Source organism: Halobaculum saliterrae, from assembly GCF_009831625.1.
GTDB classification, from domain to species: domain Archaea; phylum Halobacteriota; class Halobacteria; order Halobacteriales; family Haloferacaceae; genus Halobaculum; species Halobaculum saliterrae.
The window spans coordinates 341,821-391,841 of sequence record NZ_WUUS01000003.1 but is presented as its reverse complement, the minus strand read 5'-3'; the positions used below and the strand labels follow the sequence as shown (position 1 = coordinate 391,841).

The 50,021-nt window shown below is 67.9% G+C and carries 54 protein-coding genes, 1 tRNA gene and 5 pseudogenes (1 of these 60 running past the window's edge); 29 read left to right on the top strand and 31 right to left on the bottom strand.

Features of this window, described 5'->3' with window-relative positions:
• Positions 1-377, top strand: a pseudogene (locus tag GRX01_RS06780) (hypothetical protein); the annotation flags it as partial.
• Between the two features lie 58 nt (positions 378-435).
• The gene (gene kynU, locus GRX01_RS06775; RefSeq protein WP_159664760.1) at positions 436-1,776 is read left to right on the top strand and encodes a kynureninase; all 1,341 of its coding nucleotides are present in this window, start codon (positions 436-438) and stop codon (positions 1,774-1,776) included.
• Positions 1,777-1,806: 30 nt separating this feature from the next.
• Here kynU and GRX01_RS06770 read toward each other — a convergent pair whose 3' ends face one another.
• The 4 genes from GRX01_RS06770 to GRX01_RS06755 form a co-directional block, all read right to left on the bottom strand.
• Positions 1,807-2,685: an SDR family oxidoreductase gene (locus GRX01_RS06770; protein WP_159664815.1), complete on the bottom strand. Its 879-nt coding sequence runs from the start codon at positions 2,683-2,685 to the stop codon at positions 1,807-1,809.
• A 102-nt stretch (positions 2,686-2,787) separates the two neighbouring features.
• The gene (locus GRX01_RS06765; protein WP_159664758.1) at positions 2,788-3,417 is read right to left on the bottom strand and encodes a hypothetical protein; all 630 of its coding nucleotides are present in this window, start codon (positions 3,415-3,417) and stop codon (positions 2,788-2,790) included.
• Between the two features lie 47 nt (positions 3,418-3,464).
• Positions 3,465-5,060, bottom strand: a complete 1,596-nt coding sequence (locus tag GRX01_RS06760) for a lipopolysaccharide biosynthesis protein (protein ID WP_159664756.1) — start codon at positions 5,058-5,060, stop codon at positions 3,465-3,467.
• A 130-nt stretch (positions 5,061-5,190) separates the two neighbouring features.
• Entirely contained in the window at positions 5,191-6,168 is a 978-nt protein-coding gene (locus GRX01_RS06755; RefSeq protein WP_159664754.1) for a diacylglycerol/lipid kinase family protein, read from the bottom strand.
• A gap of 237 nt (positions 6,169-6,405) precedes the next feature.
• Between GRX01_RS06755 and GRX01_RS06750 the strand changes: the two genes are divergently transcribed.
• Positions 6,406-7,959 carry an RAD55 family ATPase gene (locus tag GRX01_RS06750; RefSeq protein ID WP_159664752.1) on the top strand — a complete coding sequence of 518 codons (1,554 nt, stop codon included), beginning with the start codon at positions 6,406-6,408 and terminating at the stop codon, positions 7,957-7,959.
• An 81-nt stretch (positions 7,960-8,040) separates the two neighbouring features.
• On the opposite strand, the gene GRX01_RS06745 is transcribed toward GRX01_RS06750, so the two are convergent.
• Positions 8,041-8,646: a class I SAM-dependent methyltransferase gene (locus tag GRX01_RS06745; RefSeq protein WP_159664750.1), complete on the bottom strand. Its 606-nt coding sequence runs from the start codon at positions 8,644-8,646 to the stop codon at positions 8,041-8,043.
• An 84-nt stretch (positions 8,647-8,730) separates the two neighbouring features.
• On the opposite strand from GRX01_RS06745, the gene GRX01_RS06740 reads away from it, so the two are divergent.
• The 4 genes from GRX01_RS06740 (at position 8,731) to GRX01_RS06725 (ending at position 12,554) form a co-directional block, all read left to right on the top strand.
• On the top strand, positions 8,731-9,189 hold the full coding sequence (locus GRX01_RS06740; protein ID WP_159664748.1) for a hypothetical protein: 459 nt from the start codon (positions 8,731-8,733) through the stop codon (positions 9,187-9,189).
• Positions 9,190-9,261: 72 nt separating this feature from the next.
• Positions 9,262-10,686, top strand: a complete 1,425-nt coding sequence (locus tag GRX01_RS06735; RefSeq protein ID WP_321167938.1) for an MATE family efflux transporter — start codon at positions 9,262-9,264, stop codon at positions 10,684-10,686.
• A gap of 90 nt (positions 10,687-10,776) precedes the next feature.
• On the top strand, positions 10,777-11,700 hold the full coding sequence (locus GRX01_RS06730) for a 3-hydroxyacyl-CoA dehydrogenase family protein (RefSeq protein ID WP_159664746.1): 924 nt from the start codon (positions 10,777-10,779) through the stop codon (positions 11,698-11,700).
• Positions 11,697-12,554: an enoyl-CoA hydratase/isomerase family protein gene (locus GRX01_RS06725; protein ID WP_159664744.1), complete on the top strand. Its 858-nt coding sequence runs from the start codon at positions 11,697-11,699 to the stop codon at positions 12,552-12,554. Before GRX01_RS06730 ends, GRX01_RS06725 begins: the two co-directional genes overlap by 4 nt.
• A 46-nt stretch (positions 12,555-12,600) precedes the next feature.
• Here the strand turns inward: GRX01_RS06725 and GRX01_RS06720 are convergent, their stop codons facing one another.
• From GRX01_RS06720 to GRX01_RS06705, 4 genes are all read right to left on the bottom strand, one after another.
• The gene (locus tag GRX01_RS06720) at positions 12,601-13,128 is read right to left on the bottom strand and encodes a hypothetical protein (protein WP_201289529.1); all 528 of its coding nucleotides are present in this window, start codon (positions 13,126-13,128) and stop codon (positions 12,601-12,603) included.
• Between the two features lie 38 nt (positions 13,129-13,166).
• Positions 13,167-13,637, bottom strand: a complete 471-nt coding sequence (locus GRX01_RS06715) for a hypothetical protein (protein WP_321167937.1) — start codon at positions 13,635-13,637, stop codon at positions 13,167-13,169.
• A 98-nt stretch (positions 13,638-13,735) separates the two neighbouring features.
• Complete coding sequence (locus tag GRX01_RS06710; RefSeq protein WP_159664806.1) at positions 13,736-15,043, bottom strand: MFS transporter; 1,308 nt, start codon at positions 15,041-15,043, stop codon at positions 13,736-13,738.
• 433 nt (positions 15,044-15,476) lie between these two features.
• A complete protein-coding gene (locus tag GRX01_RS06705) occupies positions 15,477-15,965 on the bottom strand; it encodes a dihydrofolate reductase (protein ID WP_159664742.1) in 489 nt (162 codons plus the stop codon).
• A 169-nt stretch (positions 15,966-16,134) separates the two neighbouring features.
• On the opposite strand from GRX01_RS06705, the gene GRX01_RS06700 reads away from it, so the two are divergent.
• The 3 genes from GRX01_RS06700 (at position 16,135) to GRX01_RS06690 (ending at position 18,760) form a co-directional block, all read left to right on the top strand.
• Complete coding sequence (locus tag GRX01_RS06700) at positions 16,135-17,331, top strand: hypothetical protein (protein WP_159664740.1); 1,197 nt, start codon at positions 16,135-16,137, stop codon at positions 17,329-17,331.
• A gap of 147 nt (positions 17,332-17,478) precedes the next feature.
• Positions 17,479-17,733 (top strand): hypothetical protein, encoded by a 255-nt coding sequence (locus tag GRX01_RS06695; protein ID WP_159664738.1) that lies wholly within the window; start codon positions 17,479-17,481, stop codon positions 17,731-17,733.
• A 124-nt stretch (positions 17,734-17,857) separates the two neighbouring features.
• Positions 17,858-18,760, top strand: coding sequence for a substrate-binding domain-containing protein (locus GRX01_RS06690; protein ID WP_159664736.1), 903 nt, complete (start codon positions 17,858-17,860; stop codon positions 18,758-18,760).
• Between the two features lie 104 nt (positions 18,761-18,864).
• Here GRX01_RS06690 and GRX01_RS06685 read toward each other — a convergent pair whose 3' ends face one another.
• The gene (locus GRX01_RS06685) at positions 18,865-19,305 is read right to left on the bottom strand and encodes a DUF302 domain-containing protein (protein WP_159664734.1); all 441 of its coding nucleotides are present in this window, start codon (positions 19,303-19,305) and stop codon (positions 18,865-18,867) included.
• 310 nt (positions 19,306-19,615) lie between these two features.
• On the opposite strand from GRX01_RS06685, the gene GRX01_RS06680 reads away from it, so the two are divergent.
• The 5 genes and pseudogenes from GRX01_RS06680 to trxA form a co-directional block, all read left to right on the top strand.
• A complete protein-coding gene (locus GRX01_RS06680; RefSeq protein WP_159664732.1) occupies positions 19,616-19,834 on the top strand; it encodes a YgaP-like transmembrane domain in 219 nt (72 codons plus the stop codon).
• 2 nt (positions 19,835-19,836) lie between these two features.
• Positions 19,837-20,231: pseudogene (locus GRX01_RS06675) on the top strand (class I SAM-dependent methyltransferase); the annotation flags it as partial.
• Positions 20,232-20,256: 25 nt separating this feature from the next.
• Positions 20,257-20,508 carry a hypothetical protein gene (locus GRX01_RS18770; protein ID WP_201289532.1) on the top strand — a complete coding sequence of 84 codons (252 nt, stop codon included), beginning with the start codon at positions 20,257-20,259 and terminating at the stop codon, positions 20,506-20,508.
• A gap of 112 nt (positions 20,509-20,620) precedes the next feature.
• A complete protein-coding gene (locus GRX01_RS06670) occupies positions 20,621-21,025 on the top strand; it encodes a helix-turn-helix domain-containing protein (RefSeq protein ID WP_159664730.1) in 405 nt (134 codons plus the stop codon).
• 172 nt (positions 21,026-21,197) lie between these two features.
• Positions 21,198-21,548: pseudogene (trxA, locus tag GRX01_RS06665) on the top strand (thioredoxin); the annotation flags it as partial.
• A 162-nt stretch (positions 21,549-21,710) separates the two neighbouring features.
• Here trxA and GRX01_RS06660 read toward each other — a convergent pair.
• Both GRX01_RS06660 and GRX01_RS06655 read right to left on the bottom strand, forming a co-directional pair.
• Positions 21,711-22,109 (bottom strand): annotated as a pseudogene (locus GRX01_RS06660) (NAD(P)H-binding protein); the annotation flags it as partial.
• A 211-nt stretch (positions 22,110-22,320) separates the two neighbouring features.
• On the bottom strand, positions 22,321-23,364 hold the full coding sequence (locus tag GRX01_RS06655; protein ID WP_159664728.1) for a tyrosine-type recombinase/integrase: 1,044 nt from the start codon (positions 23,362-23,364) through the stop codon (positions 22,321-22,323).
• Between the two features lie 327 nt (positions 23,365-23,691).
• Between GRX01_RS06655 and GRX01_RS06650 the strand changes: the two genes are divergently transcribed.
• The 3 genes and pseudogenes from GRX01_RS06650 to GRX01_RS06640 all read left to right on the top strand — a co-directional run bounded on the left by GRX01_RS06650 (position 23,692) and on the right by GRX01_RS06640 (position 25,910).
• On the top strand, positions 23,692-24,000 hold the full coding sequence (locus tag GRX01_RS06650; RefSeq protein ID WP_233740899.1) for a transcriptional regulator: 309 nt from the start codon (positions 23,692-23,694) through the stop codon (positions 23,998-24,000).
• 86 nt (positions 24,001-24,086) lie between these two features.
• A pseudogene (locus GRX01_RS06645) lies at positions 24,087-24,875 on the top strand (hypothetical protein); the annotation flags it as partial.
• A gap of 156 nt (positions 24,876-25,031) precedes the next feature.
• On the top strand, positions 25,032-25,910 hold the full coding sequence (locus GRX01_RS06640; protein ID WP_159664726.1) for a hypothetical protein: 879 nt from the start codon (positions 25,032-25,034) through the stop codon (positions 25,908-25,910).
• On the opposite strand, the gene GRX01_RS06635 is transcribed toward GRX01_RS06640, so the two are convergent.
• The 15 genes from GRX01_RS06635 to GRX01_RS06575 all read right to left on the bottom strand — a co-directional run bounded on the left by GRX01_RS06635 (position 25,905) and on the right by GRX01_RS06575 (position 36,251).
• Positions 25,905-26,837, bottom strand: coding sequence for a hypothetical protein (locus GRX01_RS06635; protein ID WP_159664724.1), 933 nt, complete (start codon positions 26,835-26,837; stop codon positions 25,905-25,907). The two genes, GRX01_RS06640 and GRX01_RS06635, sit on opposite strands and share 6 nt — an antisense overlap.
• Positions 26,834-26,956 carry a hypothetical protein gene (locus GRX01_RS19340; RefSeq protein ID WP_267903190.1) on the bottom strand — a complete coding sequence of 41 codons (123 nt, stop codon included), beginning with the start codon at positions 26,954-26,956 and terminating at the stop codon, positions 26,834-26,836. The genes GRX01_RS06635 and GRX01_RS19340 overlap by 4 nt, the downstream gene beginning before the upstream one ends.
• The gene (locus tag GRX01_RS06630; RefSeq protein ID WP_159664722.1) at positions 26,949-27,809 is read right to left on the bottom strand and encodes a hypothetical protein; all 861 of its coding nucleotides are present in this window, start codon (positions 27,807-27,809) and stop codon (positions 26,949-26,951) included. Before GRX01_RS06630 ends, GRX01_RS19340 begins: the two co-directional genes overlap by 8 nt.
• Positions 27,810-27,884: 75 nt before the next feature.
• Positions 27,885-28,451 (bottom strand): hypothetical protein, encoded by a 567-nt coding sequence (locus tag GRX01_RS06625; RefSeq protein WP_159664720.1) that lies wholly within the window; start codon positions 28,449-28,451, stop codon positions 27,885-27,887.
• Between the two features lie 69 nt (positions 28,452-28,520).
• Positions 28,521-28,712 (bottom strand): hypothetical protein, encoded by a 192-nt coding sequence (locus GRX01_RS06620; RefSeq protein WP_159664718.1) that lies wholly within the window; start codon positions 28,710-28,712, stop codon positions 28,521-28,523.
• Positions 28,713-28,715: 3 nt separating this feature from the next.
• Positions 28,716-30,245 (bottom strand): hypothetical protein, encoded by a 1,530-nt coding sequence (locus tag GRX01_RS06615; protein ID WP_159664716.1) that lies wholly within the window; start codon positions 30,243-30,245, stop codon positions 28,716-28,718.
• Between the two features lie 7 nt (positions 30,246-30,252).
• Positions 30,253-30,651, bottom strand: a complete 399-nt coding sequence (locus GRX01_RS06610) for a hypothetical protein (protein WP_159664714.1) — start codon at positions 30,649-30,651, stop codon at positions 30,253-30,255.
• The gene (locus GRX01_RS06605; RefSeq protein WP_159664712.1) at positions 30,651-30,986 is read right to left on the bottom strand and encodes a hypothetical protein; all 336 of its coding nucleotides are present in this window, start codon (positions 30,984-30,986) and stop codon (positions 30,651-30,653) included. Before GRX01_RS06605 ends, GRX01_RS06610 begins: the two co-directional genes overlap by 1 nt.
• A gap of 197 nt (positions 30,987-31,183) precedes the next feature.
• Positions 31,184-31,990 carry a hypothetical protein gene (locus tag GRX01_RS06600; RefSeq protein ID WP_159664710.1) on the bottom strand — a complete coding sequence of 269 codons (807 nt, stop codon included), beginning with the start codon at positions 31,988-31,990 and terminating at the stop codon, positions 31,184-31,186.
• 34 nt (positions 31,991-32,024) lie between these two features.
• On the bottom strand, positions 32,025-32,471 hold the full coding sequence (locus GRX01_RS06595) for a type IV pilin (protein WP_159664708.1): 447 nt from the start codon (positions 32,469-32,471) through the stop codon (positions 32,025-32,027).
• 6 nt (positions 32,472-32,477) lie between these two features.
• Positions 32,478-32,891: a type IV pilin gene (locus tag GRX01_RS06590; protein ID WP_159664706.1), complete on the bottom strand. Its 414-nt coding sequence runs from the start codon at positions 32,889-32,891 to the stop codon at positions 32,478-32,480.
• Between the two features lie 225 nt (positions 32,892-33,116).
• Positions 33,117-35,060, bottom strand: coding sequence for a hypothetical protein (locus GRX01_RS06585; RefSeq protein WP_321167936.1), 1,944 nt, complete (start codon positions 35,058-35,060; stop codon positions 33,117-33,119).
• A gap of 444 nt (positions 35,061-35,504) precedes the next feature.
• Positions 35,505-35,729: a hypothetical protein gene (locus GRX01_RS06580; protein ID WP_159664704.1), complete on the bottom strand. Its 225-nt coding sequence runs from the start codon at positions 35,727-35,729 to the stop codon at positions 35,505-35,507.
• A 142-nt stretch (positions 35,730-35,871) separates the two neighbouring features.
• A complete protein-coding gene (locus GRX01_RS19335) occupies positions 35,872-36,000 on the bottom strand; it encodes a hypothetical protein (protein WP_267903189.1) in 129 nt (42 codons plus the stop codon).
• Positions 36,001-36,176: 176 nt separating this feature from the next.
• Positions 36,177-36,251, bottom strand: a tRNA-Arg gene (locus tag GRX01_RS06575).
• Positions 36,252-36,588: 337 nt separating this feature from the next.
• On the opposite strand from GRX01_RS06575, the gene GRX01_RS06570 reads away from it, so the two are divergent.
• From GRX01_RS06570 to GRX01_RS06560, 3 genes are all read left to right on the top strand, one after another.
• Positions 36,589-37,434, top strand: coding sequence for a geranylgeranylglycerol-phosphate geranylgeranyltransferase (locus GRX01_RS06570; RefSeq protein ID WP_159664702.1), 846 nt, complete (start codon positions 36,589-36,591; stop codon positions 37,432-37,434).
• A 153-nt stretch (positions 37,435-37,587) separates the two neighbouring features.
• Complete coding sequence (locus tag GRX01_RS06565) at positions 37,588-38,196, top strand: RAD55 family ATPase (RefSeq protein WP_159664700.1); 609 nt, start codon at positions 37,588-37,590, stop codon at positions 38,194-38,196.
• Between the two features lie 51 nt (positions 38,197-38,247).
• On the top strand, positions 38,248-38,670 hold the full coding sequence (locus GRX01_RS06560) for a CoA-binding protein (RefSeq protein WP_159664698.1): 423 nt from the start codon (positions 38,248-38,250) through the stop codon (positions 38,668-38,670).
• A gap of 36 nt (positions 38,671-38,706) precedes the next feature.
• Here the strand turns inward: GRX01_RS06560 and GRX01_RS06555 are convergent, their stop codons facing one another.
• Positions 38,707-38,991 (bottom strand): DUF5789 family protein, encoded by a 285-nt coding sequence (locus GRX01_RS06555; RefSeq protein WP_201289528.1) that lies wholly within the window; start codon positions 38,989-38,991, stop codon positions 38,707-38,709.
• A gap of 168 nt (positions 38,992-39,159) precedes the next feature.
• Here GRX01_RS06555 and menD point away from each other — a divergent pair, with 168 nt between their 5' ends.
• Positions 39,160-40,950: a 2-succinyl-5-enolpyruvyl-6-hydroxy-3-cyclohexene-1-carboxylic-acid synthase gene (menD, locus tag GRX01_RS06550; protein WP_159664696.1), complete on the top strand. Its 1,791-nt coding sequence runs from the start codon at positions 39,160-39,162 to the stop codon at positions 40,948-40,950.
• A gap of 34 nt (positions 40,951-40,984) precedes the next feature.
• Here the strand turns inward: menD and GRX01_RS06545 are convergent, their stop codons facing one another.
• Positions 40,985-42,319 carry an outer membrane protein assembly factor BamB family protein gene (locus GRX01_RS06545; protein WP_159664694.1) on the bottom strand — a complete coding sequence of 445 codons (1,335 nt, stop codon included), beginning with the start codon at positions 42,317-42,319 and terminating at the stop codon, positions 40,985-40,987.
• A gap of 129 nt (positions 42,320-42,448) precedes the next feature.
• Between GRX01_RS06545 and GRX01_RS06540 the strand changes: the two genes are divergently transcribed.
• From GRX01_RS06540 to GRX01_RS06525, 4 genes are all read left to right on the top strand, one after another.
• The gene (locus tag GRX01_RS06540) at positions 42,449-43,414 is read left to right on the top strand and encodes a 1,4-dihydroxy-2-naphthoyl-CoA synthase (protein WP_159664692.1); all 966 of its coding nucleotides are present in this window, start codon (positions 42,449-42,451) and stop codon (positions 43,412-43,414) included.
• Positions 43,415-43,516: 102 nt separating this feature from the next.
• Positions 43,517-43,663, top strand: a complete 147-nt coding sequence (locus GRX01_RS06535) for a hypothetical protein (RefSeq protein WP_159664690.1) — start codon at positions 43,517-43,519, stop codon at positions 43,661-43,663.
• A gap of 64 nt (positions 43,664-43,727) precedes the next feature.
• Complete coding sequence (locus GRX01_RS06530; protein WP_159664688.1) at positions 43,728-44,675, top strand: 1,4-dihydroxy-2-naphthoate polyprenyltransferase; 948 nt, start codon at positions 43,728-43,730, stop codon at positions 44,673-44,675.
• A complete protein-coding gene (locus GRX01_RS06525) occupies positions 44,672-45,715 on the top strand; it encodes a mandelate racemase/muconate lactonizing enzyme family protein (RefSeq protein WP_321167935.1) in 1,044 nt (347 codons plus the stop codon). The genes GRX01_RS06530 and GRX01_RS06525 overlap by 4 nt, the downstream gene beginning before the upstream one ends.
• A 27-nt stretch (positions 45,716-45,742) precedes the next feature.
• Here GRX01_RS06525 and GRX01_RS06520 read toward each other — a convergent pair whose 3' ends face one another.
• Positions 45,743-46,243, bottom strand: coding sequence for a halocyanin domain-containing protein (locus GRX01_RS06520; protein ID WP_159664686.1), 501 nt, complete (start codon positions 46,241-46,243; stop codon positions 45,743-45,745).
• 174 nt (positions 46,244-46,417) lie between these two features.
• Here GRX01_RS06520 and GRX01_RS06515 point away from each other — a divergent pair, with 174 nt between their 5' ends.
• Together GRX01_RS06515 and GRX01_RS06510 are read left to right on the top strand one after the other, a co-directional pair.
• Positions 46,418-47,974, top strand: a complete 1,557-nt coding sequence (locus GRX01_RS06515; RefSeq protein ID WP_159664684.1) for a long-chain-fatty-acid--CoA ligase — start codon at positions 46,418-46,420, stop codon at positions 47,972-47,974.
• 125 nt (positions 47,975-48,099) lie between these two features.
• Complete coding sequence (locus GRX01_RS06510; protein WP_159664682.1) at positions 48,100-48,912, top strand: enoyl-CoA hydratase/isomerase family protein; 813 nt, start codon at positions 48,100-48,102, stop codon at positions 48,910-48,912.
• Between the two features lie 43 nt (positions 48,913-48,955).
• Here the strand turns inward: GRX01_RS06510 and GRX01_RS06505 are convergent, their stop codons facing one another.
• On the bottom strand, positions 48,956-49,750 hold the full coding sequence (locus tag GRX01_RS06505) for a hypothetical protein (protein ID WP_159664680.1): 795 nt from the start codon (positions 49,748-49,750) through the stop codon (positions 48,956-48,958).
• 270 nt (positions 49,751-50,020) lie between these two features.
• On the opposite strand from GRX01_RS06505, the gene GRX01_RS06500 reads away from it, so the two are divergent.
• A protein-coding gene (locus GRX01_RS06500) for a 2Fe-2S iron-sulfur cluster-binding protein (protein WP_159664678.1) crosses the window boundary here: on the top strand, position 50,021 shows a 1-nt sliver of it. It continues 347 nt past the right edge of the window; just 1 of its 348 coding nucleotides falls inside the window; the start codon is cut by the window's right edge — 1 of its three bases falls inside, at position 50,021; its stop codon lies beyond the right edge, outside the window.

Genomic DNA, 50,021 nt, shown 5'->3' with positions numbered 1-50,021 from the left:
CCGCCGGCGGGCTCGCGGGGCTCGCGCTCGCGCCGTCGGTGCCGGTCGCGCTCGCCGCCGGCGTCCCGGTCGGCGCGGGCTTCTCGGTGTCGCTGACGCTGTACCGCTCGGCGATCACGGGGCTCGCGGGCGATGGCACCCGCGGCGGCCTCGTCAGCCTCGGGGAGTCGATCGGTCGGCTGGGCTCGACCGGCGCCCCGGTCGCGATGGGCGCGGCGGTCGGGTTCCTCGCGGACGCCGTCGGGTACGCCGCCGCCGTCAGGACCGTCTCGATCGCGGTCGCCGTCGCCGTCGTCGCCGGCGGCGGCGTCCTGCTCCTCCTCGGCGACATGGGTGCCGATACCGGCGCCGGGTCACCGGCCGCCGCAGACGATTGAGCTCGCGGCCGCGAGCCGCGACGCCAACGCCTAACTCTCTCCCGTCGAACGCCGACCCATGAGCGACACGAACGCCGGGACCGGGCACGCGCTCGCCGACGCTCGCGAGCGCGACGCCGCCGACCCTCTCGGCGAGTACCGCGAGCACTTCTCGGTGCCCGACGGGGAGCGCTACATGGACGGGAACTCGCTCGGCCTCGCCTCCGACACCGCCCTCGCGACGCTGGAGCGCGTCGTCGACGAGTGGCGCGAGCTCGCGATCCGCGGGTGGGAGGCGGCCGACCCCGACTGGTTCCACTACGGCGAGCACCTCGGCGACCTGCTCGCGCCGCTGGTCGGCGCTCGCGAGTCCGAGGTCGTCGTCGCCAACTCCACGACGGTCAACATCCACACCCTGATCGGGACGTTCCTCGACACGCTCCCCGGCACGCCCGCCGGCCCCGACCCGTCGGCCGACCCGCCGGCGGTGTTGGTGAACGACCTCGACTTCCCCACGGACCACTACGCGATCCGCGCGCAGTTCCGCCAGCGGGGGATCGATCCGGACGAGGCGCTCGTGGCCGTCGAGTCGCGCGACGGGCGGACCATCGAGGAGGCCGACATCGAGGCGGCGCTGCGCGAGCGCGACGACGTCGGGATCGTGTTCATGCCCTCCGTCCTCTACCGCTCTGGCCAACTGCTCGATATCGACCGGATCACCGCGGCGGCCCACGAACACGGCGCGCTCGCGGGGTTCGACTGCGCCCACTCCGTCGGCGCGGTCGACCACGCGCTCGGGGACGCCGGCGCCGACGACGAGGGCGCCGACTTCGCGGTGTGGTGCTCGTACAAGTACCTCAACGCCGGACCCGGCGCGACGGCGGGGCTGTACGTCCACGAGCGCCACCACGGCACGACGCCCGCCCTCGCGGGCTGGTGGGGCAACGACAAGTCGACCCAGTTCGAGATGCGCCACACCTACGAGGGGGCCGACACCGCCGGCGCGTGGCAGATCGGCACCGTCCCGATGCTGTCGTCGGCGCCGATCGAGGGCGCCGCGGAGCTGGTCCGGGAGGCCGGGATCGAGCGGGTCCGCGAGAAGTCGCTGGCGCTCACGGACTACCTGATCAACTTGGTCGACGACCGCCTCGGCGACGACTTCTCGGTCGGGACGCCCCGCGAACACGCCCGCCGCGGCGGCCACGTCGCGATCGAACACCCCGAGGGGTACCGCGTGAGCGAGGCGCTGCGCGACCGCGGCGTGGTCGTCGACTTCCGGCCGCCGAACGTCGTCCGCGTCTGCCCGGCGCCGCTGTACACCCGCTACGAGGACGTGTGGCGCGTGATCGAGACGATCGAGGAGATCGTCGAGTCCGACGTACATCTGGAGTACGACCCCCGCGGCGGCGGCGTCACCTGATCGGGCCGGAGACGGTCGCCGGCGACCCTCTCACTCGCGTGTGTACTCGGCGTCGAACATCCGCGCCGACGTGGGCCCCGGGTCGCCCTCCGTGAGGTTGTACGCCGAGAGGTCGGCGTCGTTCGCGCCGGCGGCGCGCAGGAGGTCCTCGTCGTACGCCGAGTGACCGGTGTACTCGCTCGGGTCGCGCGCGAGGATCGAAAGCACGGCGTCCGCGAGCACGTGCGGGGTCCGCCAGTCGTCCTCAGTGCCGAGGCCGAAGTAGCGCGTCGCGCGGGTGTCGACGGCGGTCACCGGCCAGAAGGTGTTGCAGCCGATGTCGTCGCCCGCCAGCTCCTCCGCCAGCGAGAGGGTGACGAACGACATTCCGAGCTTCGACCACGCGTAGGCGGCCTTCCCCGGTGCGCGGTCCATCGTCACCGGCGGCGCGTTCGTGAGGATCCACCCGCCCTCCTGCTCGCGGAGGTGCGGGAGGAACGCCCGCGACACGAGGTACGTCCCGCGGACGTTCACGTCCGTCATGAGGTCGAACCGGTTCGCCGGGAGGTCGGCGACGTTCGCGAGCTGGATCGCGCTGGCGTTGTTGATCACGATGTCGACCGTGCCGAACTCGTCGATCGCCTCCTCGACGGCCGCCTCGACGGCCTCCTCGTCGCGCACGTCCAGTTGGATCGCGTGGGCGTCGACGCCTCGCTCCTCGCACTGCTCGGCCGTCTTGTGGATCGTGCCGGGGAGGTCGCCGCCGGGTTCGGCGGTCTTGCCCGTCGAGACGACGTTGCAGCCGTGTTCGGCGAGCGTGAGCGCGATCCGCTTGCCGATGCCCCGGGTCGTCCCGGTGACGAACGCCGTCGAGCTCGAGAGGTCGGGGGCGTCGAACGGCGGGTCGGCGCGGGCTGGTCCGGCGGGCATCGCGTCCTCGGCGTCGGGAGAGACGTCGGCCATACCGTCGCCTCGGCGGGGGGCGCCGTGTAAGTACCGGAGGGACGAGGGGGAGAGTGACCGTCCTCCGACTCAGGGCCCCTGGGTGAACGCGTCCCGGTCCCACTTCAGATCGTCCCGGGCGTCCGCCCACTCGCCCAGTTCGCGAAGCCGGTACTCGGCGAACGCGGGGTTACGGGCCAGTTCCAGTTCGACGATCAGCCGACGGTGTAGCGGGAACAGTTCCGACCAGGGCAGCGTCATGGTGTCGTCGCTCGGCTCCGTCTCCGGAGCGAACGACGGGAGGCCGTCGCCGGGGGCGGTGTCGTCGGGCACGCTCCCGTACTGGTATCGGACCCACGTCTCGTACTCGTCGAACGGGATCGACGCCGTCGGCTCCGGCTCGCGCCGGTGTTGCACGCGATAGCGCTGGTCGCGGTCGTCGCTGCCCCACAGCACCCCCTTCAGAAGGACCTTCACGGACCCGTCGGACAGCAGCGTGGCGTCGTACTCGAGGGAGGCGTGTCGGTACTCGCGGCTCCGGAACTGCTCGGCCAGCGACGCGCCCGATGACCACTCCGTCCCGCGCCTGCGGTAGGGGGCCGCCGTCGCGACCGCCCGCTCGCGGACCGAGCGCACCTCGTCGCCGCGGCGCTCCGGGCCCGACGAGCCCGCCCACGACTCCTCCCGGGGGTCCCTCGACCCGGGCGGTGGATCGCCCATGTGTGAGAGTGACACGCCCCCGTACTTAGCGGTGTCCGTGTTGCCGATCACGGGTCGAGACCGCCGACAGCGCGGTCGCGGAGCCGGGACAGCCCCAGCCGGTAGCGCTCGACGAGCGTCGCCAGCAGGCGTCGCTCGACCGGCGAGAACCCGAGGACACGCAACACCGCGGCGTACGCCGCGAGCCCGAGGAGCGTGCCGACGACCGCCGCGGGACCGCGCGGAAGCAGTCCCCTCGCCGCCAGCGCGACGGCCGCGAACGGAACCGCCGAGAGCAGCGGCTTGGCGTGGGCGCGGGTGAACGGCTGGAGCCCCTCCACGCGGTACAGTACCGCCACCTCCAGCCCGTTGTTGACGCCGAGCATCAGCAGGTAGCTGGCGACCAGGCCGGCGAGCCCGAGCTCGATGGTGAGCGGGATCGCCGTGACGGCGAGGAACAGCGTGATCGCGGTGTTGACGACCAGCAGCGCGCGCTGGTGGTCGGTCATCCGCAGGAGGATGCCGACGCTGCCGGCCGCACACGCGAGCACCTGCGCGAGCACGAACCCCGGGAGCAGCGGCGCGTACCGCACGAACGTCGGGCCGAACAGCGCCATCACCGCCTCGCGGTGGACGATCGTCGGCACCGACAGCCCGACCACGCCGACGAGCACGAGTCGGCTGGTGACGTGATACAGCCGCGACAGGGCGTCGGAGTGGTCGTCGTCGTTGAGCGCGGCCGCGACCGGCGGGATGAACTGGTTGATCGCCATCAGCGGGAGCCGAACGAGGCTCCCGACGAGGACGCCGACGGCGAACACGCCCCCCGCGGTGCCGGACAGGAACACGGCGATCAGCGGGTAGAAGCCGAGGCGCTGGGTCGTCGTCGCGAAGCCGCTGAGGAACAGCGGCGTGGTGTACCCGACGTACCGGCTCCGGATCGCCGCGGCGTCGGGCACGCGGACCCGCGGCCGGAACCCCCGCGAGCGCGCAAGCCATCCCGCCCCGACGAGCGCGAGCGCGCCCATCGCCACGGGCAGGCCCACGGCGACGCCGGCGAGGTCGCTCACGATCACCGCGCCGGCGACACCGACGGCCAACTGGACGAGCGGGAACGCGACGCGCTGGAACACGTTCAGCGCGGTCACCTCCTCGGTGGCGCGCAGCACCCGCGCGATCAGGAACAGCGACACCGTCAGCGGCAACCCCACGCCGAACGCGCGGAGGTACAGCGGGAACGGCGGCCCCTTCCCGGTGAACGCGGCGACGGCCGGCGCGCCGAGGAACAGTCCCGCGCCGAACAGCGCCGAGACGCCGACCACCAGCGCCGCCGCGAACGTCGCGAGCGCGTCGCGCTCGGCCGGGTCCTCGACGGTCGGCAGGAAGCGACTGAGGCCGCTCCCGAACCCCATCGCGAGCCGTCGGAGGAACCGCGAGAGCCGACGAGCGAGCGCGAAGAGGCCGTACGGGCCGGCGGCGAACGTGTTCGTCAACAGCGCGGTGAACGCCAGCGTCAGTCCGCGCTGGGCGAGGATGCTCGGCGTGGAGACGACCGCGCCGTGGGCCACCCGTTCGAGCGCGTCCGCGAGACGTGCCTCCGTCGGATCGAGTTCGGCGCCGTCGCCGACGCCGCCGACGGTACCTTCGTTCCCATCGTTGCTCACGGCGCCACTACCGCTGTCGCCGCCGGTACCGACCTCTCCGCCGTCACTCGGTCGATCTCGTGGCCCCCCTGCCGATCCCATCGACTCGCCGGAGCGGAGAGCCGGAGAAAAGCCCGACGAAGTGGGCCGGTTACTCCGAGTCGGGACCGTACTCCGGCTCCGGCTCGTACGCGTCGCCGACGCGCACGTCGAGCGCGGCGGGGAGCACGCGGAGGTCGAGCCGTCGGTGGGTCGCGACCTCGCCGTCGCGGCTGAACGTGATCGGCTCGTCGTCGCTCTCGACGTGCAACTCGCTCGCGCGGAACTGGGTGACGCCGTCGGTTCCCTCGCCGAGCAGGCGGTGGATCGCCGCCTCGACCGCCAGTCCCGGCGCGGGCATTCGCTCGACGACGGCTACGTCGAAGCGGCCGTCCTCCATGTCGGCCTGCCCGCCCTCCTCGACGAACTTCCGGGCGTTGCCGACGAGCACGCAGGTGGCCTCTCCCGCCCACGACCGCGTCGGCGACTCGACGCGGACGTCGAGCCCGTCGAACGCCATCGTCTCGCGGGCCCCCGCGAGGAGGAACGCGAGGGTTCCGAACCGCTCCTTCAACTCGTCGGAGGTCGCCGTGCTCGCGTCGGCCGGAAGCCCGGCGATACACGAGACCAGGAACGGCTCGGCGGCCTCGCCATCGTCCCCGTCCTCGTCCCCGCCGACGTGGTCCTCACGCTCCGTGGCGCCGTCGTCGCCCTCGGTAACGCCCACGTCGAGCGCGCGTGCCTCGCCGGTGTCCGACAGCTCGATCCCGTGGTCCAGCGAGTCGATGCCGAGCCTGCCGGCGAGGAGGTTCGCCGTGCCCGCCGGGAGCACCGCGAGCGTCACGTCGCCGAGGGCGTCCGCGCGGTACAGTCCCCGGAGCGCGTCGTTGATCGTCCCGTCGCCGCCGCAGACGGCGAGCGTCGAGACGCCGACCTCGCCGGCCTCCCGGGCCAACTCGATCGTGTGGTCGGCGTCCTCGGTCTCGGTGACTGCGAAGCCGCGCGCCTCCATCGCCTGACGAACGTGGTCGGCGTGGTCGCCGGTGCCGCTGTGCGGGTTGACGAGACAGCGGCGCGACCCGATCTGCATGTCCGACCGGACGCCGGCGTCGTACTTCAACCCCGCGCGGCGCGCCTGTGATCCGCCACGACGGGCGGCTCGTCGCGAGGGTGGTCCGATTCGGGGTGATCTGCGCGGGGCAGTCCGAGTTGAGGTGATCTGCGCCGGGGCCGGTCCGGTCGAGGCGATTCGAGCCGAACCAGTCCGCGTCGGCGGAACCGGCCGGCGGAGGTACGGTTAAGTCTATCCGAGGGAGTTGTTCGTCACATGAGCGATGAGACTGCCGCGAGCGTCGGCGACGACGTGCTCGATCGGATGCTCCGTGGCGGGCTCCCGCGTGGCCAGGCGACGCTGGTCCGCGGCGGCCCGGGGACGGGGAAGTCGACGCTGAGCATGCAGTTCCTCGACGCCGGCGTCCGGGCCGGTGAGGAGTGTCTGTACGTGACGACCGAGCAGACGCTCGACGACGTGGCCGACTCCTTTTCGGCGTTCCCGTTCGCACTCGACGACGACCGCCTCGACGTGCTCTCATTGCACGCGACACCGGGGACGACCCTCGAACACCCCGAGGGGGCTGACGACGGGATGACCCTCCAGCGGCTCGACGACGACGCGGCCATCGGCGGCGACTTCTCGTTCGGGGAGTACACGCGGGAGTTGACGGCGGCGACGTTGCGCGAGGAGTTCCGCCGGTACGCCGACTACGACCGGGTGGTCCTCGACTCCGCCAACGGCCTCGCGGGGTTCACCGACAGCCGCACGTACCGACGGATCCTCCTCGACGTGATCGCGACCCTCACCGACGAGGGCGACGCAACGGTGTTGTTCACGGCCGAACGGGGTGGTGACGGCGGCGAGTCCGTCGGCGACCTGCTCCAGTACGCCGTTCACGGCGTCCTCTCGCTGTCGCGCGAGCGCATCCGGGACGACGGCCACCGCTTCATCGAGATCACCAAGCTCCGCGGCGTCGACCACGACACCCGGAAGCTCGAGCTCCACATCGACGACGAACGCGGCGCCCGCGCGGTGCCCGGCCGGCGGAGCCAGCCGCCGGCGGTGAAGACCCACGGGCACCGACCGGTCGGGGTCGACGGGTTCGACGACCTCGTCGGCGGCGGGGTCGTCGCCGGCGCGGGCGTCCTCTTCGAACACGACGGGACGGCGAACGTCTCGACGTTCCTCGGATCGTTCCTCGACGCGGCGCTCGCTCGCGGCGACCGGCTCGCGGTCGTCCCGACCATCCACCTCCGCCCGCACGGGCTGGAGACGATCCTCTCGGGGTTCGGCCACGACGCCGACGACCTGTTCGCCGCCGGCCGACTCCACGTCGTCGACCTGATCGGCACGTGGGACGCCGACCGGGACGGCGTCCACGCACCCGACACGGCCGACGGCGTCCGCGAGGCCTTCGATTCGATCCGCCCGAGCGACGACGAGGCGGCGCTCACGTCGATCGTGAACGCGGACGCGTACGTGAACGCGCTCTCGCCCGCGGAGGCCCGCGCACTGCGCTACTACGAGGAGTCACACTTGGTTCGTCCGAGCGACACGCTCGTGCACGTCCACAACCCGGGTATCGCGGCCGACGAGGTGTCGGCGTTCTTCGAGAACACCGCCGAGCAGGTGATCGAGACGTGGCTCTCCGACAGCGGGCTCCAGTACGTCCACCTCCGGAAGTCGCCGTGCGGCTTCGTCGGCACGACCTCGCTGGTCGAGTACCTGAACGAGAAGCCATACGTGGCGGTTCAGGGGCCGCCGAGCGACCGCGAGAACCCGATGGCCGAGGAGCCGTATCCGGAGGAGTACCCGTCAGGGAAGTAGTCGAGGAACCGAGGACACCGACGACCGCACGGAAGAGAGGGCGGTGCGCCGGCTCGTGGGCGGTCGACGCCCGGCTCGTGGTCAGTCGGCGCGCTCGAACACTCGCACGGTGTCGTCCCCGAGCGCCTCGACGGTCGTCTGCGTGAAGCCGCGCGACTCGAACACCACGCCCCAGTCGTGGCGGTACAGCGGGAGGCCGTCGTCGACCTCCACGATACCGCCGCCGCCATCGCCCTCCAACTCGACGGTCACGAGGACGTCGCCGGCGACGCGCGCGACCTCGTCGAAGGTCGCGGACATCTCCTCAGGGTGGACGTGTTGGAGCGTCTCGACCGAGTACACGGCGTCGAACGTCCCGTCCTCGAACGCCGGGAGCACGTCGGCGATGGCGCCGGCGTGGAACGACCCGGCGTCCGCGAGGTCCGGGTACTCCTCGCGGAGCACGTCGAAGGAGTCGGGGTTGATGTCAACCCCCGAGAGGTCGGCGAAGCCCTCCCCGTGGAGGTGTGCGAGGTGTCGGCCGGAGCCACAGCCGAGTTCGAGCACGCGCGCGTCGCGGCCGACGGCGCCCGAGAGGGCGTCGGCGACGACCTCGCTCACCTCGTTGGGGCCGTAGTGCGCGTAGTACCGCGGGGAGAACTCCCCGGTGCGGTCCGCCCAGGCGTCGCGGAGGTCGTTCGCGTTCATACGATCGACTGGGGGCGACCACGGAGAACGCTTCCGACTGGCCGCCCGGGCAACGCCTATCGGCGTCGGGCGCCAATCTCCCCCGTGTCCCGGACCGTTCGTACCCTCGTCGGCCTCGCGGTGCTCCCGCACGAGGCGGCCCACGCCGCCGTCGCCCGACTGTTCGGCCTCGACGCCGAGGTCGAGGTGTTGCCGGCGTGGGGGGGAGCCGGTCGCCCGCTCGGGCGGTTCGACGCGACCGTCCCCCGGGAGACCTCCTCCGCGGTCGTCCGGGCCATCGCGTTGGCCCCGCTCGCGTACGTCGGCGTCGCCGCGGCGCTCGACGCCCTCCTCCCCGGCGGATCCGGGCTTCGCTACCTCGCGATCGCGCCGCTGGCGTACTGGGCGGCGCTGTCGAACGGCGACCTCGCGGTCGCGGCCGACCCGGAGACGGTCCGCGACCGCGGACGCTTCCTCGTGGCCGACGAGGGGTGGAGCGGTCCGACCGCGGACGCGCTGACCGTGCTCACGACGGGCGCGGTGGCCGGACTCCTGCTCGCGTGACCCGATCTGACGTTCCGGCGATCCACGTCCCCGAACGGAACCGATTAGCCGCGGGCACCCGTCGCCACGGACGTGTCACCGCTTCGTCGCGTCGGGGCGGCCCTCGCCGCGGCGCTGGCCGGCGCGGGCGTCATCGACGAGTCGCGCCTGCGCGCGACGACGGACCTGGCGTGGCCGCGCATCGTCACCGGCTTCGCCATCATGTCGAAGCGGACCGTCGACCTCGCGCTGGTCGGCCTCGTCGTCGGCCCGACCGCGGTCGCCGGGCTGACGCTCGCGAACGCGTTCTGGATGGCCGCGAAGTTCGTCGCGATCGGCCTCGCGGGCGGGACGGTCTCGCTCGTCTCGCAGAACTACGGCGGCGGCGACGACGAGCGTGCGGCGGCGGTCGTTCGCCTCAGCGTCGTCATCGCGCTCGTGCTCGGGGTCATCGCCGTCGCGACCTTCGGTCTCGCGGCCGAGCCGCTCGTCGGCCTGCTCGGCGGCGATCGGACGGCGATCGGCTACGGTGCGACGTACCTCGCGGTGGTCGCGCCGGGCCTCCTGTTCGAGTTCCTGAACCTGATCGCCAGCCGGACGTACGCGGGCGTCAGCGACACCGTCACGCCGATGGTCGTCCGCGCGGGCGGCGCCGTCGCCAACATCGCGCTGTCGGCCACGTTCGTCGTCGGGCTCGACATGGGCGTCGCCGGCGCGGCGCTGGGAACCGCGCTGGCGACGGCACTCGTGACGGTCGTGTTCGTGTGGGGGATGACCGGCCGGAACTACGTCCGGGGCCGCGGCGCCAGCCCGGTTCCGCTGCGCGTCCGCGGGTCCCCCCACGACCGCGAGCTGCTGGGGCAGATCGCCAGCGTGTCCGCGCCGCTGGTCGCCCGCCGCGCCGCTCAGGGGCTCGTCGTGTTCCCGCTGCTCGCGATCGCGGCGACGTTCGGCCCGGTCGCCGTCGCCGCCGTCGGCGTCGGCCGACAGGTCCGTGCGCTCGTCGGGAGCTTCTCGTGGGGCTTCTCGATCGCGGCGTCGACGCTCGTCGGGCAGGAGCTCGGCCGCGGCGACGAGAGCGAGGCCGAGGCGTACGGGCGCGAGATCACTCGGCTGTCGCTGCTCGTGTACCTCGTCGCCGCCGCGGTCGTCGTCGCGCTCGCGGAGCCGATCGCCGCCGTGTTCGTCGACGATCCCGCGAACCTGTCGCTGTCGGCAGACTTCGTCCGCGTCGCGGCGATCTCGGTGGTCGCACTCGGCGTCGACGGGTCGATCACGGGCACGCTGCGCGGCGCCGGCGACACCCGCGTCCCCTTCGTCGCGACGCTCGCGGGCGCGTACCTCGCGGCGCTGCCGCTGGCGTGGGCCGGGACCGTGATCCCCGCGCTCGGGATCGCCGGCCTGATCCTGTCGCTGCTGGCGGAGACGGCGGTCCCGCTCGTCGTGAACGCCAGGCGTTTCCGCTCGAACCGCTGGAAGGCGGTTAGCCGCGAGTATCGACCGAGCGCGGGCGACTGAGCGGGCTCGACCGCCGTCGAGTTCCCGGTCGTGCGGACGGCCGCCCGCCGCACCACCCACCCTTATGCCCGCCCGCGGCGCCTCCCCGCTATGCGAGTCACGGTACTGGGCGCGGGGACGATGGGCGCCGGCATCGCGCAGGCGGCCGCGACCGCCGGACACGACGTCGCGCTGCGGGACGTGGAGGAGTCGTACGTCGAGGAGGGCCTCGACCGCATCGACGACACCCTCTCTGAGGGCGTCGAGCGCGGGAAGGTAGACCCGGAGGCGCGTGACGCCGCGCTCGACCGGATCACGGGGGTGACCGACCTCGCGGCGGCGGCCGACGGCGCCGACCTCGTGATCGAGGCGGTGCCGGAGGACATGGACCTCAAACGGGAGGTGCTCGGCGATGTCGAGGGACACGTCCACGCCGACGCGGTGCTGGCGTCGAACACGTCCGCGCTGTCGGTGACGGAGCTGGCGAGCGCGCTCGACCGCCCCGAGCGCCTGCTGGGGCTCCACTTCTTCAACCCGGTTCACCTGATGGGGCTGGTCGAGGTCGTCGTCGCCGAGCGGACCGACGAGACGACGCTGGAGACGGCCCGTGGGTTCGTCGAGTCGCTCGGCAAGACCGCCGTCGAGGTCCGCGACTCCCCGGGGTTCGCCTCCTCGCGGCTCGGGGTCGCGCTCGGCGCCGAGGCGATCCGGATGTACGAGTCCGGCGTCGCCGGCGTCGCCGACATCGACGCCGCGATGGAGTTGGGGTACAACCACCCGATGGGCCCGCTGAAGCTGACGGACGTGATCGGACTGGACGTCCGCCTGGACGTGCTGGAGCATCTGCGCGAGGAGTTGGGCGAGCGATTCCGCCCGCCGCAGGCGCTCAAGCGGAAGGTCCGCGCCGGGAAGCTGGGGAAGAAGACCGGCGAGGGGTTCTACGTGTGGGAGGACGGCGAGGCGGTTCGGCCCGCGGACGGGACGGGCGGCGGCGACGCGGCGTCCGCCGGCGACGGGGCGGAGGGACCGCGATGAGCGACCCCGAGGAGGGGGCCGACGCCGGCGACCCGGATACCGATCCGGCGGCCGTCGCAGACGACTGCGAGTTCGTCGACTGCGCGGTCGGCGACCGCGTCGACGGTGTCGCCACGGTCACGCTCTCGCGGCCGGACGCGCGGAACGCGCTGAACGCGCCGCTCCGCGAGGAGCTGAAACGCGTCCTCGACGCCACGGAGCGCGAGGGAAGCGGCGTCCGGGTCGTCGTGCTCACCGGCGCCGACGAGGCGAGGGCGTTCGTCGCCGGCGCGGACGTGACCGAGTTGCGCGAGCGCGACATGCTCGAACAGCGACGTGCGAGCGAGCGCCCGCGGGTGTACGAGCGCGTCGCGGACCTTCGGCAACCGGTGATCGCCCGGATCAACGGCCACGCGCTCGGCGGGGGCTGTGAACTCGCGCAGGCGTGCGACGTGCGTATCGCCCACGAGCGAGCGAAGCTCGGGCAGCCGGAGATCAATCTGGGGCTCATCCCCGGCGGCGGCGGTACCCAGCGGCTCGTCAGGCTCGTCGGCGAGGGGCAGGCGATGAAGCTGATCTGCTCGGGGGAGCTGATCGACGCCGAGGAGGCCGCGGACATCGGACTCGTCGACGAGGTCCACGGCGACGACGACTTCGACGACCGCGTGTACGATCTGGCGGCGTCGATGGCCGACAAGAGCCCCGTCGCGCTGGAACACGCGAAGAGGGCGGTCCGAGCCGCCTCCCGGATGGGGCTCGACGAGGGGCTCGACTACGAGTCGGAGCTGTTCGTCGGGCTGTTCGCGACCGCGGACAAGGACGAGGGGATCGACGCGTTCCTCGAGGAGCGCGAGCCGGAGTGGGAGGGTCGGTAAGGGGAGCCGAGGCGACGGGTGAGGAGGCGACCGTCCCGGACCCGGCTCAGTACCGCACCGCCGCGTCGACGATGCCCACCGTCTGGCCGACGCCGACGAGCGCGAGGCCGGCGATCCGGACCCCGGCCTCCGGGGCGGTGCCGACGGCGAGCGCCCCGACGTAGAGGACGGCGCCCGCGAGCGAGAGCGCCGCGGCCGCGTAGTTCACCGCCCGCGCGGTTCCTCGGGATTCCCGTCCCGTGTACCACAGCGCGGGGACGGGGAGCAGCGTCCAGCCGACGACAGAGGTCGCGATCAGCGGCGCCGACGCGGGGTCACCGGCGACGAGGAGGCCGACGGTGCCCGCGAGCGTGACAGGGATCCCGACGAGGATCACGAGCCGCCACGCCCGGAGGACGCCCGCGGCCATGTCGGACCACGAGAGGCCGACGAACGCGACGAGCAGGACGTCCATCACGAGATGCGCGATCAGCACCGGCCGGTCGGCGACGAGTCCGAGGTGCGCGGCGATCGTGAACCCCCACGCGAGCGGGACGAGCCCGGCGGGGGCCGTCTCGCGGATGCGTCGGAACACGCCGGCGAGACGGGGGTGACGGTGAAAACGGTTCGGGCCTACAGGACGACGGCGGCGATCCCGACGAGAGGGACGAGCACGAGCAGGTAGACGGCGGCCTCGATCGCCCACGCGCGGCGGATCCGACCGAGTCGCTGACGGGGGAGCCCGGTCGAGCGCGGCAACACGACGAGCGCGAAGAAGCCGATCATCAGCGGGTACATGACGACCCCCGCGAGGACCGCCGCGAGCGCTCCGGGGCCGACGACGCTCCCGGCCGCGAGCAGGAGCCAGACGAACAGCGCCCCGGAGAGCGTCCCGGCGACGTAGTGGACGACCGACGCGAGCCGTTCGGGCGACTGGTCGGGGTGGGTGTCGGTGAGGACGCCGCTGGCGACGTGCGGCGGCGTCCAGCCCTCGTCGACCCGGTCCATCACGCGATCCATCGCGAGCGTCGCCACGACGCCGGCGACGATGCCGACGAGGAACAGCAGCGGTACCGAGATCGAAGCGGCAGCTTGCGCGAGCACGGACGTGCCCAGGGGCCCGAGCCACCTATCGGTTTCCGCCGAACGCCGTCGCTGATCCCGGCCGGTCACTCGAAACCGGCCACGGAGGGCCGGCAGGATCAGTCGTCCGAGGTCGGAGGCGCCGCCGCGGGGTCGGTCGAGACGACCCAGCCGTCGTCGTTCGCCCGCTCGGCGACGTGGGGGCGGAACACCCATCCCGCGATCGCGACGATGGGGATCATCGACGCGCCGACGATGGCGTAGCCGACGTGGAGGTTCGCCAGGAACGGCGCGGCGTACACCAGCGGGTAGACGATGCCGCCGACGGTGCCGACCCCGCCGACGACGCCCGCGACGGCGCCGGAGCTGTTCGGGAACATCGCCGGCACCTGCGCGAAGATCGCGCCCTCGGCGAACGCACAGCCCATGCCGACGAGGAAGCCGGCGCCGACCGCGAGCAGCACCTCGCCCGACAGGCCCGCGAGCGTCATCCCGAACATCGTCACGACGACGAAACACAGCGTGAGGAACGTCCACTGCTCACGGTAGCGCCCGGCGAACACCGGCAGGATGTCGCGCTCCGCGCGCGCCAGCCGGTCGCTGACGTAGCCGCCGATCGGGCGGAGCAGGCCGGCGGCGATCGAGAACGTCGCCGCGAACGTCGCCGCGAGCGTGAGGTTCTGAGTGTTGAACCCCTCCCGGTAGTAGGTGGCCAGCCAGCCGTTCATCGACAGTTCGAGGCCGAACGTCATCACGTACGCCAGCGCGAGCACGACGGTCCCGTACCGGGTCGCGGTGAACAGCCACCCGCGGAAGCTGGCGCCCTCCGCGGTGGCCGCGCGCTTCTCCTCGCTTTTGGCGGCCTCGCCGAGGGCGTAGTAGGCGACCGCCAGCAGGATCGAGACGACGCCGGTGTAGAAGAACGCCGCCCGCCAGTTCGTCGAGAACAGGGGGCCGCTCCAGTCGGTCGTGAACACCCGCGGGAGGATCAACGCCCCGCCCGCGGCCCCGGCGTTGCCCACGCCCGCGTAGATGCCCTCGGCGGTCCCCAGCTCCTCCTCCTCGAACCACTCGGAGACGTGCTGGATCCCGATCACGAACGTGATCCCCGCCGTCGCGACGATGAGCCGCTCGACGAAGAACACCGTGTACGACTCCGCGAACGCCGACGCCATCGAGAAGACGCCGACGTAGCCGAGCACGATGGCGAACACCGCCGGCGCGCCGAACTTGTCGGAGAGCCATCCAGTCAGGATGCGACCGAACGGCGCCAGCCAGATGGCCGCGCTGGCGAGGATCCCGATCTCCGCCAGCGAGAGCCCGAACTCCTCGGCCATCGGTCCCGTGAACGGCGCGAACGAGAACCAGATCAGGAACGAGAAGTTGAACCCGATCGTCGCCAGCAACAGCGTCCGGTACTTCGTCATCCGGATCAGCGACATGCGACCGCCCCCGCGACGATCGAACGCTTCGCCGACGCGTCCGATACTCCACTATCGTTCATTAATTCCCTCGGTTTCGTTGTGAAACCCATCTTCGGATGGCGAGTCGGAGGTCGCGCTGTTAACTATTTCCACGACTGAACGTCCAATTATACAGCGATATTGCGGACGAACAGGCAATGTTACGACCGATATTGTCTCCTAAAGGACGTTCTTTCTCGAAGATCCCGTGTGAAAAGCAAACGTACGTTCGTCCTCTTCGGGACGGTCGCGTGGCCACGTTCACACACGGGGGCAAAAACAGTCGTCAGCGCGCGCGCCAGAACAGTCTACAGAGGATCTGAGGGGGCGGTTATCGACCGTTCCGGTGAACTGTCGAACCGGTGGTCCCGCGTCACTGTCCGATGTACGAGGCGCGTCACCCGCCGTCGGCCCGGACCCACTCCTCCAGCGTGAAGCGGTCGAACTCGGTCGACTCGACCAGCTCCCAGTCTGCCTCGTTCCACTCCGGGTAGGTGGTGTCGCCCTCGTACTCGCCGTGGACCCGACTGAGCGCCATCCGGTCGACGTGCGGCTGAAACAGCTCGTAGATCCCGCCGCCGCCGATCACGTAGGCGGTGTCGGCCTCGAGGGAGTCGGCGATCCCGACCGCCTCGTCCACGTCGGCGGCGACGCGGGCGGTGTCGGCCTCGACCGAGTCGACGCTCCGCGAGAGGACGATCTGTGCCGAGCCGGGGAGGTCGTCCAGCATCGACTCGAACGTCCGGCGGCCGAGGATCACCGGGTCGTTCGCGATCCGGTCTCGGTACTGCCGCTTGTCCTCGGGGATCGAGGGCCACGGGAGTTCGCCGTCGTCGCCGATGACGCCGTTGTCCGCGACCGCGGCCACGGACACGAGTTCGACCATACGACGACAACGGGACCCCCGAGCATACCGTTTTTCCCCGCGGCGGCCGCTCGGTCGTCGCCACGGCCGTCCGGTGGAATCCGACCGGAACCGGGTCGGACCGGGTCGGCCCGGCTCGGGTCGTCGCGCCACCACGGTTATGTACTCGCGGCGGCCGCGTTCACTCGATATGCAGATCGGAGTCGTCGGCGTCGGCGGGGGCGGCACCGCGATCGCGGACGCGCTGCTCGCGGACGACGCGGGGCGCGCCGCGGACTACCTCGTCGGCGCGGTCGCGATCGACACCGACGCGGGCGCGCTCGCCGACCTCGACCGGGTCGACGAGGACGACCGGCACCTCCTCGGGACGGTCCACACGGAGGGGAGTGGAACCGCCGGCGACACGGAGCTGGCCGCCGAGATCGCCCGCGAGGAGCGTCCGGAACTCCGGGCCGCAGCCGATACGATCCCCGTCGGTCGGATCGACGCCGCGGTCGTGTGCGCCGCGCTCGGCGGCGGCACCGGCGCCGGCATCGCCCCGGCGATCGTCGACCTGCTCGGGCAGGTGACGGGCACGCCGGTGTACGCGCTCGGGGTGCTCCCGGGCGTCGCGGAGGACGGCGGAAACGGCGACGCGGTGGACGCGACGACGGATGGCCCAAGACGACCGTCCGCAGCCGGCGACGACGACCGCGACGGCCCCGACCGACCGGACCGCCCGCTCGGGTCGAACGCGGCGGGCGCGGTGCGGGCGCTCTCGGCCGCGAGCGACGACCTCCTGCTGGCCGACCTCGACGTCTGGCGCGCCAGCGGCGGCACGTACGACGACGCGTGGCCGGAGGTGGACGCCGCCGTCGCCGGCCGGCTCGGCTCGCTGCTCGCCGCAGGCGAGGCCGCCGACCCGACGCCGGAACGCGTCCTCGACGCCAGCGAGCTGACGAACACCCTCGGCGCCGGCGGCGTCACCGCGCTGGGCACCGCCGGCGCCGAGGTGGAGAACGGTCGCCGCGAGGGGCTCGTCGGCGGCCTGCTCGACCGAATCGGCGGCGCCGACGGGCCCGCGGTCGACGAGGGCGAGGCGGTGTCGGTCGCGACCAACGCCGCTCGAAAGGCGATCTCTCACCGTCTCACCCTCCCGTGTGACACCACCAGCGCGTCGCGGGCGGCGGTCGTGTTCCACGCGCCGCCCGCGTGGCTCAGCCGTCGCGGGCTCGAGCGCGCCCGGGGGGTGATCGAGGAGGAGACGGGCGTTCCGGAGATCCGCTGGGGAGACTATCCCGACCCGACCGCCGAGGAGTTCCGCGTCACGGTGCTGCTGTCCGGGATCTCGACCAGCGACCGCCTCGCCGCGCTCGGCGACGCTGTCGACCCCATGCGGCTCGGGTGACCGGCCGCCGGAGTCGGGCCTCAGCCGTCGGACCGACCGTCGCTCCCGGTCCGTCTCTCCCCGCCGCGGGACCACCTCTCGCCGCCGGGGGGCCACCTCTCGCCGCCGACCCGACCCGTTAAGACGGTTCCCCCGCGAGCGCCGTGTATGACCACGGACGGAACGGACGGGAGCGATGGTACCGACGATGCGTCCGACGGAAGCGACGAGCCGACGGTCCCCATCGTCTGCGAGGAGTGCGACACGCAGACGCGCGTGCCGCTCTCGAAGCTCGCGGACCAACTCGACCGGCACAACGAGACGAGACACGGGGGCAAGGACGTCGCCGGCGTCGAGCCCGGGATCGCCGACCGTATCGCCGATCTGGCGGCCGAGGACATGGGGCTGCTGGACGGGGAGTGACCACGCGTCCGGCCTGACCGCTTCCGGGCGAGCGGTTCGACACGCCGAACGTGTTCGGGTACGGTTACCCGACCGAAATGAGATAACCACCACCATTTATTGAATCGAGCCGAACACGCCGGACATGGACCGTCGGCGATACATGGAGGCAGTTGGCGGCGGCACCGTGGTCTCGCTCGCGGGCTGCCTCGGCGACGCCTCCTCGAACGAGGACGGGGACGGGGGCGGCGCCATCGCCGGCGACTCGCTGACGCTCGCGACGGCGACGACGGCGTACGACAGCGGACTGCTCGATGCCCTCAACCCGGGGTTCGAGGACCGCTTCGGCGTCTCGGTCGAGGCGATAGCCCGGGGAACCGGCGGATCGCTCGAAACGGCGCGCAACGGCGACTGTGACGTCGTTCTCGTTCACGCCCGCCTCCTCGAGGACGAGTTCCTCCGAGCCGGCCACGGGATCAATCGCCGGTCGCTCATGGCCAACGACTTCCTCGTCGTCGGTCCGCCGGACGACCCCGCGGGAATAGCGGGCCGGGACCCGGTCTCGGCGTTCGAGGCGATCGCCGAGGCCGAGGCCACGTTCGTCTCACGCGGCGATCGGTCCGGTACTCACATCCGGGAACTGGAGATCTGGGAGGAGACGGGCGTTTCCCCGTCGGGCTCGTGGTACAGCGAGACCGGACAGGGGATGGGCAACACCCTCGTCACGGCCGCCCAGACGAACGCGTACACGCTGACCGACCGCGGGACGTTCCTGAACGTCGTCGACGGCGGGCTGGTCGCACACGTCGATCGCGGCATCCGGAACCCGCCGCCGCTCCTGCGGAACGAGTACGGGCTGATCCCGGTCGATCCGGCGAGGAACGACACCGCGTATCAGCTCGCCATGGCGTACGTGGGCTACGTTACCGGTCCCGGACAGGACCGGATCGAGGAGTTTCGGATCGGCGGATCGCGTGCGTTCCGACCGGCGGGGGTAACCCGCGAGCCGGACTTCGAACAGTACGTGCCGTCCGGGTGGCGCCGATAGTCGATTCACCGACGCACCGTGTTCGATCGACGCGCTCGACCGGTCGGGAGATCCGAGGGCGTCGACCTCTCGGTGCTGTCGGCGTCCAACGCGTGGAACCCGTCTCAGAGGTTCCGGAACGCTTCCTCGACGAGTTCGCCCGTGTCGGCGACGATGTCCGCCATCTCATCGTCGTCGGGCGCCATCCCGACCAGTCGCGCGATGCGCATGATCGAGACGTGGTAGACGACCTGCGTGCCGGGTTCCTCCTCCCAGACGACGACGTTGCAGGCCATGAGCGCCCCGAGTTTGTTGTCAGTCGCGTCGAGCGCTCGGTCGGCGACCTCGGGGTTGCACGCGCCCAGCACGTAGTACGGATCGCGCCCCGCGTCGACCTTCTCGTTGAGCATCTCGGAGGGTGAGAACTCCACCGGGACGCCGAATCCGGCGTCCGTGAACACGTCGCGGACGTGTTCGATCGCGTCCTCGTGGCTCATCTCGAGGGTCGTCCGTTCCTCGCCGATGTCCTCAGGGTCGATCTGGGTCGGGTCGATAGGGAGCGTCATTCGTGCCTTATATTGTGTCTAACACACAAATTTCCTTCGGATGGTCGGTCGAACCACGCCGGAAGGTCGATAGGCGATCCCCCATACCTCTCTCGAGTACAACCGACGCAGTCAACGCACCCGACGAGTACGTCGACCGGGAACTACACGTCGACGACGCGGGCTCTCCTCATTCAGCTTCCAGCGAGGTGGCAGTCCCGGACAGACCAGTACCAGTCCACAGACGCGGTCGTTGAGCCGGATCTCCTGTCGTCATCGGTGCGGGGGCTGTCAGCAAAGAGTTAGGTGGTCGTATGGTGTAGTAGTGGGTATGAAAAACAATATGGGCGCGACAGACAGTCGAACTCGAATCGCCCTCGGACTGGGATCGGCGGTCGTCGGATCGGCGACGCTCGGCGGCCTGCTCGGACTCGGAACGACAGTCGGCGCGGTCCTGCTGCTGCTGGCGCTCGTTCTCGTCGGGACCGGGATCGTCCGACTCTGTCTCGTCTATCGCCTGCTCGGGATCGACACGTCGGGCTCTCGCTGAGGATGGGCCGGTTCCAGAACACCGGCCAGCCCGACTGGGACTGGTGGAGCAAGCTCTGGCCGACCCCGGGCGAGACGCTCCGGGAACTCGGCCTCGAGTCCGGGGAGTCGGTCGCCGAGGTCGGCTGTGGTAGCGGCTACTTCGCGCTCCCGGCCGCCCGGATCGTCGAGCCGAAGCCGGTATACGCGGTTGACTTGGACGAGACACTTCTCGCGGAACTCGATCGTATCGCCGGACGACAGGCTATCGAGAACGTCGTCCCGATCACGGTGACGCCGGGGACCTGACCGAAGTCCTCCCCGATCCGGTCGACACGCTCGTCGTTGCGAACACGTTCCACGGTGTCGGCGACCAGTCGGGGTTCGTCGCGGTACCCGTCGTAGCGACGCTGCTCGCCGGAAGCGCGTTCGGCGCGCGCATCGGTGCGGGCGTCTTCCAACGTCGTCGACGAAGACGATATCAAGGGGTACTTCGCGACGATGCTGCTCGCGGGCAGCGTCGCCGTCGCCGCCAAGCGCGTCGGCACCGTATACGATATCGGCGTACTCACCACTCTGAGTGTCGCGCTGATCTTCGGCGCGACCGTCATCGTGAGTGGGACGATCGTTCTCGCTGCCGTCTGCCAACTTCGCGACGACGACACCGGCTTCTGGTGTCGGCTCTCGGCGACATAGAACGGAGGGTATCTCACGACTCGATCTCGTCTCTCGACCCACTATAGCGCGCGATTGTGTGATCTATACAAAAATCTTATAACCGCACAGTCCGTACGATCGAGCAATACAGATGCCAGATTCGATGTCCGAACAACTCCGACAGGATATGGAGTGCGAAGGGCTGTTGGAGTGTTTCCACGGCCTCAAGGAACTCGACAAGGAGTGCTTTCGGACGCTCGTCGAGGCCGAAGAGCCACTGACCGTCGACGAGCTCGCTGAGGCCGTCGACCGCGAGCGCTCGACGGCGTACCGGGCCGTCCAGCGACTCCTCCAGACGGGATTCATCGAGAAAGAGCAGGTGAACTACGATCAGGGCGGCTACTACCACGTCTACTCGCCGAACGACCCCAGTCAGATCACCGACGACATGCAGCGGATGCTCAACGACTGGTACGCGAAGATGGGCCAGCTCATCCAGGAGTTCGAGACCAAGTACGAGCAGTCCGAGACCCCGGCCCCTGCCGCCGAAAGCTGACGTTCCCTCTCCACTCGGCGTCGCCACCCACCAGTCGCGACGACGGGCTAATTCCTGCGTGCAACGGAGGCAGGGATACAGTTCTCGGGCCGATCTATATTGTATAGTATTGCATAGATCACACACATTTCTTACGTACTGCCAGTGCGTCCGTACTCTTGATGGCAACTGAACCCCATCCGACGCTGGCACCGCACCCACGAACGAACCGCTCCACGTCGACGGGCAGTCACAGCTCGACGACATCGTCGCGGAACACGACGTCGTTCTCGCGGACTTCCACGCCGACTGGTGTGGCCCCTGCCGGATGCTCGATCCGGTCGTCGAGACGCTGGCCGCAGAGCCTGTCGCGACCGTCACGAAAGTCGACGTCGACGCCGACCAGCAACTCGCTCAGTCGTACGGCGTCCGGGGCGTTCCGACGCTCGTCCTGTTCACGGACGGTGAGCAGGCCGAGGAGGTCGTCGGGATGCAGGGCGAGGAGCGATTGCGTTCACAGATCGAGCGGTACGCCGAATGGTAGTGTGAACACGTTCGCATAGCGATCCAACGACAGGAGAGCGTCACCACGGGGTCGGAACCCAACCGCCGATCGGTCTCTTCTCGGAGTCTCGACGGGCGACGTCGCGGTATCCTCCGCGTCGGAAGGCTGGTGGCCGTTCGCGTGTCGCGCCGAATCGAGCGATCACCCCTCCAGCGGCTCCCGCAACGCCTCCTCGATCGCCTCGTCGCCGGCCACGAGTTCGAACGGTTCGCCGTGCGTGCTTTCAGCTCCGAGCGCCGTGACCAACGTCCGGGCGACGTCCTCACGCGGGATATCGAGGTCATCTCCGTCGAGATCGGTGCCGGTTCTGATCCGTCCGGTGCCGGCCTCGTTCGTCAGCGGGCCGGGTCGGACGATCGTGTACGTCAGGTCGCTCTCCTGCAGGTACTCGTCGGCCTCGGCCTTCACTTGGAGGTACTCCTGCAGCTCTTCCGGGCTGTTCTCGGGCCGATCGGCGTTGATCGAGCTGAGCATCGCGAACTCTTCGACGCCCTCGGATTCGGCTTCCTCGACGAGGGTGATCGCGCCGTCGCGGTCGACATCCTACATGCACTCACCGCCCGACCTTGGACGACGGTGCGGTAACACCATCGATCGGGCGACTCGTCCGCGCCATCATCGATGCGATCGACTAGCACGTCACGTTCGCAGGTGACGAGTTTGGCGCCGGAACGAGTGGAAAACGGATGGGCGCTGCAGGCCTTCGCCGATTCCGACCTCGTGAGAGCAACGGGATGCAACGGGTCGCCCGTCATTCCTGAATCATCCTCCAGCGACGGTCGGCCTTCTCACGCTTCGACGCCCGATCGTAGTGCTTGTCCAGCACCGCCTCGGAGGTATCCAGCCGGTCCGAGACCACGCCTCGAGGAACGCCGTCGTTCCGATACTTCGTCACGCGTGCCTTGCGAACGTCGTGGGGCGAGCGAGCTGACGGACACTTGCTCATCTTATTGAACATCGTCGCCTCGCACGTCTCCGGATCCTCATCATGCGGGCACTCATCGCCCAAGTGGCACGGACGAGTCCACCGGTAGAACGTATCCCGGACCGCAGTTCGAGAGATTCGCCCGTTCTCAGTCGTGACCAGCGGGAAGCGACCGTGTTCGTCGCGAGCGTTGATCCGCGGTCCGTCGATGTAGTCCTGGAGCGTGGCCGCAACGTGATCGCTGACGCGGTTGAACCGCTCTCCGCGTTCGTCGTTCTTCAGCGGGGTCTCAGTCTCCGGCCGATGGACGAACTCGATCCCCGGCTTCCGACCGTCGAGGTCACAGTCTTCGAGATCGAGCGCGCGGACGGCTCCGAGTCGGGCGCCGGTGTGCCAGACCAACGTCCAGACTACGTGATCCCGACTCGCGTACTCGTAGCGTTCGAGGTAGTCAATGATCGGCGGGACGCGTTCGGGTGCGATCGTCGAATCGCTCACCTCAGAGGACGCGGAGAGCGTCGGGAGGATCACCTTCTCGTGCAGGCCGTCTTCGACCGCCTCGATCTGCGCGCAGAAGCGGAGAAACGAACGCGCCGTTGTGAGCGCGGAGTCGAGTGTCTTCGGGGCCAGCGTGTCGTTTTTGCCTTTACTGTAGCCGCCTTCGCGGCGCCAGACGCGGAACTGGTAGAGGTCGCGTCCGGTCAGCTCGTTCATGTTGTCGATGCCTGCCTCGGTCCGACACCACTCTACGAAGGCGCGCAGGTGGCTCCGGTGGGAAACCCGAGTCCACTCGGCCGCGTTCTCCTTCATGGCCTCCAGGTGGAGATCGCGAGCTTCGGAGGGCGTGATCGGCTGCAACTCGTCGCTCATGCATTCCACCCTGACGCCGGATGGTTATTTGAGAGCGAGCCTTGTCCGGAGTGAAAGTGGAACCACTTCCGCTCCGCATACGGGGTGGAGTTCTTTATATGCGATTCGGCGGATTCATTACCGCGGTTCGAATGGTCGTACATGGCTTTCTGTCACGGCAGGAAGCCCGTGCGGGCCGGCTGCGTCAACAGCGCGGCCCGCTTTCCTTCGAGGACTCGTCGAGCAGCGACGCGTCCGGAAGTGCTTCCGTTGCTACGAGGCGATGAAAGGAAGGCACTTAGTTCTATCTTAACGTAGAGTCAGATTATTCTGACTTTCTGAAAACCAATGAGCGACCGTCCGGAGTTGCTAACAGGCTGGTTAAAGATACTCTATTCAATGCGAGCGAGGGCAGACTGGATGCAATATCCGAGCGACGACCGGATTCTCGAACTATTAGAGGAATCCGGCCTCATTCTGTCGCCCTCAATAATGAGTGCGAACCTCGATCTCACGCGACAACACATCTCTTCTCGTCTTTCAGAACTTCTTGACCACGACATGGTGGAGAAAACCGACACCGGCCAAGGGCACTACCGGATCACCGAAAAAGGAGAGGCGTATCTGGTCGGTGAACTCAACGAGGACGATCTCTAAGGGCTCGGCGACAGGATCGCCCTGAATATTGAAACAGGAAATTTGGACAGGTAAGTATAAATTACAACTCTGCAGTGCGGTGAATAGTGTATCAGTTCACGCCAGACGAGATCGATCGCTCCCGAGCTGACTACCAGGCGAAACAGCAGGGTGCGGAGGATATCGGAAAGAAGCGTGTGGGGAACCTCGGGGAGATCGCGTTCGAGCAGTTCTGTCGAGAGTACGTCCCGGCGGAGATGTGGGAGTGGGAGAACGAGGACGCGATGCGGCGATGTAACCCCGAGAGCTTCTCTGGACACGACTTCGAGGTGTTTGGATACAAGATCGACGTGAAGACCTCGCGTGACGTGTCTGCCTTCCTTCCGCAAACACTCGTCGAGAACGATTCGGAGGACGATATCATCGTGATGGCGTGGCACCGCGACAACGAGGACTCGCTGATCCTCCTTGGATGGGAGCACATGGCAGTTCTGAAATCGAAGGTACGAACGGGCGAGGCGTACTCCGGCGACGAGCCCGAGAAATTGCAACACTTGGCGGCGCAGCCGATGAACAGCCTGCAGGACCTCGGACCGAACACGGCGCACATGAATCAGAAGCCGGACAACCCGTTCCACCCGGGCGATCGGGTGAAGCGGGCCGACGACGAGGAGGCGTCAGAGGCGGTCGTCGTCGAGGTGCTGCCGCCGGAGACGAAGGTCGAACTCTACGGTCAGGAACTCGATGGCGAGGCAGTCCGGGTAGCGTTCCCCAGCTCGTTGGACGAGGGACCAGGAGACTGGCAGGGATTCAGCAAGGCGTTGCTCTCGTCGTACTGCGACGATCAGGGGATCAAGCTCTACACGTACAAGCCCGAGAACTTGGAGTTCGTCGAATAGCCGGGTCGGGGCGCGCTCGAACCCACAGGGGGCCACTCGCGCGCCACCTCCCATCGGCTCGCTCCTTACGAGGAGAGAAGGAAGGATGCACGACAGGTCGCTTGAGGTTGATTCCTTGTGTAGAGATATCATAAGAACTGTATATTAGCCTGGATGATCGCTTCTAAAGACATAGTAATGCATGAAAAAAGAGACTTAATAGACATCGGATTGATTTTGGTGTTTTTCGCTCTTTTTTCCGTCGTACTAATACAAATTGTTGTAGAGATATTCGGGGAGAGAGCCTTGGACGCGGGGAGTGTCATTATTTCTGGAAGTTTGTCTTTATTACTAATATATTTTTATAGACAGCAATCAGACATTGCTAGAAACCAGGAGGAGATAATGAGAAGTCAACAAGTGATGAAAGAACGAGAAATAAGGCCAATTATAACACACTCAAAGCCTTTCTTTGTAAAAACAACAACTACAGAAGGTGTTGAAGAGCCTGTCAACTTTACCAAGGTATATATCAATTTAAAAAATGATGGCCAAGGTGAAGCATTAAATATTTGCTACACTTTGAATATAGATTCAACTAATGAACTAAGGATACCAGAAAATCCTGGTTATGAACATGTTAAACCAATAATTGAGAATAAGCAAGCCGTTTCATCATTAAACCGGGAAAGTATGGGTATTGGTAGTCCTCCCTCAATTATTCGACCAGGAGAGACGGATCTGTTCACCTTTAGTAATGCGATATATGGTCATTCAGAGAAGGAAGGTGTAGACTACGTAGTTGCCAACCATTTAAATGACGACTATACATATAATTTTGACGATGGAGAAGTATTACTAGTAAGTTTAAAAATAACATTTGAAGACAAAGCAGGGAATGAATTTTATATTGTACCCCTCGCAGTCGTTGCAGAGTATTCGGAAGGGATGACAGTCGCTGAATTGGTCGATAAAGCAATTTTAGCAGCAGACTTTACAAAGAACTATCCAACTAACTATCCTGGCAACCCGGAATCCGAGGAAGTTCTATAATATCTCAAGGTAACCATCCCAATCTCGATCGGCCTCGAACAGTCCGTCTTCGAGATTCCAAGACCACGGCGCGGTATCGTCGGGATCGTATTCAATACTCGTTGGCTCCAGATCGCCGACTGGGGCAGAGAAGATCGGGTTCGACGGACGGTCGGCGTCAGCCGCCCAGTTCGAGAAGAACTCTGCTTCCGTCTTCTCTGATTTCCAGACACCGAGCGTCGTCAGTCGCTTTCCTTCCGGGTGATAGTCTTTCCCCGAGTGGACCACGTTCAACTGCACGTCGACGCCGAGCTTCGCCATCCGCTTGGCGACCGGTGTCCACTGCGTGGCGACCTCGCGACTGTGTGTCCGTGCGTCCATGTGCGTGGAGCACTCGTCGAGTAGCACGGCCTTCGGGCGGTCGCGATGTTTGATCAGCAGCTCGGTCAACTCGTGCATCGATGTCACACGTATGTCGGTCAGCGACCCGGCTGCGTTCGAGAGGACCAAGAGATTGTCGACGAGCTGCTTTCGCAGTTCGATCAGGAGCCACCCGGCGTTCGTCTTGCCCGTCTCCGGGTTCCCGCCGACCGAGACGAACGCGGGGGCGCCGTGGTTGTCGAGCGCGTCGGAGAGCTGCGCGAGTAGTCGCATTTGGGAGGCAGTCAACTCGGCTTCTGTCAGACCGACGATCGTCGCCAGCTGTTCGCGACGGCCGTCCATCACCGCGCGGGTCGCCTCGGCCGTGTTTAGTGTCGGTTCGACCGACGCACGGAGCGACGACCGGGACCAGCCGTCGACGTCTGCGAGGAACGAGAGCGCGTTCGCGTGGTCAGTATCAGCCATCACGCCCGCGTGCCGGTGGAGGTCGAGCGTGGTATCGAGGTCACCGCGCGCCTGTTCGGCGAGCTTCGCCGCGGTGAATACCTGCTCGTCCACGTCGGTCATCGGAGATCACCGCCGTCGCAGGTCGGGCAGATCACTTCCGTGTACTCGCCGAGGTGCCAGTCGTCGACGACGCGAACGCGGACGGGTGTCGCGCACGTCGCGCAGACGGCCTCAGTCATCGGCGGGTGCCTCCGGCCCCTGTCGGGGCAGGCCGCCGCCAGTAACGTCGCTCACGTCCAGGTCCAATTCGGTGATGAAGTCCTCCGGCGAGTCTTCGTCGACGCGCGAGAGCCCACGTTCGAGCCCGAGGTCATCGAGTGCGTCGGAGATCGCAGCGTCGAGCCCGTCGCCTTCGTCGGGCAGCGTGCCCGCTTCGAACGTCTCGATCACCTTGCGAACACCTGCGTGTGCCGCGCGCTGGATGATGATCCATCCCTGAGCGTCGAGGCGTCGGCCCTTCTGGGCGTCTTCTTCGAGCTGGTCGCGGCAGGTCCGGATCGCTTCGATCGCCTGGAGCAGCTCGGCGTCCGAGAGCGTGCCGCGCCAGGTGCCGCGGAACTCCTTCTCCGCGAAGTCGACGCCTCGAGTAACGATCAGATTTGGTGTGAGCCAGTAGGGCGAGCCCTCGATGCACTTCCACTTATCACGGTAAGCCGAAGTCGGAACGAGCCACGCGCCGCCGCCGGAACGATCGTCGGCGTCGAGGTCGACGAGCAGCAGGTTCGACGGGTTCCACAGCAGCGACTTGACGCGGGACCAGACTGGACGCCCGAGCAGCAGGGCCGACAGGCCGGCGCTCAGGCCGATGATGCGGGCGTTGCGGGGGAAAGTGACTCCGAGGGCGAGCGAGGCAACGAGGAAGCCAGCGAGGCCCGCAGCGACGAGGTAGGGCCAGCGCGAGGCGACAAAGCCGACGGTCGTCCAGAACGTCGACTGTCGCGGGTCGCTTTGCAGGTGGTCGGAGGTTCCCGCGCGGTTCGCCTGCGTCCGGCGGTCGGCGTCGCTGGCGCCGTCCGAGCGATCTTCAGGCATGGGTCACCTCCCACGCGAGGACGAGCATGGAGCCACCAACGACGAGCAGGCCGGCGACGGCTTCGAGGACAGGCGTCATGCGATGCGCTCACCCTCGTTGGAGTCGCCAGAGACGACTGACAGCGCGCCGAGGACGACGGCGAGAGCGACACCAAGGGAGCCCCCGATCCCGGCGTCTCTCACGTCGGTGCCGTCCCATGGCCCGGCGACGAGTGCGCCGCCTTCGTCGGCGTCGAGCTTGGTATAAACGCCCGATCGGATGGAGGTAGAGGTCGTGATGGAGACCTCTCCGGTCGGCGAGGCGATCTCGACGACGGTCGAGCCGCGAAGCAGCTCACGGGAGATGACGGCGCCGCGATTGGCTCCCTTCTGAGAGTGTTCGACGGGCGCGGTCAGCGTGAGCGACGGGCGGTAGGCGCTGCTGTTGAAGACGATGCGAAACACGCCGTCGGAGTACGACCAGCTCTCGATGTAGACGGCCGGGTCACCGAAGACCTCAGCTTCACCGGGCCGCTCATCGTCGGCAGGCCCCGGCGTGGTTTCAGTTGTCGGGGTCGCGGTCGGCGACTCTTTGGCGACTGTCGTCGCGGGGACGACGAGCAGGGATACCAGTAGCAGGCCGACCAGTATGGTGCGGACCATAGGACGCGCCGCCGGAGTCGAACCGGCGTATACCGACCGCGGGCGCGTCGAGGCAGAAACCATGACAGCTCACAGCGGGTTCAGTTGGTCAGCGATCACCTCCTCGATCCAGTCGAGCACGTCTCCAGCGAGTTGGTCGGCGAGGTCGAGACCCATTCCGAGCACGTCGACGCCGCCGAGTTGTAGGAGGACGAGCGCAGCGAGAACGCCGTAGCTGACGAGCCCCGGCCGCGGAAGCAGTCGCAGCAGGAGCCACCACATGGCTCAGTTCCCCTTCGACTGCTGGCCCTTACCGTAGGCGAGCAGGCCGATCACCGCGAGCGCGCCAAGCAGGTACATGGGGTCGATGTCAGGCCCCGAGGAAGAGCCGTCACCGACTGCCTGCTGTTTGGCTTCGACTTCTGAGCGCAGCTCGGAAATCTCCTCCTGCATGGCCAGGTACTCCGAGGTGTTCGCGGACTTGTAGACGACCTTCCGCGTTTCCACAACCTCGATGGACTTACCATCAGTGTCGGAGATCGAGCCGATCGTAAACTCGCCGTCGAGTTCGATCCGGTCGCCTCCGGTAGTCACCATGAAGACCGGGCCGTCGATGTCGGAAGTGTTGTAGGTAGTGTTGGCCTCCCAGGAGCCGTTCGGCGCGTTGCGCGCCATCGGTAGCCCGTGGTAGGTCGCACCGTTGTACATCAACTCCATGGTCCCCGTACCGTTCAGCTCGGGTGTATCGAGCCCGAGCGTCGACAACGCAGCAACCGACGAGTAGAGGTCGCCCGAGCCGTTCATCGTCTGGTCGCTGTAGCGGAACATCGCGGTGTGCCCGCTGATCACGTCCGAAGAGTTGATCGTACCCGCCTCGTAGTCGTCCCAAGTGGCGTTCACGTACGCGCCAGCTTCGTCTTGTAGGGCGCTGTTCTGGGTCTCGATTCTCGTCCAGAGGTCCCAGTAGTTCGAGGGTTGCATGAACCGTACCTCATCGAAGTTATCGTTCGGAGGATTGACCCGGACATACGCCTGAGCGTTGTCATGACCGCCCCATATGTCGGAGTCGACTCCCGAAACGTACGCACTCGCGGTGCCGGTGTCTGTGCTCCCACCGTTCGAAACGGCTCCGCGGTACTCTATCGTCTTCGAGACAGCTGACGAACCATTCGCTAACTCGACAGTGTACGTGCTGCTGTTCTCTTTGATGTACGTGTCTTGGTAGTCACCGGACGTGATCTCGACGTTGTCACCGAGGCCGCTGCCTCGCATATCAACGAACGATTCACTGACGTTTGACTCGTTATCGGCACGGTGAGCCATCACGTGTGTCGCCGTCGCAGACACGTTGTAGGACTCGATGAGGTTCCTTTGCTTGACAGCGTAGTAGTCCGCGATTGCCTGCTTGGCTTTGGAACGAGCAAGTGCCTTCGAGGATCCATTCTCGTATGCCTCAGCGATCGCAATCTCAGCTTGCATCCACGCGGCGGATTGCGTGTCGTTGAGATAGTTCTCGTAGACAGCTCTCTGTGACTCTGTCGCGGCCTTCTGATTGACCGCAGCGTCGTAGATGTCCTGCTCTGTCTGTTCGGCTTGTAGCTCGCGCAACTCGTCGATATCACCCGTGTTGTGATTCTGAGCGCACTTGTCGTAGTTCGCGATCGTCAGCGAGGCGAAGAACACCAGACTGTCGAGGTTATCGCAGTCGTGGGTCGCGGCAGCTGGTTGGACCCCGACACCGCCAGCGAATGCGGAGAACACGAGCAGGAACGCGAAGACGGGCGCGAGGACCTGCGAGCGATTCGGGAGGTTCACGACCGAATCACCTCACGGCGACGGCCCAAGAGACGACCGTCGCGAGGAACGCGAGCTGCATTCCCAGCGGGTCGCCGAGGCCGATCAGGAAGTCGGTCGCTTCCGCGGTCAGGTGCTCACCGAGGATCACCACAGGGCCGATTGCGATCGCGGCCTGTTCCCAGGGCTCGTAGTTCTCGAACTGGCGCGTCGACGAGCCCGCGAAGGCGATGACGAACGCGCCCATCGACACAAGTACGGCGTGCTCGGCGCCGAGAGTGTACGATAGCCATGAGAGTTCGACCGTGGCGATCCCTCCGAACTGGTAGAGGCCCGCGAGCAGGTACGCCGCGGAGAGGTACGCGGGGATGGTGCGGATGTTCGCGTAGTCACCGAGGACGCTGCTCATGCGGTTCGAGTACGCCATCAGTCGTCCCTCGCGAACCGCGCCTCCTTCGGGTGGTACTCGGTCTCCTCACCGTCGTCGTTGGTGAACGTCTGGGAGTTCTCGTCGACGCGGACGAACATCTGGTTGCCCTCGACGAGCGCAGCGATCAGCTGGCGCTGGAGGGTCCGGTTCATGTACATCGGATTCCCATCCAGCTCGATCACACCGTTGTGGCCCGCGTCGGGATTCCAACCGGTGATCGTCCCGCTGACGGTCTCGCCCGGGTTGGGATTCAGCCAGTTGCTTCCGCTCGATTCCTCATCCGTGTTCACCGGGTCGAGATCGTCGAACGCCGGTTCGCTTTTGGACGCCATTGCAGTTTCTAGTACTAGACATACTCACTTAGCCGAGAACACGGTTCGGTGAAAGTGGAATATCGACGGACAGCTCTGAGAGAGCAACCGCTCTGCAGTAAAAAGGGGTGGCACGGGCAACTAGTCCGCGCCAGCTGTGTGGGAACACCTCGGGGTGTTCACTTGTGCTTCGCTATCAGGTCACAAAAGCCCACCTATTACCGGAAGACGGTGGGAAGTGATCGAGCTGCGGCAGCGCTGATGATCACATTGTGATCCGTGACGTTGACGGGCTCGTCGACGATCTCGCGAATGAGAGAAGCGACGGTCCGGCGATAGAACTCGCCCCGTGATCTCCCTTGGATTACGAGCGTGTCTTTCTCCTGATGTACCGTGGCGCGCTCACACATCCACAGAAGCGCGAGTGTCCGGCGAGTCCCCGTCGAGAGCTGGTCGATCCAGTTCGGGAGTGATTCGACCATCGTGAAATCGCCTTGGGGGACACCGAGACACACGAGAATCCGACCGAAGACGCTCGCGTTCGTGGCGGGGATGATCTCGGTGGGTCGATCGGGCTCGTCAGCATGACGGAGGGTGACTCCAGTCCCGACGACGTCCAGAGCGTGCGTGATGAGGCTCCTAGCGATTCGTGTAGTTGGATTCCACGCTGGGACGACGCGAGCGGTGTCGATACTACCGCACGTGTAGATCCCCGCGGCGAGTACGGCACACGCGTCGCCAAGCGGGTCTTGGGGTGTTGTATCGAGCCAGCCCAATTCCTGAGCGGTTTCCACAGCGTGAACGGCATCGGGCTTCCCGCCCTCGATCCATGTCCGGACGCGACTTGGCGGGAGTTCAAGCGCCGTTCCGACTCGAGTCCGGCCGTGGTCTGGATGCTTCGAGGCGTACTCCATCACGCGATCGTAGTCCTCGAGTAGATTTGCTGGGTCTGGATACGACTGCGGGTTGTACGTACGGGCGAGGGACTGCGGGTCGACAAGTGGGGTTGTCTGATCCTCTGGCACTGTCGTTGACAAAAACGGCTACTGGTTAGTAGCCTTAGTTCGGCGCTTGATCCGTCGCGAGTGCTTGGGATGTCTCCCCGTTTTGGGAGTTCCAGATCACTCGTACCGTCGCACCGGGGTCAACGGCTCCACCTGAAGCGTTGAGTTCCTGCGAACTACCAGCACTAACCGGCAGTGGGCCAAATGCAACACCGAGGTTGTTTCCGGCAGATGCGTTCAGCGTGAGACTCCCTGTGTTTGTGGAGTCAAGCGTCGCACCACCAGTGTGCGTAGCGGTGACATTGTAGAGCCCCGTCGTTTCGTTCTCCGCGTAGTCGAACTGGAAGTTCGCGTTCGGCGTCGTTTGTTGAACGCTGTTCCCGAGGCCGAGGACGAACGAGCCGATGACGGCCGCGAGGATCACGGTGATCGCGACCATAAGGATGACTCCGATGACAGGGGAGACAGCGCGGTCGTCGTCGAGAAGTTGCTTAAACTTCATTTCTGGTTAGGGCGCCGTCTCCTCGGCGAGTGCTTGGGAAGTATCTCCATTTTGCGAGACCCAAAGCACGCGGACAGTCTCGCCTGAAGAGTACTGCACCCCAGTGATACTATCCCCGGCGCTCATCTCACCGCCACTGAACGCAGTAGAACCGACGCTAGTATTCAGTGAGACGCGCTCATTCGCGGGGATTGTGTCTCCACCAGTGTGCGTGACGTTGACGACATCGTTGCCAGCACCGTCTTGGCCAAATTCGAACTGGAAGTTCGCGTTCGGTGCGGTCTGCTGCACGGAGTTGCCGAGGCCGAGGACGAACGAACCGATGACGGCCGCGAGGATCACGGTGATCGCGACCATAAGGATGACTCCAATGACTGGAGACACGGCACGATCGTCGTCGAGTAGTTGCTTGAATTCCATGTTGTGGTCCACACAGCCACGCGAGTGGGCTAACTCCCCCTGGTGCCTGTGATATACTCTACTAACCGTCGGTATGGGTTAAACATACGGGTCAAAATATCGGAAATGAAAGCCACACGGCACCTTTGGGGACACAGAACCCCTCTAGCACGAATCAAGATTTCTACCAGAAATACACAGGAGAACGGACCAGATGTCCAGCCTACCCAGAGAAACGAACGCAGCCTACCGTTCTCCTGAGTAATATCTTTTTTCGGGTGGATCCGGGCGATGGCCGGTGTACTTCATCCCATTCCGGAGATCGCGTTGTTTGCTCAGGGGGTGATACATCAGCACGTGATCGGCGGCATCGGGATCCTCGAGCCCGTGGTCAACGAGATGGTCAGCCATCATCCGCGAGTTGTGCGTTGCGAAGTTGCACTTCCCACAGCGCCATATCTCGCCACTCCGTAACGGCTTGGACAGACGAGTTTCCTCACGGATTTGTTTCTTCGGGAGGTGCAGGGTCACCATGTCGACGCCGCCATCGCCGGGCGTATGTTCCTGACCGTCAGCGCCGATGATCGCTTCCAGTTCCCACTCGGGTTCGAGTGACTGCGGCCGGACGAACCCTTCCGGTTCGGGGCCGGACTCGTCACCGTCGAGAAGATCGCTCACTAACTCGATGTGCTCCGGATTGAGGTCCAATCGTCCGAGCAGCGCGACCGGGGAGACCGAGGCTGACGGGTGCGCGTCGAGCCAGCGATTGACTCGTTCGCGAGCGTGAGCACGACCGAGGCTTTCACCAGCACGACCGGCGGCGTCAGCATCGGCCCACAGCTCTGAGAGCGACGGCGAACTGTCAATATCGGGCGGTTTGTCGGGCAGCAGCTCGCGGAGGTCGGCATCGAGGATGGGGGCTTCTATCCGTGATTGGTCGATCGCCCAGCCCGAACCGCAGTTGGTACATACGACATCCGGCCCGTTAGCTTCCGACCAGCGGACAGTCTCTCCATGCTCGTCCGATTGCGCCGACGATTCGGACTCAGCACGTTGCTGGCAGGCATCGGCAGCGATCGCCTGGTTGACTGTCTGTGAGCGAGTCGTTCGCTGGCGAGCGGTCGACCAGTAGAGCGTCCCCCACGCGAGGTATTCGATCGGCCGTTCTTCGAGCCGTTCGTCGTATGAACCGCCCATGTACGCGGCGAGGTATGACCCAAGGTTGCCGACCTCCATGTTCACGGAGATGCAGCCGTCGTCTTCCTCCTCGTAGGAGTCGATCGCCTCGTAGTTGTGGGCGCTCTTCCCGGCCGGTTCGCACACCTCCAGGTGTTTGTCGACGACACGCTCCAACTCGCCGCCGATGCGTTCGGCGTCGAGCCCTGATGCGTCGAGGTACGTCCCGATGTGAATATGCGTATAACAGGCGTTCACTCCGGAACTATCGCCGAGTCCGTGGGGCTCCGCCTGTAACCAGTATCCCCACTGGTCGGAGTCCAATCCGAGGTGATACTCCATTACGTTACGGAGGGTGTCCCGGACACCATCGTACGAGAATGAGTCGTGTACGGCGTCGAGGTGATCAACAGGAGACAGTCGAGTACGGCCGGGCATCGAAGACGCAGAGAGGGTGATCATGGCGGTCGCTGGTCGGTCCCACGCGGCGACGGCTTCGCCCCCAGACGGGCGTTCACCGCCGCCCATTTGGCGTTCGAGTGCCCGAGCACGGGCGTACTGTTTCGCGTGATACTCCTTGCCCCAAGCGTCGGTCAGTGGGAGTTCGAACGAGTCCTCCCCGTTCGAGAACCGCGCGAGCATCCCGTCGTATTCGAGATGTGCAGTGAGGAACGCCGCGAGCGCATCGCTCCACGTTGAGGCTTCGCGCTTCACGAGCGAGGTCGTACGGAAGGCCGATTCTCCGAAGGTGTCGGGTTCGACCCACTCGTCGGACCAGTCGGCATCGGTGACGATCCGGCGAAGGCTGCGACCGTGCGATCTGGAGAGCGGAAGATCGGCCAGATCAGGGTACTCCCGACGGAACTCGGAAACGCGTTTGTGGACGATCGCGGGAACGCTATCTTCGGGAGATTCGGGAGTAGCGGGCGTTACAGAGTTAGTCTCCTTGGAAGGCCAAGACTCACCGCTGGTTTGGGTGGATGCGTCCCCGCCGGTTGGCTGGTCGCTACTCACTGGACCACCGAGTGAGTGCGGCTTGCTGCGTGGCTACCCGGGAACCGCCATCCGCACGCGTTGCTCGCGCGCGGGTGTCGGGAGGCGACCGCCGCTCGTTTTCGGTCGTCCCGGTCGGGACTCCCTCATGCGCTCGGGCTCCGCGGTCGGGGGCGAGCCCCCGCTCCGCGTCGGCTCTGGCCTCGGCGCCGCTCGGGGCGCTCGCGGCGCCGCGGGCGGCCTCCGCCTGTCCCTCGCTTTGAGGGTTCGTGAGGTCGAGCGGAGCGGTGGCGATCGCCCAGCGGAGCGACGGGAGTCGGTGGTCGACGGGTTGCCGTTTGAGATCGGGGACGGCGAAACAGCTGAGGCATTCCCGGTATCGGGCGTGATCCGCGCGTTCGTCCGCGAGCGTTAGCTCTTGGCAGCCGCGACACTGGTACTCGATGAACTCCGGTCCGTCGGAGGTCATCCGTCGGCCCTCCAGCGACCGCGGGGGATGTACTCAGCGTACCACTCGGGAGGCGCGCAGTAGCGACACATCCCGAGACGAGCTGAAGGATGCTGCTCGCGAGTGACGAACTTCTGGTTGCATCCCTTGCAGCGGAGGACGATCGCGACCGACGGGAGGGGAACCGAGGGGTTCCACTGACTGCCGGGGTTCGGCGGATCGCCCGGGAGGCGAGGCGCCATCAGTAGTCACCTCGAACGTCGGAGATCGCCGGGCGGTTCCCGCCGTCACCACGTCGACGACAGACCGGGCATCGATCGGTCCGGGGCGGGTCGGGTTCGACCATCCGAACGCCGCAGCGTCGACACCGGTACTCGGTGCCGTTCATCGTTCCACCTCCTCGATGGCCTCCCGAACGTCGGCGTCGGTCGCCTCGATCGAGGGGTGCGGGAACCGTGCGCGAGTCGCTGGGTCGTAGAGATCGCTCGCAGGAACAAACCGCAGCTCACGCACGGGCGATCACCCCCGTGTTTGCGAACAAAATCGCGTGACTGCAAGGGGCCGCAACGTGTCCCCCGTTTAGCTCCTCAGAAAGTGATGTATTCCGGAGGGACCTAAACGACGAATTCGGTATCGAGAGGGTCTGTACCCCGAACCTTCGGTTGGAGGTGAAACGGGCGGCGAAGGAATGGGCGCTGCAGGATTTGAACCCGCGGCAGCTTGGTCCGAAGCCAAGTACTCTGTCCAGGCTGAGCTAAGCGCCCGTGTCCATTCATAGCCGACAGGTCCGCTTAAGTCCCGCGCTTTGGAACGCTCGTCCGGGGCGAAAACATATACACCAGTTGATAGTCTCCGATGGACAACGACTGCCACCAACGGTCGGGGCGGATTCGGGAAGTCGGGCGAGTATCGGTTCCGTGTCGGATTCCGGTGTTGGGCGGTCCGTGTGGTCGCAGTTCCACCGACTGGACAGTGGCACCGGAACGTTCGTGCGCCACCGTCCGATCACTCCCACAGGTCTGTGAACATCCGGCGGCCCCGCTCGCCGGCACCGCGGTCGTCCCGCGTCCTTTATCTCCGACCGGCCGGTGACCGCGAACGATGAACGCGACCCGGACGATCGGCGGCTTCCTCGAACTCGCCCGCGTCGGCAACGCAGTCGCGGCGGGCGCGCTCACCTTCGTCGGCTCGTTCGTCGCGGGAGGGCTCGGCACGCCCTGGGCGGTCGCGTTCGCGGTGATCGCGACCGCGGCGGCGACGGGCGCGGGCAACGCGGTCAACGACTACTTCGACCGCGATATCGACGCCGTGAACCGTCCGAATCGCCCGATCCCGAGCGGTCGGGTGTCGGCCCGTGCGGCCGCCGGGTTCGCGGCGACGCTGTTCGCCGTCGCGACCGCGGCGGCGCTGTCGCTGCCGCCGCTGGCGCTGGCGATCGCGGTCGTGAACCTGCTGGCGCTGCTGGCGTACACGCAACTGTTCAAGGGGTTGCCCGTCGTGGGAAACGTCGTCGTCGCGTACCTCACCGGCTCGACGTTCCTGTTCGGGGCGGCCGCGGTCGGTCCGATCGCGCCGCCGACGTGGACGCTGTTCGGGCTGGCCGCGACCGCGACGTTCGCCCGCGAGGTGGTGAAGGACGTGGAGGACGTGGCCGGTGACCGCGAGGAGGGGCTTCGAACGCTTCCGATCGTCGTCGGCGAGGGCCCCGCGCTCGCGCTCGCGACGGTCGCGATGGCGGCGGCGGCGCTCGGGAGCGTCGTCCCGTACGTCGACGGAACGTTCGGTCCGGCGTACCTCGCCGTCGTCGTACCCGCGGACGCGACGATGTTCGGCGCGACAGCTTGGGGGTTCCGGGACCCGTCGACGGCCCAGCGATGGATCAAACGCGGGACCTTCCTCGCGGCGGCGGCGTTCGTCGCGGGTCGCCTCGTGACGGTGATCGGATGACCGTGGACACGCGTCACGTCGCCCAATCAATCATAAAGAATAATACCGGCTCACGGCAACCAACCCGTAGTTGGATGACTCTCGGCGAGACGGAGCGACCGACGAGCCCGCGAGAGCGCGCCGTCTGCGCCGACCGGTTCGTGGGGGCGCCGTATGTATGAGGTAGAGACGCTCGGGGCCGAGATCGAGCCCGGATCGAACGTGCTGCTCACCGGGCCGGCCCTGAGCGGAAAGCGAGATCTCGCGCTCGACGTGCTCGCGGAGGGAACACGCCGCGGCGAGGGCGCGATCATGGTGACGACCAAGGACTCCGCCGACCGGCTCCTCAAGCAGTTCGCCAAGCGCGAGCCGTACGAGGGCCGGCCGGTCGCCGTCGTCGACACGGTCTCCCGTCAGCAGGGGGTCAACGAGGTGCGCGACAGCGACCGCATCAAGTACACCTCCTCGCCGGTCGACATGACCGGGATCGGGATCAAGCTCTCGTCGTTCCTGGAGGCGTTCTACAAGGACCGCGGCATCCGGCAGAACCGCGTCATGGTCCACTCGCTGTCGACGCTTCTCATGTACTCCGACCTCCAGACCGTGTTCCGGTTCCTGCACGTGTTCACCGGTCGGATCCAGAGCGTCGACGGGCTCGGACTGTACTGCATCGACTCGACGGCCCACGACGACCAGACGATGAACACGCTGAAGCAGCTGTTCGACGGGATCATCGAGACCACCGAGGACGGCGAGCCGACGGTCAGGCTGGCGAACGCCTGAACTCGGCTCGGCGCACGAACCCTTTTGCCCCGAGACGCCGCATCCCCGAGCATGCCTGTCACCGACGACGACGGCCTGCGCGAACTGCTCTCGATGGACCCCGTCGCGGTCGTCGGTTGTTCGACCACGCCGGGTAAGGCCGCCCACGACATCCCGGCGTACCTGCAGGATCACGGGTGCGAGGTGATCCCCGTGAACCCCTACGCCGATGAGGTCCTCGGGCGCGAGGCGTACGACTCGCTGGCCGACGTCGACGAGGAGATCGCATTGGTCGACGTGTTCCGCCCGAGCGAGGAGGTGGAGGGTATCGTCGACGACGTGCTCGCGCGCCACGAGGACCGCGGCGACGTGGACGGGGTGTGGCTCCAGCTCGGGATCACCGACGACGAGGCGCTCGCGCGCGCCGAGGGCGCCGGGCTGGCGACCACCCAGGACCGGTGCATGAAGGTCGAACACGGGCGACTGATCGCGTAGCGCGGCCGTCCCGCACTCGATCGCCCGAGTGCTCGCTCAGAACGACTGCTCCTCGTTCCGCATCCCGCTCTGGCTGCCGCGGTCGTCGTAGAACTTCCGGCCGATGAACGCGTCGTCGACGAACGTCACGAGGCTGTCGTACAGTTCGTCCGGGGAGTCGAACTCGGCGTCGTCAACCCGTTCGAGCACCGCCGCGACGGTCGTGTCGTCGCCGTTCGGTGCCTCGAGGGTCACGCCGCCGACCTGTTCGACGACGGCCTCGTGGTCGGCCGGGAACGAGATCTGGGTTTCGAACGCCCTGCGAGTCTCGGAGAGTCGCACGGGTCCACATACACGACACCGCGGGAAGTGTCTGGTTTCGGAATGCGTTTCGAGTGGCTACCGTCGAACGGCCGCGAGTACCATCGCGGTTCCGCGGGCTGTCGCGGACGGCCACGGCGGCCGACGCGGGACAGGCCGTTTATCCGCTCGCCGGTCGAAGCCGGGCGCATGACCACACGCGCCCCGAACCGGAACACGCTGTGGGGTCGCGCCGTCGCCGACGAGCTCGCTGCCGCCGGCGTCGGCGCCGTCTGCGTCACCCCCGGTTCGCGTTCGACGCCGCTGACGGTCGCGCTCGCTGAACACCCGGACATCCGCGTGTTCTCACACCTCGACGAGCGCGCCTCCGCGTTCTTCGCGCTGGGCCGCGCCCGCAGAACCGGCGAGGTGACGCCCCTGGTGTGCACCTCCGGCACCGCCGCCGCGAACTTCCACCCGGCGGTGATGGAGGCCGCTCAGTCCAGGGTGCCGATGCTCCTCCTCACGGCCGACCGCCCGCCGGAACTGCGTGACTCGGGCGCCAACCAGACCGTCGACCAGGAGAAGCTCTACGGCGACGCGGTCCGGTGGTACAAGGACCTCCCCGAGCCCGAGGCCGACGATCGGAAGCTCAGATCGCTGCGAACCGACCTCGCCCGCGCGGTCTCGACCGCGGAGGGAACGCCGGCCGGGCCGGTCCACCTGAACGTTCCGTTCCGCAAACCGTTGGAGCCCGTCGAGGTGGAGGGCGACGTACCTGACGACCTCCCGGAACTCGCCGCCGGGGGTCGCGACGGGGATCGCCCGTTCGTCTCCACGACCGCCGGTCACCCGATGCCGGACGACCGGGACCTCCAGCGACTGGCGCGCGCGCTCGCGGTCGAACGCGGGCTGATCGTCGCCGGCCCCGCGGACCCGCCGGGCCCGGACCCGCAGGCGGTCACCGCGCTGGCGCACGCGACGGGGTTCCCCGTTCTCGCGGATCCCCTCTCGGGGCTCCGGTTCGGGTCGTCCGTCCGGGTCGCACCCGTCCTCGGCGGCTACGACGGCTTCCTCGCCGCCGGCGTCTCCGAGGGGTGGCCCGACCCCGAGGTCGTCCTCCGGTTCGGCGCCTCGCCGACCTCCAAGCCGCTGCGAAAGTACCTCGCGGGCACCGACGCGCGCCAACTCCTCGTCGATCCCGCCGGTGGCTGGCGCGAGGCGGAGTTCGCCGCCACGGACCTCGTCGTCGCCGACCCCTCCCGACTGTGCGGCGCGCTCTCGCGGCAGGTGGAGCAGGTCGCGAGCGGTTCCGACTCGACGGCGTGGCGCGAGCGCTGGGAGGCCGCCGAGGCGGCCCACTGGGACGCCGTCGACGCCGCCGCCGGCGATGGCGGCTTCTTCGAGGGACGCGTCCTCGCGGACGTCGCCGAGTTGGCCCCCGAGCCGTCGACCGTGTTCGTCTCGAACTCCATGCCCGTCCGGGACGCCGACCGCTTCGCCGCACCCGCCGCGAAGGGACTCACGATGCTCGGGAACCGCGGCGCCTCCGGCATCGACGGTATCGTCTCCACGGCGCTCGGTGCTGGGTCGGCGACGACGGACGACCTGACGCTCGTCACCGGCGATCTGGCCTACTATCACGACATGAACGGCCTGCTCGCCCTGGAGCGGTGTGACGTGGACGCGACGGTCGTCCTGATCAACAACGACGGCGGCGGCATCTTCCACATGCTGCCCATCGAGGAGTTCGACCCACCGTTCACGGGGCAGTTCAAGACGCCACACGGCCTCGACTTCGAGCCGACGGGGGAGCTGTACGACCTCTCGTTCGCCCGCGTCGACGGCGACGACCGCGAGGGGTTCCGCGAGCTGTATCGCGAGAGCGTCGCAAGCGCGGGAACGGACGTGATCGAGGTGACGAGCGACGCCGAGGCGAGCCACCTCGTGCGCGAGGAGCTCGCCGACGAGGTGGCCGAGCGCGTCGCCGAGATCGACTGATCCGAGGCCCGACTGGTTCTTCGGTCCCCGTTCTTCAGAGGTCGACCCGCCCGACACCGCCCGCGGTGGTGGCGACGTACGCGCCGTCGGGACCGGCCGCCGGGTCCGGGGGGTAGCCGCCGGGAAGCGTCGCGCGCCACAGTTCGGTCCCGTCGTCGACGGCGTGGGCGAACACGGTCCGCGCGTCGCCGTCCGAGGAGACGAGCGCGTCGCCGGCGCGGACGCGGGGGACGGCGAGATCGGTCGCCTCGGCGGTCCACCGCTCGGTTGCCGAGTCGCGGGCCAGCGAGACGATCCGCGAGTCCGGGTTCGTGTAGAGGGCGTCCGCGTCGAAGGGCACGTCGTGGATCAGGCCGCCACCGTCGTACGACCAGCGCTCGTTCCCGTCGGGACCGAGGCGGGCGACGCGCTCGCCGCCGACGTAGCAGTCGTCGAGGTACCGCACCGAGGTGACGACTTCCCCCGCGAGGTCCCACGCCGCGCTCCCGTCGGCCGTCGACACCGCCGCCATCGTCGGCTGATCCGGCTCCGGGTCGTAGCGGTCGAACACGAGGAAGGCCCGACCGTCGCCGGCGGCCGTTGCGGTCACGCGTGCGTCGTCCGGGGCCTCCGAGCGGAAGCGCCGCTCGCCCGTCTCGAGGTCGAAGCAGTCGACCGCCGTGTCCGCCTCCACGAGCGCGACGCCGTCGGCGACCGTGCCGTCCATCGCGTCGCCGCTCTCGGCCGTCCACCGGCGGGAGCCGTCTGCCGTCTCGATCGCGAAGACGGCGTGGTCCAGTTCGTCACTGATCGCGTCGTCGTTGGTGCCCACGACGACGGCGCCGTCGCCGAAGCCGAGGAACGAGTGGAAGCCGGCGACGCGGGTGCCGAAGCGCCAGCGCTCGTCGCCGTCGGCCGTCAGCGCGTGGAGCACGTGGTCGTGGGCGCCGGTTCCGACGCTGATCCCGACGAGCGCGTACAGCGTTCCCTCGTGGACGCGGAGGTCGGCAGTGGGGCGACCGTACTCGTACTCGTCGCCGATCGAGACGGCCGTCTCGAACGTCCACGCGGTCTCGCCGGTGGCCGCGTCGAGGCCGACCACGTCGGTGCCGACGGCGACCGCGACGGTCCCGTCGACGAACGCCGGCTCGGAGACGAGGTCGTCGCCGAGGGACCGCTCCCACGCGAGCGACCCGCCCTCGACCTCGATGCCGGTTCCGGGCTCCGGCGAGTCGGTGTCCCGATCCGCGGTGGTCGAGTCGCTGTCCGGCCCGTCCGTCCGGTCGTCGGTCCCCGCGGTCCCCGTGCGTCCGCCCTCGGGGCCGACACAGCCGGCGAGTCCGAGGAGCGCGCCGCCGCAGAGGCCGAGCACGTCGCGTCTGGAGGGCATCGTTCGGATGGGTCCGGCGGCGACGCATGGGTTTTGTGGGGGCGACCGGGGACCGCCGTCGTCCGCCGACACCGCGGCCAGTCGCGCGCACCGCGCACCTTTTTGCGGGTTCCCGCCCCGCGTTCGAGTATGAGCGATAGCGACGAAGCGGACGACGCGATCGACAGCGACGGCGACGCGGTCTCGGAGATATTCGACCCCGATCGGTGGGAGCCGGTCGACGGCAGCGAGGCGTTCGACGACATCACCTACCACCGCGCGGCCGACTCGCCGACCGTCCGGATCGCGTTCGACCGCCCGGAGAAGCGAAACGCGTTCCGCCCCGGCACCGTCGACGAGCTGTACGCCGCCCTCGACGACGCCCGCAAACGTGCCGACATCGGCTGCGTCCTCCTCACCGGGAACGGCCCGTCGTCCACGGACGGCGGCTGGGCGTTCTGCTCGGGCGGCGACCAGTCCGTCCGCGGCGACTCGGGCTACGAGTACCGCGACGACGACGAGGCCGATGAGTCCGACGACCAGCTGGTCCGGGATGCCAAGGCGGGCCGCCTCCACATCCTCGAAGTACAGCGGCTCATTCGCTTCATGCCCAAACCCGTCGTCGCCGTCGTCCCCGGATGGGCGGTCGGCGGCGGCCACTCGCTGCACGTGATCTGCGACCTCACGCTCGCCAGCGAGGAGCACGCGAAGTTCCTCCAGACGGACCCGGACGTGGCGAGCTTCGACGGCGGCTTCGGCTCGGCGTACCTCGCCAAGCAGGTCGGCCAGAAGAAGGCGCGGGAGGTGTTCTTCCGCGGGAAGACCTACTCCGCCGAGGAGGCGGTGGACATGGGAATGGCGAACGAGGCGATCCCCCACGAGGAACTGGAGGACGTGGCGCTGGAATGGGCCGACGAGATGACGAGCAAGTCGCCGACGGCGATGCGGATGCTGAAGTACGCGTTCAACATGACCGACGACGGGATGGTCGGCCAGCAGGTGTTCGCCGGGGAGGCGACCCGGCTGGCGTACATGACGCCCGAGGCGCGGGAGGGCCGGGACGCGTTCCTCGAGGGACGCGAGCAGGACTTCAGCGAGTTCCCCTGGCACTACTGAAGCCGCCGATCGGCGGCGAACGAGGACCCGCCGCCGCGGCGAACGATCGTGTTCATTTCATTGCACCAACTATTTCTCCGTTCAAGTGGTGGTTGGTACCGTATGACAACCGACGTCGAGGACGACCCGATCGCGACCGCGACTCGCCTCCCGCCCGCGGACGAGTCGACAGACCCGATCGCGACCGTGACCCGCGTCCCGCCTGCGAACGACCCCGAAGGCCGGAGTCCGACGGCACGGACGCGGTGAACGGCCGGTCGGGGTACGGTCGCGAAGCCCACCCTTCATGCCCCGCGGGTCCCTGCCTCCGACAATGAGCACGGAGACGGGACAGGCGGACATCTCCAGACGGCGGGCGTGGGTGATCGCCGCGCGCCCGCAGACGATGCCGGCGGCGCTGGCCCCCGTTCTCGTCGGGACCGGGCTGGCCGTCCGCGACGGCGTGTTCGCGCCCCTGCCGGCGCTCGTGGCGCTGGTGGGCGCGGCGCTGATCCAGATCGGGACGAACTTCGCGAACGACTACTACGACGCCGAGAAGGGCGCTGACACCGCGGACCGCGAGGGGTTCACTCGGGTGACCGCCGGCGGCCTCATCGATCCCGCCGAGGTGAAGCGGGCGATGTGGCTCACCTTCCTCGCGGCGATCCTCGTGGGAGCGTACCTCGTTGCCGTCGCGGGCCTGCCGATCATGATCGTCGGGCTCGTCTCGGTGGCGATGGGGGTCGCCTACACCGGCGGGCCGTACCCGCTGGCGTACCACGGGCTCGGCGACGTGTTCGTGTTCGTCTTCTTCGGGCTCGTCGCCGTCACGGGCACCTACTACGTGCAGGCGGCGGCCGCGCTGGGCGTCGAGTTCCTCACGCTCGTCCCGCGCGCCGAACTGGTCCCGCTCGCGGCTGTCGTCGCCTCGCTACCGATCGCCGCCATCTCGACGAACATCCTCGTGGTCAACAATCTGCGGGACAGAGAGGAGGACGCCGAGACGGGCAAGAACACCCTCACGGTCCGGTTCGGCTACGCCTTCTCGCGGGCACAGTTCGTCCTGTTGCTGGGGATGGCGTACACGATCCCGCCGGTGTTCGCCGCGTCGACGGGCGATCTCACGGTGTTGCTGCCGATGGCGACGCTGCTGTTGGCCGTCCCACTTACGCGGACCGTCCTCACCGAGACCGCGGGCGACGCGCTCAACCCCGCCCTGGAGCGCACCGGGAAACTGCTCGCCGCGTTCGCGGCGCTGTTCGCGGTCGGGCTGGCGCTGTGACCGTCGTCGCGCTCCGCGGGTTCGCGCTCGACCTCGCGGCGCCGCTGTCGACGGCCGCCGGCGACATCGAGAACAGAACGGGCGTACTCGTCCGCGTCGACCTCGACGGGACCACGGGAATCGGCGAGGCGACGCCGCTGCCGGCATGGACCGAATCCGCGACGGAGTGTCGGGCGGCGCTCCGGCGTGCTCGCGACGAGGGCATCCCGCCGGGGGCGGAGACGCCCGCCGCGCGCCACGCGGTCACGCTCGCGTACCGCGACGCGTTCGCGCGACGCGCCGGCCGGTCCGTCGCCGCGTCGCTCGCGCAGGACACGGCCCCGGCGTCGGTCCCCGCGAACGCGACCGTCGGCGACGGGAGCGTCGATGAGACCGTCGCGTCCGCGGCGACGGCAGTCGAGACGGGCTACCGAACGGTGAAACTGAAGGTCGGCACGAGGTCGATCGACGAGGACCTCCGGCGGGTTCGGGCAGTCGCGGACGCGGTCGACGAACCGCGGTCGGGCGACGAGGCCGTCTCGCTCCGGGTCGACGCCAACGGCGCGTGGGACCACGGGACCGCGCGGGAGGCCGTCGCCGCGTTCGACGGCCTCGTCGAGTACGTCGAACAGCCGCTTCCCGCGGACGACCTCGCCGGGCACGCCGCGCTCCGCGGGGTCGGCGCCCCGATCGCGGTCGACGAGTCGCTGGCCCGATACGGGATCGGCGAGGTGGTCTCCGCGGACGCCGCCGACGCGGTCGTCCTCAAGCCGATGGCGTTGGGCGGTCCCTCGCGGGCGCTCGCGGCGGGCTGTGCGGCCGCTCACGTCGGGATCGACCCGGTCGTCACGACGACTGTCGACGCGGCCGTCGCGCGAACGGCGGCCGTCCACGTCGCGGCGGCGCTCCCCGGGGGCGGCGAGCGCGCACACGGGCTCGCGACGGGCGGACTGTTGGCCGATGATATCGTCGCCACGGACCCGGTCCCCGTCGAGAACGGACGGATCGGGGTGCCCGCTGGACCGGGACTCGCCGGCGACGCGTTCGGCGGCGTCGTCTGAAGCGATCCGCGGCCAGCAGCCGGTGCGTTACCCGTCGACGACCTCGACGACGCCGACCATCCCGAGGTTCTCGTGGGGGGTGCAGTAGTACTTCGCGACGCCCGGCTCCGCGAACTCGTGGGAGAACGTCTCGCCCTCGGTCGCGTAATACGAACTCTCGAACCCGCCCGCGTCGTCGACGACGTTGTGGCGGCTCCCCATCCCGGTCCACTCCCACGTGACGGTCGTCCCCGGCGAGACGCGGACGGCCGCGGGGTCGTAGGCGAGTCCGTCGCCCGCGCCGACCGCGACCGTCACCTCGTCGGCGCCCGTTCGGTCCGCGACCTCGCCGTCGTAGCCGTTGGCGTCCGCGAGCCAGCCGTCGTACCGGTCGGTCCCGTCGCCGTCGGATCCGCTCCCGCCGCCGTCGCCGCTGGCGGAACAGCCCGCGAGGGCCGCGGTCGCTCCGGCTCCGACCGCCGCGAGGAGTCGTCTGCGCGTCGCCGCCGGGCGATCGCGGTCGCGTCCGGCTGTCGTCGGATCGCTCATGGGCGCCCGTCGGTTCCGCACCGCAATGGCTCCACCGACTCGTGCTCGCGTCGCGTCACTGGATCGGCCCGCGGCCGGCGAGCGAATCGCCGTCGCGCGAACCGCCCAGCGCCGCCCACCTTCGTGAACGACCGGGAAAGACTTTAGCCGGGACCGACCGACCGGTTCGATGGCATGACAAACCTCGTTACGAACGTCGGTTCGACCGTGGAGGAACATCCGGACGAGACGGCGGTGTGGTACGACGGGACCGACATCAGCTATCGAGAACTGTGGGGCCAGATCGGCGCGTTCGCGTCGGGGCTCGACGACGCCGGGATCGACGTCGGCGGTCGGGTGGGGATCTACCTGCCGAACCTCCCGCAGTTCGTGATCGGCTTCCACGGGACGCTGCGAGCCGGGGGCGTCGTCGTCCCGATGAACCCGCAGTACAAGTCCCGCGAGATCGAGCACATGCTCGCCGACTCCGGCGCCGAGGTGGTCGTCACGCTGCCGGATCTGGCGGAACACGTCGCGGAGGTACGCGAGGACACGGACGTACACACCGTCGTAACCATCGGCCAGGCGGTCGAGGGGACCGTCTCCTTCGAGGAGTTCTGCGGCGACCCGGCGTTCGAGACCGTCGACCGCGCGGACGACGACATCGCCTGCCAGCCGTACACCTCGGGGACGACCGGGACGCCGAAGGGCGTCCTGCTGACGCACGACAACCTCGCGTCGAACGCGGAGATGTCCGCCTCGCTCGTCCCGGACGGGATCACGACCGACGACAGACAGCTCGGCGTCCTCCCGCTGTTCCACATCTACGGGATGACGGTCGTGATGAACGCGACCCTGTTCGACGGCGGCGCCTACTACCCGCTGCCGGCGTGGGACGCCCAGCAGGCGTTCGACCTCATCGAGTCACAGGAGCTGACGCTGATGCACGGCGTCCCCGCGATGTACAACGACGCGATCAACCAGCCCGACGCCGCCGAGCGCGACCTCTCGTCGCTCCGGCTGTGCGGCGTCGGCGGCTCCGGCATCCCCGTCGAGGTGCTGCGCCGCTTCGAGGAGCTGTTCGACGCGAAGATCTACGAGGGGTACGGCCTCACGGAGACCAGCCCGGTCACGCACTTCAACACGCCAGAGAAGGGCCGGCGCGTCGGCTCGATCGGGAAGACGCTCCCCGGCGTCTCGGCGATGATCGTCGACGACGGGTTCGAGGAGGTCGCGCCGGTCGACGAGGGCCCGGTCGACGAGGACGAGGTGGATCTGGACGACGTCACGGGCGAGGTCGTCGTCAGCGGCCGGAACGTGATGAAGGGGTATCACGACCGTCCGGAGGCGAACGAGGAGGTGTTCACCGAGTCGGGCGGCAAGCGGTGGTTCCACACCGGCGACATCGGCTACCACGACGCGGACGGCTACTTCTACATCGTCGACCGCGAGAAGCACATGATCAACACCGCCGGGTACAACGTCTACCCGCGGGAGGTCGAGGAGTTGCTCTTCGAGCACGAGGCAGTCGCCGACGCGGCGGTGGTCGGTATCCCGGACGAGCGCAGGGGGGAGACGGTGAAGGCGTTCATCGTTCCGACCCCCGGCTCGGACGTGACGCCCGACGATATCAGGCAGTTCTGCCTCGACAACCTCGCGGAGTACAAACACCCACGGGAGGTCGAGTTCGTGGATGAGCTCCCGCGCACGACGACCGGGAAGGTCCAGAAGTTCGAGCTCCGCGGGGAGTAGGCGGCCCCATCGGGCCCCGCCCACTGATCCGGATCGTCTCCGGATCGTCGCCCGGCAGGCGCGTCCGCGTCGACCCCGGAACGACCCGGGGAAACGACCAAACCCCGGGCCGCCGTCGTGTGGGTATGGCGGACACGACGCAGTTCTCCGACGGCATCGTGCGGCTCGAACGCGACGACGACGGGCTGGCGCGTATCGTCTTGAACGACCCCGACCGACGCAACGCGCTGTCGGTCGCGATGACCGACGGCATCGAGGCGGCGCTCGACGAACTGGAGGGCGGCGACGCCCGCTGTGTCGTGTTCGAGGGCGAGGGGCCCGCGTTCTGTGCGGGCGGCGACATCGACTCCATGCTGGAGCGTCAGGCGTCCGACGAGCCGGTGGACGACGCGGTCCGTCACGTGATCCAGGAGATCGGCCGCTGCGTGAAGCGGGTGTACGAGTGCGAGTTCCCGACCGTCGCGAGGATCGACGGCGCCGCGTTCGGCGCGGGCGCGAACCTCGCCATCGCCTGCGACGTGACCGCGCTCCACGAGGACGCACAGATCGGGTTCGGCTTCCGGGAGGTCGGCCTCGCGGTCGACTCCGGCACCTCCTACCTCCTCCCGCGGCTCGTCGGCGAGAACGTCGCGAAGGAGCTGGTCTACACCGGCGAACTGCTCGATGCCGAACGTGCCGAGGAGCTGGGCGTCGTGAACCACGCCGTCGCGGACGACGAGTTCGACGCGAGGGTCTCGATGCTGATCGACCGGATCGCGTCGGGGCCGACGGTCGCGCTGCGGACCTCCAAGCGCCTGCTGCGCTCGGAGTTCGCGACGCTGGGTGAGGCGATCGAACACGAGGCGGGCGCGCAGGCTGCGGTCTTCGACACGCACGACCACGACGAGGGAGTGTCGGCGTTCACCGAGAAGCGACAGCCGGAGTTCGAGGGACGGTAGGGCCGGAGCCACGTCGATCCGTCGGATCCGTCCCGACGGCCGCTCAGGCGGTCGTCTGGACGGTCGCGGTGGCGACGTTCCCGTCGACGTCGTAGGCCCTGACCACGAGCGTGTACTGCTGGCCCCGCCTGATGTCGTACGTCGGGTCGTCCGGGGACAGCGTGACGTTCTCCTTGTACCGGGTGGGCGGGGTCGAGACCGTCCGCGACGCGACGAGCGTCCCGCCGGAGTCGCCCTCCGTGACCTCGAACTCGACGCGGTCGAGGTCGCCGTCGCCGTCGTCGTCGCGGACGTCCGCCTTCGCGGTCCACTCGTTCTTGTTCGCACGGGCGCCGAAGTCCTTGTCCTTGCTCGGCTTCTGGATGCGAACCGCGCCCGGGGAGTTGCCCGACTCCGCCTCGACGCTTCGGTCGGCGGCCAGCGAGAGGCTCGGCCCCTCGACGTCGACCGAGAAGCCGATCGTTCCGGTCGTCGACGCCACGACGTCGATGAACTGGCTGTTCCCGGCCCCGAGGGTGATCGACACGGAGCAGCCCGACTCTCCGTCGTTGTCGTACAGCGTGCCGGCCGCGCAGTCGGCGAGCGCGACGGTGATGGTGAGCGATCGGTCGGTGTTGTTCGTCAGTTCAACCAGGGGGTCGCGGCTGTTCTTCTTCACCGGTCCCTGCGGGACGATGCCGACGAGCCCGCCGGTCCCGTCGGCCACCGACACGTCGACGCCGCGGTCGCCGCGAACCGACGTGTACGCTCCGGTCCCGGTGACGCCGGCGGCGACGCCGGTCGCGACGGCCGCCGCGCTCCCGAGCTTCAGCAGGGTCGCGCGTCTGCTCAACGGCACGGGTGTGCACCCCCGTCGACCGTCCGAGTCCGCCGACCGCCGTCTGTCGGTCGGATTCGGATCTGGACGGTCTCATGCCACATATGCGACGTGTAGCGGCTCCGACGATAAAAACAGGAGGGTCGTGCTCGGATGCGCGGTGGCGCGGTCCGCGCGGGCGACTCGCGACGGCAACGGTCGTTCGGACAGTCGATCACCACGTGCGGCGGTCGGGTCGACCGGCTCGCCGAACCGAGAGCTATAAGCGGGTCACGGGGGATGTGGCGGACAA

Excerpts from the sequence above, each read along its gene's own strand:
- kynU (WP_159664760.1), top strand. The coding sequence starts at position 436 with ATGAGCGACACGAACGCCGGGACCGGGCACGCGCTCGCCGACGCTCGC.
- GRX01_RS06770 (WP_159664815.1), bottom strand. The coding sequence starts at position 2,685 with ATGCCCGCCGGACCAGCCCGCGCCGACCCGCCGTTCGACGCCCCCGAC.
- GRX01_RS06765 (WP_159664758.1), bottom strand. The coding sequence starts at position 3,417 with ATGGGCGATCCACCGCCCGGGTCGAGGGACCCCCGGGAGGAGTCGTGG.
- GRX01_RS06755 (WP_159664754.1), bottom strand. The coding sequence starts at position 6,168 with ATGCAGATCGGGTCGCGCCGCTGTCTCGTCAACCCGCACAGCGGCACC.
- GRX01_RS06750 (WP_159664752.1), top strand. The coding sequence starts at position 6,406 with ATGAGCGATGAGACTGCCGCGAGCGTCGGCGACGACGTGCTCGATCGG.
- GRX01_RS06745 (WP_159664750.1), bottom strand. The coding sequence starts at position 8,646 with ATGAACGCGAACGACCTCCGCGACGCCTGGGCGGACCGCACCGGGGAG.
- GRX01_RS06730 (WP_159664746.1), top strand. The coding sequence starts at position 10,777 with ATGCGAGTCACGGTACTGGGCGCGGGGACGATGGGCGCCGGCATCGCG.
- GRX01_RS06725 (WP_159664744.1), top strand. The coding sequence starts at position 11,697 with ATGAGCGACCCCGAGGAGGGGGCCGACGCCGGCGACCCGGATACCGAT.
- GRX01_RS06710 (WP_159664806.1), bottom strand. The coding sequence starts at position 15,043 with ATGACGAAGTACCGGACGCTGTTGCTGGCGACGATCGGGTTCAACTTC.
- GRX01_RS06705 (WP_159664742.1), bottom strand. The coding sequence starts at position 15,965 with ATGGTCGAACTCGTGTCCGTGGCCGCGGTCGCGGACAACGGCGTCATC.
- GRX01_RS06700 (WP_159664740.1), top strand. The coding sequence starts at position 16,135 with ATGCAGATCGGAGTCGTCGGCGTCGGCGGGGGCGGCACCGCGATCGCG.
- GRX01_RS06695 (WP_159664738.1), top strand. The coding sequence starts at position 17,479 with ATGACCACGGACGGAACGGACGGGAGCGATGGTACCGACGATGCGTCC.
- GRX01_RS06690 (WP_159664736.1), top strand. The coding sequence starts at position 17,858 with ATGGACCGTCGGCGATACATGGAGGCAGTTGGCGGCGGCACCGTGGTC.
- GRX01_RS06685 (WP_159664734.1), bottom strand. The coding sequence starts at position 19,305 with ATGACGCTCCCTATCGACCCGACCCAGATCGACCCTGAGGACATCGGC.
- GRX01_RS06680 (WP_159664732.1), top strand. The coding sequence starts at position 19,616 with ATGAAAAACAATATGGGCGCGACAGACAGTCGAACTCGAATCGCCCTC.
- GRX01_RS06670 (WP_159664730.1), top strand. The coding sequence starts at position 20,621 with ATGCCAGATTCGATGTCCGAACAACTCCGACAGGATATGGAGTGCGAA.
- GRX01_RS06655 (WP_159664728.1), bottom strand. The coding sequence starts at position 23,364 with ATGAGCGACGAGTTGCAGCCGATCACGCCCTCCGAAGCTCGCGATCTC.
- GRX01_RS06650 (WP_233740899.1), top strand. The coding sequence starts at position 23,692 with ATGAGCGACCGTCCGGAGTTGCTAACAGGCTGGTTAAAGATACTCTAT.
- GRX01_RS06640 (WP_159664726.1), top strand. The coding sequence starts at position 25,032 with ATGATCGCTTCTAAAGACATAGTAATGCATGAAAAAAGAGACTTAATA.
- GRX01_RS06635 (WP_159664724.1), bottom strand. The coding sequence starts at position 26,837 with ATGACCGACGTGGACGAGCAGGTATTCACCGCGGCGAAGCTCGCCGAA.
- GRX01_RS19340 (WP_267903190.1), bottom strand. The coding sequence starts at position 26,956 with ATGACTGAGGCCGTCTGCGCGACGTGCGCGACACCCGTCCGCGTTCGC.
- GRX01_RS06630 (WP_159664722.1), bottom strand. The coding sequence starts at position 27,809 with ATGCCTGAAGATCGCTCGGACGGCGCCAGCGACGCCGACCGCCGGACG.
- GRX01_RS06625 (WP_159664720.1), bottom strand. The coding sequence starts at position 28,451 with ATGGTCCGCACCATACTGGTCGGCCTGCTACTGGTATCCCTGCTCGTC.
- GRX01_RS06620 (WP_159664718.1), bottom strand. The coding sequence starts at position 28,712 with ATGTGGTGGCTCCTGCTGCGACTGCTTCCGCGGCCGGGGCTCGTCAGC.
- GRX01_RS06610 (WP_159664714.1), bottom strand. The coding sequence starts at position 30,651 with ATGGCGTACTCGAACCGCATGAGCAGCGTCCTCGGTGACTACGCGAAC.
- GRX01_RS06605 (WP_159664712.1), bottom strand. The coding sequence starts at position 30,986 with ATGGCGTCCAAAAGCGAACCGGCGTTCGACGATCTCGACCCGGTGAAC.
- GRX01_RS06595 (WP_159664708.1), bottom strand. The coding sequence starts at position 32,471 with ATGAAGTTTAAGCAACTTCTCGACGACGACCGCGCTGTCTCCCCTGTC.
- GRX01_RS06590 (WP_159664706.1), bottom strand. The coding sequence starts at position 32,891 with ATGGAATTCAAGCAACTACTCGACGACGATCGTGCCGTGTCTCCAGTC.
- GRX01_RS06580 (WP_159664704.1), bottom strand. The coding sequence starts at position 35,729 with ATGGCGCCTCGCCTCCCGGGCGATCCGCCGAACCCCGGCAGTCAGTGG.
- GRX01_RS06570 (WP_159664702.1), top strand. The coding sequence starts at position 36,589 with ATGAACGCGACCCGGACGATCGGCGGCTTCCTCGAACTCGCCCGCGTC.
- GRX01_RS06565 (WP_159664700.1), top strand. The coding sequence starts at position 37,588 with ATGTATGAGGTAGAGACGCTCGGGGCCGAGATCGAGCCCGGATCGAAC.
- GRX01_RS06560 (WP_159664698.1), top strand. The coding sequence starts at position 38,248 with ATGCCTGTCACCGACGACGACGGCCTGCGCGAACTGCTCTCGATGGAC.
- menD (WP_159664696.1), top strand. The coding sequence starts at position 39,160 with ATGACCACACGCGCCCCGAACCGGAACACGCTGTGGGGTCGCGCCGTC.
- GRX01_RS06545 (WP_159664694.1), bottom strand. The coding sequence starts at position 42,319 with ATGCCCTCCAGACGCGACGTGCTCGGCCTCTGCGGCGGCGCGCTCCTC.
- GRX01_RS06540 (WP_159664692.1), top strand. The coding sequence starts at position 42,449 with ATGAGCGATAGCGACGAAGCGGACGACGCGATCGACAGCGACGGCGAC.
- GRX01_RS06535 (WP_159664690.1), top strand. The coding sequence starts at position 43,517 with ATGACAACCGACGTCGAGGACGACCCGATCGCGACCGCGACTCGCCTC.
- GRX01_RS06530 (WP_159664688.1), top strand. The coding sequence starts at position 43,728 with ATGAGCACGGAGACGGGACAGGCGGACATCTCCAGACGGCGGGCGTGG.
- GRX01_RS06520 (WP_159664686.1), bottom strand. The coding sequence starts at position 46,243 with ATGAGCGATCCGACGACAGCCGGACGCGACCGCGATCGCCCGGCGGCG.
- GRX01_RS06515 (WP_159664684.1), top strand. The coding sequence starts at position 46,418 with ATGACAAACCTCGTTACGAACGTCGGTTCGACCGTGGAGGAACATCCG.
- GRX01_RS06510 (WP_159664682.1), top strand. The coding sequence starts at position 48,100 with ATGGCGGACACGACGCAGTTCTCCGACGGCATCGTGCGGCTCGAACGC.